This window comes from Hymenobacter defluvii, assembly GCF_017589435.1.
Taxonomy (GTDB): domain Bacteria; phylum Bacteroidota; class Bacteroidia; order Cytophagales; family Hymenobacteraceae; genus Hymenobacter; species Hymenobacter profundi.
The window spans coordinates 57,672-114,267 of the sequence record NZ_JAGETX010000011.1 but is presented as its reverse complement, the minus strand read 5'-3'; the positions used below and the strand labels follow the sequence as shown (position 1 = coordinate 114,267).

General features: G+C 57.3%; 53 protein-coding genes, 2 tRNA genes and 1 pseudogene (1 of these 56 running past the window's edge). 27 read left to right on the top strand and 29 right to left on the bottom strand.

Annotated elements, in window-relative coordinates; all coding sequences use genetic code 11:
- Positions 1-19: 19 nt before the first annotated feature.
- The 13 genes from J4D97_RS17170 to J4D97_RS17110 all read left to right on the top strand — a co-directional run bounded on the left by J4D97_RS17170 (position 20) and on the right by J4D97_RS17110 (position 13,903).
- Entirely contained in the window at positions 20-565 is a 546-nt protein-coding gene (locus J4D97_RS17170; protein ID WP_208308646.1) for a hypothetical protein, read from the top strand.
- Positions 566-643: 78 nt separating this feature from the next.
- Positions 644-1,132, top strand: coding sequence for a (R)-mandelonitrile lyase (locus tag J4D97_RS17165; protein WP_208308645.1), 489 nt, complete (start codon positions 644-646; stop codon positions 1,130-1,132).
- A 229-nt stretch (positions 1,133-1,361) separates the two neighbouring features.
- The gene (locus J4D97_RS17160) at positions 1,362-2,213 is read left to right on the top strand and encodes an aldo/keto reductase (RefSeq protein ID WP_208308644.1); all 852 of its coding nucleotides are present in this window, start codon (positions 1,362-1,364) and stop codon (positions 2,211-2,213) included.
- Positions 2,214-2,357: 144 nt separating this feature from the next.
- Positions 2,358-3,272, top strand: coding sequence for a helix-turn-helix domain-containing protein (locus tag J4D97_RS17155; protein WP_208308643.1), 915 nt, complete (start codon positions 2,358-2,360; stop codon positions 3,270-3,272).
- Between the two features lie 294 nt (positions 3,273-3,566).
- The gene (locus J4D97_RS17150) at positions 3,567-4,199 is read left to right on the top strand and encodes a (2Fe-2S)-binding protein (protein WP_208308642.1); all 633 of its coding nucleotides are present in this window, start codon (positions 3,567-3,569) and stop codon (positions 4,197-4,199) included.
- A 5-nt stretch (positions 4,200-4,204) separates the two neighbouring features.
- Complete coding sequence (locus J4D97_RS17145) at positions 4,205-5,188, top strand: FAD binding domain-containing protein (RefSeq protein ID WP_208308641.1); 984 nt, start codon at positions 4,205-4,207, stop codon at positions 5,186-5,188.
- A gap of 33 nt (positions 5,189-5,221) precedes the next feature.
- Positions 5,222-7,561: a xanthine dehydrogenase family protein molybdopterin-binding subunit gene (locus J4D97_RS17140; RefSeq protein ID WP_208308640.1), complete on the top strand. Its 2,340-nt coding sequence runs from the start codon at positions 5,222-5,224 to the stop codon at positions 7,559-7,561.
- A gap of 4 nt (positions 7,562-7,565) precedes the next feature.
- The gene (locus tag J4D97_RS17135) at positions 7,566-8,324 is read left to right on the top strand and encodes a carboxymuconolactone decarboxylase family protein (RefSeq protein ID WP_208308639.1); all 759 of its coding nucleotides are present in this window, start codon (positions 7,566-7,568) and stop codon (positions 8,322-8,324) included.
- A gap of 82 nt (positions 8,325-8,406) precedes the next feature.
- Positions 8,407-9,630 carry an XdhC family protein gene (locus J4D97_RS17130; RefSeq protein WP_208308638.1) on the top strand — a complete coding sequence of 408 codons (1,224 nt, stop codon included), beginning with the start codon at positions 8,407-8,409 and terminating at the stop codon, positions 9,628-9,630.
- A 92-nt stretch (positions 9,631-9,722) separates the two neighbouring features.
- Entirely contained in the window at positions 9,723-10,703 is a 981-nt protein-coding gene (locus J4D97_RS17125; protein WP_208308637.1) for an aldo/keto reductase, read from the top strand.
- A 169-nt stretch (positions 10,704-10,872) separates the two neighbouring features.
- The gene (locus tag J4D97_RS17120) at positions 10,873-12,270 is read left to right on the top strand and encodes a Na+/H+ antiporter (RefSeq protein ID WP_243900371.1); all 1,398 of its coding nucleotides are present in this window, start codon (positions 10,873-10,875) and stop codon (positions 12,268-12,270) included.
- A 495-nt stretch (positions 12,271-12,765) separates the two neighbouring features.
- Positions 12,766-13,212 (top strand): hypothetical protein, encoded by a 447-nt coding sequence (locus J4D97_RS17115; RefSeq protein WP_208308636.1) that lies wholly within the window; start codon positions 12,766-12,768, stop codon positions 13,210-13,212.
- On the top strand, positions 13,202-13,903 hold the full coding sequence (locus tag J4D97_RS17110; RefSeq protein ID WP_208308635.1) for a nucleotidyl transferase AbiEii/AbiGii toxin family protein: 702 nt from the start codon (positions 13,202-13,204) through the stop codon (positions 13,901-13,903). The genes J4D97_RS17115 and J4D97_RS17110 overlap by 11 nt, the downstream gene beginning before the upstream one ends.
- 19 nt (positions 13,904-13,922) lie before the next feature.
- Here the strand turns inward: J4D97_RS17110 and J4D97_RS17105 are convergent, their stop codons facing one another.
- From J4D97_RS17105 to J4D97_RS17000, 22 genes are all read right to left on the bottom strand, one after another.
- A complete protein-coding gene (locus J4D97_RS17105) occupies positions 13,923-15,950 on the bottom strand; it encodes a DUF3732 domain-containing protein (RefSeq protein ID WP_208308634.1) in 2,028 nt (675 codons plus the stop codon).
- A 1-nt stretch (position 15,951) separates the two neighbouring features.
- Positions 15,952-16,443, bottom strand: a complete 492-nt coding sequence (locus J4D97_RS17100; RefSeq protein WP_208308633.1) for a three component ABC system middle component — start codon at positions 16,441-16,443, stop codon at positions 15,952-15,954.
- 12 nt (positions 16,444-16,455) lie between these two features.
- Positions 16,456-17,703 (bottom strand): ABC-three component system protein, encoded by a 1,248-nt coding sequence (locus tag J4D97_RS17095; protein WP_208308632.1) that lies wholly within the window; start codon positions 17,701-17,703, stop codon positions 16,456-16,458.
- A gap of 724 nt (positions 17,704-18,427) precedes the next feature.
- A complete protein-coding gene (locus J4D97_RS17090; protein WP_208308631.1) occupies positions 18,428-19,105 on the bottom strand; it encodes a flavodoxin in 678 nt (225 codons plus the stop codon).
- Between the two features lie 124 nt (positions 19,106-19,229).
- Positions 19,230-20,120, bottom strand: a complete 891-nt coding sequence (locus J4D97_RS17085; RefSeq protein ID WP_208308630.1) for an alpha/beta hydrolase — start codon at positions 20,118-20,120, stop codon at positions 19,230-19,232.
- A 158-nt stretch (positions 20,121-20,278) separates the two neighbouring features.
- Positions 20,279-20,716: an NAD(P)H-binding protein gene (locus J4D97_RS17080; protein ID WP_208308629.1), complete on the bottom strand. Its 438-nt coding sequence runs from the start codon at positions 20,714-20,716 to the stop codon at positions 20,279-20,281.
- A gap of 23 nt (positions 20,717-20,739) precedes the next feature.
- A complete protein-coding gene (locus J4D97_RS17075) occupies positions 20,740-20,919 on the bottom strand; it encodes a hypothetical protein (protein WP_208308628.1) in 180 nt (59 codons plus the stop codon).
- Positions 20,920-20,968: 49 nt separating this feature from the next.
- Positions 20,969-21,478 (bottom strand): nuclear transport factor 2 family protein, encoded by a 510-nt coding sequence (locus J4D97_RS17070; protein WP_208308627.1) that lies wholly within the window; start codon positions 21,476-21,478, stop codon positions 20,969-20,971.
- A 237-nt stretch (positions 21,479-21,715) separates the two neighbouring features.
- Positions 21,716-22,387, bottom strand: a complete 672-nt coding sequence (locus J4D97_RS17065) for a hypothetical protein (protein ID WP_208308626.1) — start codon at positions 22,385-22,387, stop codon at positions 21,716-21,718.
- Between the two features lie 50 nt (positions 22,388-22,437).
- A complete protein-coding gene (locus J4D97_RS17060; protein WP_208308625.1) occupies positions 22,438-22,908 on the bottom strand; it encodes a (2Fe-2S)-binding protein in 471 nt (156 codons plus the stop codon).
- A gap of 31 nt (positions 22,909-22,939) precedes the next feature.
- On the bottom strand, positions 22,940-25,129 hold the full coding sequence (locus J4D97_RS17055; protein ID WP_432207217.1) for a molybdopterin cofactor-binding domain-containing protein: 2,190 nt from the start codon (positions 25,127-25,129) through the stop codon (positions 22,940-22,942).
- A gap of 214 nt (positions 25,130-25,343) precedes the next feature.
- Entirely contained in the window at positions 25,344-25,790 is a 447-nt protein-coding gene (locus J4D97_RS17050) for a cupin domain-containing protein (protein ID WP_208308624.1), read from the bottom strand.
- Positions 25,791-25,868: 78 nt separating this feature from the next.
- Positions 25,869-27,464, bottom strand: coding sequence for a carboxylesterase/lipase family protein (locus tag J4D97_RS17045; protein WP_208308623.1), 1,596 nt, complete (start codon positions 27,462-27,464; stop codon positions 25,869-25,871).
- An 81-nt stretch (positions 27,465-27,545) separates the two neighbouring features.
- Complete coding sequence (locus tag J4D97_RS17040; RefSeq protein WP_208308622.1) at positions 27,546-28,718, bottom strand: aldo/keto reductase; 1,173 nt, start codon at positions 28,716-28,718, stop codon at positions 27,546-27,548.
- 997 nt (positions 28,719-29,715) lie between these two features.
- On the bottom strand, positions 29,716-30,699 hold the full coding sequence (locus J4D97_RS17035; protein WP_208308621.1) for a hypothetical protein: 984 nt from the start codon (positions 30,697-30,699) through the stop codon (positions 29,716-29,718).
- Positions 30,700-30,873: 174 nt separating this feature from the next.
- Complete coding sequence (locus tag J4D97_RS17030) at positions 30,874-31,767, bottom strand: TniB family NTP-binding protein (protein WP_208308620.1); 894 nt, start codon at positions 31,765-31,767, stop codon at positions 30,874-30,876.
- A complete protein-coding gene (locus J4D97_RS17025; protein ID WP_208308619.1) occupies positions 31,739-33,679 on the bottom strand; it encodes a Mu transposase C-terminal domain-containing protein in 1,941 nt (646 codons plus the stop codon). The genes J4D97_RS17030 and J4D97_RS17025 overlap by 29 nt, the downstream gene beginning before the upstream one ends.
- 489 nt (positions 33,680-34,168) lie before the next feature.
- A complete protein-coding gene (locus tag J4D97_RS17020) occupies positions 34,169-34,501 on the bottom strand; it encodes a helix-turn-helix domain-containing protein (protein WP_208308618.1) in 333 nt (110 codons plus the stop codon).
- 394 nt (positions 34,502-34,895) lie between these two features.
- A tRNA-Glu gene (locus J4D97_RS17015) sits at positions 34,896-34,968 on the bottom strand.
- A 4-nt stretch (positions 34,969-34,972) separates the two neighbouring features.
- Positions 34,973-35,044: transfer RNA gene (locus J4D97_RS17010), tRNA-Lys, on the bottom strand.
- A complete protein-coding gene (locus tag J4D97_RS17005; protein ID WP_208308617.1) occupies positions 35,040-36,443 on the bottom strand; it encodes a hypothetical protein in 1,404 nt (467 codons plus the stop codon). Before J4D97_RS17005 ends, J4D97_RS17010 begins: the two co-directional genes overlap by 5 nt.
- A gap of 72 nt (positions 36,444-36,515) precedes the next feature.
- Positions 36,516-37,073: a hypothetical protein gene (locus J4D97_RS17000; RefSeq protein WP_208308616.1), complete on the bottom strand. Its 558-nt coding sequence runs from the start codon at positions 37,071-37,073 to the stop codon at positions 36,516-36,518.
- A 294-nt stretch (positions 37,074-37,367) separates the two neighbouring features.
- On the opposite strand from J4D97_RS17000, the gene J4D97_RS16995 reads away from it, so the two are divergent.
- Together J4D97_RS16995 and J4D97_RS16990 are read left to right on the top strand one after the other, a co-directional pair.
- A complete protein-coding gene (locus tag J4D97_RS16995; protein WP_208308615.1) occupies positions 37,368-38,462 on the top strand; it encodes a PDDEXK nuclease domain-containing protein in 1,095 nt (364 codons plus the stop codon).
- A gap of 157 nt (positions 38,463-38,619) precedes the next feature.
- A complete protein-coding gene (locus J4D97_RS16990) occupies positions 38,620-39,342 on the top strand; it encodes a hypothetical protein (RefSeq protein ID WP_208308614.1) in 723 nt (240 codons plus the stop codon).
- Positions 39,343-39,686: 344 nt separating this feature from the next.
- Here J4D97_RS16990 and J4D97_RS16985 read toward each other — a convergent pair whose 3' ends face one another.
- Complete coding sequence (locus J4D97_RS16985; RefSeq protein ID WP_208308613.1) at positions 39,687-40,559, bottom strand: RNA ligase family protein; 873 nt, start codon at positions 40,557-40,559, stop codon at positions 39,687-39,689.
- A 144-nt stretch (positions 40,560-40,703) separates the two neighbouring features.
- Between J4D97_RS16985 and J4D97_RS16980 the strand changes: the two genes are divergently transcribed.
- Positions 40,704-41,192 carry a hypothetical protein gene (locus J4D97_RS16980; protein ID WP_208308612.1) on the top strand — a complete coding sequence of 163 codons (489 nt, stop codon included), beginning with the start codon at positions 40,704-40,706 and terminating at the stop codon, positions 41,190-41,192.
- Positions 41,193-41,494: 302 nt separating this feature from the next.
- Here the strand turns inward: J4D97_RS16980 and J4D97_RS16975 are convergent, their stop codons facing one another.
- Positions 41,495-42,781 carry an erythromycin esterase family protein gene (locus J4D97_RS16975; RefSeq protein WP_208308611.1) on the bottom strand — a complete coding sequence of 429 codons (1,287 nt, stop codon included), beginning with the start codon at positions 42,779-42,781 and terminating at the stop codon, positions 41,495-41,497.
- Positions 42,782-43,234: 453 nt separating this feature from the next.
- Between J4D97_RS16975 and J4D97_RS16970 the strand changes: the two genes are divergently transcribed.
- The 4 genes and pseudogenes from J4D97_RS16970 to J4D97_RS16955 all read left to right on the top strand — a co-directional run bounded on the left by J4D97_RS16970 (position 43,235) and on the right by J4D97_RS16955 (position 46,671).
- Entirely contained in the window at positions 43,235-44,224 is a 990-nt protein-coding gene (locus J4D97_RS16970; protein WP_208308610.1) for an IS110 family transposase, read from the top strand.
- Positions 44,225-44,501: 277 nt separating this feature from the next.
- Positions 44,502-44,594: pseudogene (locus J4D97_RS24025) on the top strand (integrase core domain-containing protein); the annotation flags it as partial.
- 157 nt (positions 44,595-44,751) lie between these two features.
- A complete protein-coding gene (locus tag J4D97_RS16960; RefSeq protein ID WP_347879360.1) occupies positions 44,752-45,696 on the top strand; it encodes an alpha/beta fold hydrolase in 945 nt (314 codons plus the stop codon).
- Between the two features lie 579 nt (positions 45,697-46,275).
- Positions 46,276-46,671 carry a hypothetical protein gene (locus J4D97_RS16955; protein ID WP_208308608.1) on the top strand — a complete coding sequence of 132 codons (396 nt, stop codon included), beginning with the start codon at positions 46,276-46,278 and terminating at the stop codon, positions 46,669-46,671.
- A gap of 33 nt (positions 46,672-46,704) precedes the next feature.
- Here the strand turns inward: J4D97_RS16955 and J4D97_RS16950 are convergent, their stop codons facing one another.
- From J4D97_RS16950 to J4D97_RS16940, 3 genes are all read right to left on the bottom strand, one after another.
- Positions 46,705-47,160, bottom strand: coding sequence for a hypothetical protein (locus J4D97_RS16950; protein WP_208308607.1), 456 nt, complete (start codon positions 47,158-47,160; stop codon positions 46,705-46,707).
- A 1,084-nt stretch (positions 47,161-48,244) separates the two neighbouring features.
- A complete protein-coding gene (locus J4D97_RS16945) occupies positions 48,245-48,499 on the bottom strand; it encodes a hypothetical protein (protein ID WP_208308606.1) in 255 nt (84 codons plus the stop codon).
- 694 nt (positions 48,500-49,193) lie between these two features.
- The gene (locus J4D97_RS16940; protein WP_208308605.1) at positions 49,194-49,769 is read right to left on the bottom strand and encodes a hypothetical protein; all 576 of its coding nucleotides are present in this window, start codon (positions 49,767-49,769) and stop codon (positions 49,194-49,196) included.
- A gap of 275 nt (positions 49,770-50,044) precedes the next feature.
- Between J4D97_RS16940 and J4D97_RS16935 the strand changes: the two genes are divergently transcribed.
- Together J4D97_RS16935 and J4D97_RS16930 are read left to right on the top strand one after the other, a co-directional pair.
- Positions 50,045-50,344 carry a hypothetical protein gene (locus J4D97_RS16935; RefSeq protein WP_208308604.1) on the top strand — a complete coding sequence of 100 codons (300 nt, stop codon included), beginning with the start codon at positions 50,045-50,047 and terminating at the stop codon, positions 50,342-50,344.
- Positions 50,345-50,586: 242 nt separating this feature from the next.
- Positions 50,587-52,152, top strand: coding sequence for a T9SS type A sorting domain-containing protein (locus J4D97_RS16930; RefSeq protein ID WP_208308603.1), 1,566 nt, complete (start codon positions 50,587-50,589; stop codon positions 52,150-52,152).
- 578 nt (positions 52,153-52,730) lie between these two features.
- On the opposite strand, the gene J4D97_RS16925 is transcribed toward J4D97_RS16930, so the two are convergent.
- Positions 52,731-53,102, bottom strand: a complete 372-nt coding sequence (locus J4D97_RS16925; protein ID WP_208308602.1) for a hypothetical protein — start codon at positions 53,100-53,102, stop codon at positions 52,731-52,733.
- A 526-nt stretch (positions 53,103-53,628) separates the two neighbouring features.
- On the bottom strand, positions 53,629-53,847 hold the full coding sequence (locus J4D97_RS16920; protein WP_208308601.1) for a hypothetical protein: 219 nt from the start codon (positions 53,845-53,847) through the stop codon (positions 53,629-53,631).
- A gap of 73 nt (positions 53,848-53,920) precedes the next feature.
- On the opposite strand from J4D97_RS16920, the gene J4D97_RS16915 reads away from it, so the two are divergent.
- The 5 genes from J4D97_RS16915 to J4D97_RS16895 all read left to right on the top strand — a co-directional run.
- Positions 53,921-54,229, top strand: coding sequence for a transposase (locus tag J4D97_RS16915; RefSeq protein WP_208308600.1), 309 nt, complete (start codon positions 53,921-53,923; stop codon positions 54,227-54,229).
- Positions 54,226-54,432 (top strand): hypothetical protein, encoded by a 207-nt coding sequence (locus J4D97_RS16910; protein WP_208308599.1) that lies wholly within the window; start codon positions 54,226-54,228, stop codon positions 54,430-54,432. The genes J4D97_RS16915 and J4D97_RS16910 overlap by 4 nt, the downstream gene beginning before the upstream one ends.
- Positions 54,433-54,486: 54 nt before the next feature.
- On the top strand, positions 54,487-55,146 hold the full coding sequence (locus tag J4D97_RS24020; protein WP_432207216.1) for an integrase core domain-containing protein: 660 nt from the start codon (positions 54,487-54,489) through the stop codon (positions 55,144-55,146).
- A gap of 120 nt (positions 55,147-55,266) precedes the next feature.
- Positions 55,267-55,821, top strand: a complete 555-nt coding sequence (locus J4D97_RS16900) for a DUF6252 family protein (protein ID WP_208308597.1) — start codon at positions 55,267-55,269, stop codon at positions 55,819-55,821.
- Positions 55,822-56,490: 669 nt separating this feature from the next.
- Positions 56,491-56,596, top strand: partial view of a hypothetical protein gene (locus tag J4D97_RS16895; protein WP_208308596.1) — the 5' portion only. It continues 479 nt past the right edge of the window; only the first 106 of its 585 coding nucleotides appear in the window; it begins with the start codon at positions 56,491-56,493; the stop codon falls past the right edge of the window.

The window sequence follows — 56,596 nt, the reverse complement described above, 5'->3', positions numbered from 1 at the left end:
GCTTCCAGTTGGGATGAGTATGAATGGGTTCAAGGCCTACCAGATAGACACGACCTCCGGTCCCGCTCCGGCGTGCCACCGCGGGGACTACTACACACTGTATCTGCTGTCTGACCAACGCCAGCTGCAGGGCACAGGCCAGGAACCGGAACCGGACAGTACCTATTTGCTGCTAGGTGCTCCGTCCGGTGAAGCTTCTTCCGCCTGGCTGCCGGCCCGCCAGACCGGGTATGCCTGCCTGTTTACGGAAGCCTTTGTGCAAGCCAGCTGCCTGGAAGACGGTTGGGAGCCGTGGCAGCTCCTCAACCACCGGAAAAAGCGCGTTTTCTCGCTGCAGGGTCCCCAGGCAGCCTACCTCACCAGCTTGTTTGAAAAGATGCTGGCCGAGCAGCAATCGACCTACCTCTTCAAGCACGAGCTGCTGCGCAGCTACCTGCACCTGCTCCTGCTTGAACTCATGCGCCAGCCTACTCCCAAACGCGTGTTTCGCTTCTATACCCGGCTGCCCGGCCCGGCGGGCGTACTAGTTGCCGGTTGGCTACGCCGCCTCCGCGGCCGCTCGTAGCTACCTGCGACTACCGGACACCCCAGGCGATTTGCCTTCGCTGTATTTTTCTTTCCCCTACTTCCACCCACCAGCCAAATGAATCGAGTCGCTTGCTACCTGGGCGCATTACTTAGTGTGCTGGCCCTGCAAAGCCCGGCGCAATCCGGCAAACCGGCTTCCCCAGCCCATTCGCCAGCGCCCATCTTTACCCAGGGCCAGCGAGCCCCGGCCCAAAATTTCACGGGCACGGTATGGGTTAATTCCTTAGTCAACAGCGACAGCACCTTGCAGTGCGTCGTGGGCAACGTTGTCTTCGAGCCCGGTGCCCGCTCGCACTGGCACCGCCACCCCAGTGGGCAGATTCTACTGGTAACGGATGGAGTAGGCTACTACCAGGAGAAAGGCCAGCCTAAACGACTGCTGCGCAAGGGCGACGTCATCCAGGCCCCGCCCGGCGTAGAGCACTGGCACGGCGCTTCCGCCCAGCAGGCTATGACCCACGTGGCCATCGTGCCCAATACGGAGAAGGGGGGAGCTGTCTGGCTGCAGCCCGTAACCGAGGAGCAGTACCAGCGCCCAAACTAGCGAAAGCAAGCCTTAATCCCCGTAGGCGCGGATGCTTCCGAGTGTCGGGAATTATTTGAATTGTATACTCATTGGTTTGATTCTCTTTTTCTCTTGGGGACTCTGCCGCCGGACCTTTGTAAGGCAAACCCGTACCGGATAAGGCGTCCTTCTTCAGGACGTATCCGCGCCGGCGGGCAGGCCGCCACACGAGCGAACAGCTTACCTATCACCTTTTTTGAGTCATCCTATGCAGACCGTCGAATTAAATAACGGGGTCCAGATGCCCCTGCTGGGCTTCGGAGTGTTTCAGGTCCCCGACCTGGCCGAGTGCGAGCGCAGCGTGCTGGAAGCCATCAAGGCCGGCTACCGCCTGATTGATACGGCGGCTTCGTATATGAACGAAGAAGCTGTGGGCAACGCTATACAAAAAAGCGGGGTGCCGCGCGAGGAACTCTTCATCACTACCAAGCTGTGGGTGCAGGACGCCAGCTACGAAGGAGCCAAGCAGGCGCTTGAAACGTCCCTGCAGAAGCTGCAGCTCGACTACCTGGACCTCTACCTCATTCACCAGCCTTACGGCGACGTGCATGGGGCCTGGCGCGCGATGGAAGAACTCTACCAAGCCGGCCGCATCAAGGCCATCGGCGTAAGCAACTTCCAGCCTGACCGCCTCATCGACCTGATCGTCCAGCACGAGGTGGTACCGGCGGTCAACCAGGTGGAAACCCACCCCTTCCATCAGCAGGTGGAAGAGCACAAGTTTATGGTGGAGAATAACGTGCAGATTGAGGCCTGGGGGCCATTTGCCGAGGGAAAAAATGATCTATTCCACAACGAGCTGCTGCAGGGCATCGGGGACAAGTACCAGAAGTCGGTGGCACAGGTCGTGTTGCGCTGGCTTACCCAGCGCGGCGTAGTGGCTATCCCGAAGTCGGTTAAACCCGAGCGCATGGCCGAAAACTTCAATATTTTCGACTTCGAGCTGAGCCCGGAGGATCTGCAGGCCATTGCCACGCTCGATACCAAGGCCAGCCTCTTCTTTGATCACCGCGACCCGAACATGGTCAAGTGGATCAGCGAGCGAAAAATTCACGAGTAGCCCTCTTCTACATCCCCCCAAGACGTACCCCCTACCGGCTGACGTCATGGGGGGAGGTAGCGCTATGAAGGGAGTGTCATTGACTACCATGGCGTATCTTCCCTACGGCAGCACCCTTTCCACTATCCTACCCGACCAAACGCTATGAACCCAGGAGCCGCCCCCACCACGCAGCCGATTAGCAGCCACGATGAGTTGAACCCTCAGGAGCTCAAGCTCAAGGGGTTCAAGGCCTACGAGGTAGACACGGCCGCCGGCCCGAGTCACGCGTATCGCCGCCGGGACTTTTTCAAGGTAGCCCTGGTGACCAGCCCCTGCACCGTCCACTATGCGGACCGCAGCATTGGCATCAGTGGCCCGAGCCTGATGTTTGCCAATCCCCACATTCCGTATTCGGTCGAGTTGCACGACCCGCGGCTGACGGGCTATTCCTGCCTGTTCACTGAGGCGTTCATGAAGGAAAACGACCGGTCGGAAAGCCTGCAGCAATCTCCCCTGTTCAAGGTGGGGGGCACGCCCATCTTCACCCTGAGCGCCGAGCAGGCGGCCTACGCCAAGGGCATCTTCGAGAAGATTCTTCTCGAGCAGAGCACCGAGTACCTCTACAAGGGGGATTTGATTCGTACCTACCTGCAGCTGCTCATCCACGAGGCCTTGCGCATGCAGCCCTCGGAGAGCTTCGTGCAGCACAAAAATGCCTCCTCTCGCATTACAGCTTTGTTTCTGGAGCTGCTGGAGCGGCTGTTTCCGGTGGAAAGCCCCGATCAGGCCATGCCGCTGAAAACGGCCCAGGACTTCGCCCAGCAACTGGGCGTGCACGTCAACCACCTGAACCGGGCCGTGAAAGAAGTGACTGGCAAGCCCACCACGGCCCACATCGCGGAACGCGTGATCGGCGAGGCCAAGGCCCTGCTGCACCACACCTCGTGGAGCACGGCCGAAATTGCCTACAGCCTGGGCTTTGAGTACCCGACCTACTTTAACAACTTCTTTCGCAAGCACACCGGCACTACGCCCCTGGCCTTTCGACGGGATGCCGAACGGGTGGCAGATGCGTAGCGCGGGTAGCTAGAGTATACAGATCAAACGAATCAGTAAGGGTTTCAAACAATGCAGGGGCGGGCGGCAACTTCGACCCGTCCAGCTGGTATATTCCCTACCGAGCTGCCGACCCCAACGCAGTAGCGCGCATGTTAGGCGCCTATCCAGATAGGGTCTCCGGCTCATGGCTAGCTGTTCCTGCTCTGCCAAGTGAGCCTGCCCTGCCCGCCAGTCGCTGGCCAGCCGCTTTTCACCATGGAAGCAGACGAGCGGCCACGCGGCTGACTTTTCCACTACTAAACCCGTTTTGCCATGGAATCTGACTTGTTTCCACCCGCTGACTCACCGAAACCGGAAGATGGCTCGCGCCGCTCGTTCATGAAGCAGGCAGGCGGCGTACTGGGCTTGGCGCTGGCCCCACCCCTGGTGAGCCAGGCCGAGCGTCTGACTGCGTACTCCAAGGTCCTACAGGGCGCCACCGACATCACCCTGCGCGTGAACGGGCAAGCCCACACGGTGCGCGTAGCGCCCCGCGTGACCCTACTCGACACCTTGCGGGAGCGTCTGGACTTGACCGGTACTAAGAAAGGCTGCGACCACGGCCAATGCGGGGCCTGCACGGTGCACGTCAACGGCCAGCGCACCCTCTCGTGCCTGACGCTGGCGGTGATGGCGCAGGGCAAGGAGATTACCACCATTGAGGGCCTGGCGAAGGGCGACGAGCTGCACCCCATGCAGCAGGCCTTTATCAAGCACGACGGCTTCCAGTGCGGCTACTGCACACCGGGCCAGATCATGTCGGGCGTCGCCTGCGTCCAGGAAGGGCACGCCACCACCGACGCGCAGGCCCGGGAGTGGATGAGCGGCAATCTGTGCCGCTGTGGGGCTTACCCTAATATCCTGGCTGCCGTGCGCGAAGTAGCGGGTCAACCAACTAAAGGCTAAGCACCATGAACGACTTTAGCTACACCCAAGCGGCTACGGCCAAAGAAGCTACCGCGCGGCGGAAGGACACGCCCACGGCGGCCTACATCGCCGGCGGCACCACGCTGCTGGATTTGATGAAGGCCCACTTGGAGGAGCATTCCCAACTGGTGGACATCAACCTGCTGCCCTTTAAAGGCATCGAGCAGACCAAAGACGGCCTGCGCATCGGGCCCCTGGAAACCATGAGCGTCGTGGGCGAGCACCCATTGGTCGTGCAGCAATTTCCGGCCGTGTCACAGTCCCTGCTGCTGGCGGCTTCGCCTCAGCTGCGCAACATGGCCAGTATTGGGGGCAACATCCTGCAGCGCACGCGCTGCGGCTACTTCCGCGACCCGGCCTTTCCCTGCAACAAACGTGTGCCCGGCTCGGGTTGTCCGGCGCAGACCGGCGACAACCATAACCTGGCCATTCTGGGGGTGAGTAACAGTTGCATTGCCAACTCCTACCCCGGTGACTTCTCCGTGGCCCTGGCCGCGTTTGACGCGGTGTTAACCTTGGAGAAGGGCAAGGGCAAGCAGCGCCAGGTGCCGCTGAACGATTTCTACCGGCTGCCTGGAAACACCCCCCACCTCGAGACCGTGCTGGAGCCGGGCGAGTTGATTGTCGCCGTTACGATTCCTTCCGCTGCGCATGCGCAGCGCTCGACTTATCTGAAAGTGCGCGAGCGCAGCAGCTACGCCTATGCGCTGACCTCCACCGCCGTGGGCCTGGACGTGCAGGGCGGCACTATCCGTGCGGCCCGTGTGGCCCTGGGTGGGGTGGGTGCCCAGCCCTGGCGCTCACGGGCGGCAGAAAAAGTGCTAGTAGGTCAGCCGGCGACAGAGGCTACTTTCCGGGCCGCCGCCGCCGCGGCCTTGCAGGGAGCCCAGCCCCGCGAGCACAACCGCTATAAGGTCGAGCTAACGCAAAACACGCTCGTGCGCGCCCTGCAGCAACTCACCGCGTAATCCCATCCTTTCTTTCCTCCTCTGACGCTCCCGATGGATACTGAGCCACACTTCTTCGAAACCAACGCGACGCCGGGCGTCGTGGGACAACCCCTGAGCCGCGTCGACGGCTGGGCGAAAGTGACCGGCCAAGCCAAGTACTCGGCCGAGTACAACTGCCTGCCGGGCCTGGTGCACGCCGTGCTCAAAACCAGTGACGTGGCCAAGGGCCGCGTCACCGGCTTTGATACCAGTTTAGCGCAGAAGCAGCCTGGCGTACTGGCCATCCTCACGCACCAGAACCTGCCTAAGCTGGCCAAGACGCCTAACAATCCCGACGACCGCCGCTCCTTCGCCTCTTCGCCGATGAGTTTTTTTCCAATGGAGTCGGACCAGGTGCATTATGCTGGCCAGCCCGTGGCCATCGTCGTGGCCGATACGCTGGAGCACGCGCAGTATGCCGCCGCCCTGCTGAAGGTCTCCATTGCGCCGGAGGCGCCCATTTCCTCCTACCTGGACCCAAAGGCAGAACTCTACGTGCCGAAGGCTATTCGGGGCTACCAGCCCGGCGTTACGAAGCGCGGCGACGCGCAGGCCGCGTTTGCCAGCGCCCCGGTGCAGCTCACGGCCACCTACGCCCACGCCACGACCCACCACAATCCCATGGAGCCGGGTGCCACCACAGCCCACTGGGAAGCTGCGGACCGCCTCACGGTATACGACACCACCCAGGGCGTGTCGGAAACGCAGAAAACCCTGTCCGCGATGCTAGGCCTCTCCACGGAGCAGGTGCGCGTCGTCAATAAGTTTCTCGGCGGCGGCTTTGGCTGCAAGGCCTGGGTGTGGCCCCACGTGGTGCTGGCCCCGCTGGCGGCCAAGGCCGTGGGCCGGCCCGTGAAGCTGGTGCTCACGCGGCCCCAACAGTACACCGGCATGGGCCTGCGCGAAGAGCAGGAGCAAACCCTACGCGTCGGGGCGACCAAAGAAGGCAAACTGCTGGCCTTGGTGCACGAGAAAAGGTCCACCACATCACCTTGGGAAGACTGGGCCGAAACTAACGGACGCATCATCAATATGCTCTACCAGTGCCCCACCTTCGAGGGAACCTACCGCCTAGGTCGGGCCAACGTGATGACGCCCACCTCTACGCGCGCCCCGGGCGACATGCCGGGCTCGTTTGCCATCGAGTGCGCCATGGACGATCTGGCTTACCAACTCGGCCTGGACCCGATTCAGGTACGCCTGCTCAACTATGCCGAGAAGGACCCGACCAACGGTCATCCCTGGTCCAGCAAGAGCTTGAAAGAATGCTACCAGCGCGGGGCCGAGCTCTTCGGCTGGAGTCAGCGCAACCCCAAGAATGGGCAGACCCGCAACGGCAAGTACCTAGTGGGCTACGGCATGGCCACAGCCAGCTACCCTGTGCACAGCTCTCAAGGCAACGCCCGCGTGCGCCTCTACGCTGACGGAAGGGCAGTAGTCCAGGCGGGTGCGACCGACCTGGGCACGGGCACCTACACCATCATCACACAGGTGGCAGCGGATGCGCTGGGCCTGCCGCCGGAGCGGGTGCGCTTTGAGTTGGGCGACACCGTCTTGCCCTCCACCCAGTGGTCGGGCGGCTCTACGGCGGCCGGGCGGGTGTCCTCTTCGGTGTACTTGGCGGCCCAGGAGGTGTGGCAGAAGCTTCTCAAGGTGGCCGTAATGGATAAGCGCTCGCCCCTGTTCGGCGCCAAGCCTGCCGACGTTGTGGTGCAGCAGGGCCGCCTGCAGCTGAAGGCCGACCCGAGCAAAGGTGAGGCGTTCGGGGAGGTGATGAAGCGCGCCAATATGGGCGACGTGGAAGGCAGCGCCCTGGGTCGTTACGGCGCGGGCTACGAAGCCCCTCAGACTACGGCCAACGCCAACATGAACAAGAAGGAAGAGGCTGTCCCTCACTCCATGCACGCCTTCGGTACGCACTTCTGCGAGGTGCAGGTGGATCCCGACTTAGGCACCGTGCGCGTCACCCGCTGGGTAAGCGTGATGGCGGCCGGTCGCATCCTGAATCCTAAAACCGCCCGCTCCCAGGTGATCGGGGGCAGTATCTTTGGCATCGGCGCGGCCTTGATGGAACAAACCGTACGCGACCCCCACCTGGCCCGCTATACCAACGCCGATTTAGCTAACTACCACATTCCGGTCAACGCTGACATTCCTGAGATGACGGTGGAGTTCGTCGACGAGCACGACCCCTATGTGAACGCCATGGGCGTGAAGGGGATCGGAGAGATTTCTATCGTGGGGGTAACGGCGGCCGTAGCTAACGCCGTGTTCCACGCCACCGGGCGGCGGCTGCGCTCCCTGCCCATGACGCCGGACAAGGTGCTCGACGCCTTGCGCCAGTCCGCTTAACACCATGCTAAAAACTGCTTTGTACTTGGTAGGCCTTACCGGGCTGTTTCTGCTAGTGGGGCATCCCGCACAAGCAGGATGCATCGCTTCGGCTCCCGACGCGCTGACGGTTCGGCAGCAGGCCATCATTACCATCGCTACCCTCACGGCCAAAGGGGATCTGCCCCGGCTGCAGCAAGCGTTAGGAAAGGGGTTGGATGCCGGCCTGACCGTAAACGAGGAAAAGGAAGTGTTGGTGCATTTATACGCTTATTGCGGCTTCCCGCGCAGCCTGAGCGGACTCAACACCTTTATCAACGTACTGGAAGAGCGCAAAGCCCAGGGCATCACCGACGTGTGGGGCAGAGAAGCCTCGCCCATTACCAGCACCGCCCCGAAGTACGAGCGGGGCAAACAGAACCTGGAAACGCTGACCGGCAAACCCGAAACCGGTCCCAAGACGGGGTACGCGGCCTTAAGCCCCGAAATCGAAGTATTCCTCAAGGAGCACTTGTTTGCCGACCTGTTTGAGCGCGACGTGCTCACGTTTACGGAGCGCGAGCTGGTCACCATCGCCGCACTGGTGAGCTTGGGCGGGGTGGAGCCGATGCTCCAGTCGCACCTGGGCATTGGACTGCACCTGGGGCTGACACCCAGCCAACTCCAGCAGCTGCTACAGGTGGCGGAAGCGAGCATTGGCAAAAAAGAAGCCGATGCCTGCCGAACGGTGCTCATGAAGGTGCTGCAGACGAGCAACCAACCCGGCGCACCGAAGCGCAAATAATTCCCACTCCACGTCCTATAAGTCAGGGCCGCAAGCACGCCAGTGTCCTGGGTGCTGGCGTTGCTGTGCCCAACCTTTTGCCATGACCGAACTTCAACGTTTGCTCGCCGCCTACGACGCCTGTCGCGCTGCTGGCCGCGCCTGTGCCTTGGCCACCGTTGTGGAAGTGGAAGGCTCGGCCTACCGCCGGCCCGGGGCCCGCATGCTCGTGACCGACGACGGGCAGCTGACGGGCGCCATCAGTGGCGGCTGCCTGGAAGGCGATGCCCGCCAGCGGGCCCGACAGGTGCTGCAGCGGGGCCAGCCCGCGCTGGTGACGTATGATACCAGCGACGAGGACGACCCGCGCCACGGCCTGGGCCCCGGCTGCCAAGGGGTGGTGCACATCCTACTGGAGCCGCTGGACTTTCAAGATCCTGACAACCCGCTGGAGCTGCTGCGCGGCTTTGCCCGGCACCCCGAGCCGGCCGTACTGGCCACAGTCTTTCGCCGCGCCGCCGGCCAGACCAACGCCGACCCAGGCCACCGCTTGCTTCTGCTGCCCACTGGGCAGGTGCGTGGCTCGGCCCTGGACTACCTGGCCCTCGCGGCCCAGCTGCGCCGGGACGCCGACCAGGCCTTGGCCCAGGATCAATCGTTGATTCGCGAGTACGCCGCCTTGCCCGATGGCCTTATGCGGGTGTTCTTGGAAGTGCTGCGCCCACCGCTGCGCCTGTGCGTATATGGCGCCGGCAACGACGCTCAGCCGTTGGTGCGCCTAGCTGCCTCGCTCGGCTGGCACGTCACGGTAGTGGATGGCCGCCCGCGCCAGGCCGCGCCCGAACGATTTCCCGAGGCCGCTTCGGTGCGCGTGGTGCCGCTGGCAGAAGTGCCCACCCTGCCGCTAAGCGCCGATTATGCCGTACTGCTCACGCATAACTACGTTTATGATTTGGCCGTGCTCCAGCGCCTGCTGGATGCCCCCACCCCCTACATCGGGCTGCTGGGGCCGCGCACTAAGGCAACGCGGCTGCTGGAAGACCTTCGGCAGGTGGTACCCGATGCCGAAGCCCGGCTTCAGGGCCGTTTGCACAGCCCCATTGGCTTGAACCTGGGGGCGGAAACGCCGGAGGAAATTGCCCTCTCGATCACGGCCGAAGTCCAGGCTGCGCGGCAAAGGCGCTTTGGCGGCATGCTGCGCCTGTCTAACGACCCCATTCACGCGCGACTTCCCCAGCTGGACATGCCCACCTCGAAAGCAGAAGCGGCCGATGCCCCCCGGCGCTACCACGCCGTCGTGGTGACGGAGCCTAGCTGTGGGGTCTAACTCCTCCCGTACCTGGCTCCTGGCTATTAAAGCGTGGAATCTGGAATGCGGGTTAACGCAAATTTTTCTTGCCACTTAGTACTTAGCACACGATGGAAAAGCGAAAAATCGGTTCTAGCGGACTGGAAGTATCGGCCCTGGGCCTGGGCTGCATGGGCCTGAGCTTCGGCTTCGGCTCGGTCACGCCAACCGATGAAGCCATTTGCCTGATCCGCACGGCCTTCGAGCGGGGCGTCACCCTCTTCGACACGGCGGAGGCCTACGGCGAGCTCAATGAAACGCTGGTAGGCCAGGCCCTGGCGCCGGTGCGCGACCAGGTGGTCATTGCTACCAAGTTTGGCTTTAAAAATGGGGCTCCCGCCGAAGGCATGGACAGCCGGCCCGAACGCATTCGGGAAGTGCTCGAGCAGTCGCTGCAGCGGATGAAGACGGACTACATTGACCTGTTTTATCAGCACCGCGTGGACCCCAACGTGCCCATCGAGGAAGTAGCAGGTGCCGTGAAAGAGCTGATCGCCGAGGGCAAGGTCAAATACTTCGGCCTCTCGGAAGCAGGCGCGGATACGATCCGCCGGGCCCACGCCGTGCAGCCGGTATCGGCCTTGCAGAGCGAGTACTCCCTGTGGTGGCGCGAGCCCGAGCAAAGCGTACTGCCCACGTTGGAAGAATTGGGTATTGGCTTCATCCCCTTCAGCCCGCTGGGCAAAGGCTTTTTGACGGGCAAAATTGATGAGAACACGGAATTCGATAAGAACGACTTCCGTAACACCGTACCCCGCTTTTCGCCCGAAGCTCGCCAAGCCAATCAGGCTCTGGTGGAACTGCTGGGGGCCATTGCCGCGGACAAACAGGTAACCCCCGCTCAGATTGCGCTGGCCTGGCTGCTGGCTCAAAAGTCCTGGATTGCGCCCATCCCTGGCACGACCAAATTGCACCGGCTCGAAGAAAATCTGGGTACGGCTCAGGTCCAGCTGACGGGCGCGGACTTGGAGCGCATTGAGCAGGCCCTGGCCCAGGTGGAAATCAACGGCGCGCGCTACAACGCAAAATCCCAGCAAGCTATCAACCGCTGATGGGACGCTTGCGCCCCGATAGACTTCTAGCTTTATCAAAGCATCCCGGTTAGCCCAACCAGGCTCCACGTTCGGGAAAGCCCAGAAGCCCAGATGGAGAGGGCCGTCCTGTTCGCGCGTCGAACGGGCCGGCTTTTTCGTGCCTCCGTGGTAGTAAACTCAAGCGCCGATGTCTCATACTCTACCGTTTCTGCTTGCTCTGGTCGTTGTCATCGTACTGCTGGCGCAACGGCTGCGCGTGGCCTACCCCATTGTGCTGGTAGTCGTGGGCCCCCTTATCTCGCTGCTGCCGGGCATACCGCGAGTCTCTATTGAGCCCGAACTGATTTTCCTCGTCATCCTGCCGCCACTGTTCTACGAGGCGGCGTGGGCCATTTCGTGGAAGGAATTCTGGCGCTGGCGGCGCATCATCGGCAGCTTTGCCTTTGTGGTCGTGGCCTTCACGGCGGTGCTGGTGGCGGTGGTTGCGCAGGCCGTTATCCCCGGCTTCTCCCTTGCGCTGGGGTTGCTGCTCGGCGGCATCGTCTCGCCACCCGATGCGGTCAGTGCCGGCGCCATCCTGAAGTTTACCAAGCTGAGCCGGCGGGCCCGGTCCGTGCTAGAAGGCGAGAGCCTGCTCAACGACGCCTCCTCGCTCATCATCCTGCGCTTCGCCACGATTGCTGTGGCCACTGGCAGCTTCGTGTGGTACGAGGCAGCGGGCAGCTTTGTGTGGATGGTCGTGGGTGGGGTAGGTATGGGGCTGGTGGTGGGTTGGCTGTGGATGAAGCTGCATACCTGGCTGCCCACTGATGCCAACGCCGACACGGTGCTGACTCTGGTCGCGCCCTACCTGATGTACTGGGCGGCCGAAGAAGTGCACAGCTCCGGGGTGCTCGCTGTGGTCAGCGGGGGGCTGCTGCTCTCGGCGCGGCGGCACCTGTTTCTGAGCAGCGTCTCCCGCCTGCACGGCGTGAGTGTGTGGGAAAGCTTGGTCTTTCTGCTCAATGGGCTGGTGTTCATGCTGATCGGCCTATACCTGCCCGAAATTACGGCCGGGCTGGCCGAAAACGGCATTAGCCTTGGTCGGGCAATTGGGTACGGCGTGCTTATCACGGTCGTGCTGATGGCTGGACGAATCCTGGCCACCTACGGTGCCGTGGTCACGACCCTAATTGCTCGCAACTTTATCACCGTGGCCGACGCGGGAAGCCCCGGCCTGAAAGGGCCCCTTCTCATCGGCTGGACAGGCATTCGCGGCGTGGTGTCGCTGGCGGCGGCCCTGTCTATTCCCGTGCAGCTGGCTGACGGCTTGGCCTTCCTGCAGCGCTACCTGATTCTGTTTATCACTTTCGTTGTGATCCTGCTCACGCTGCTGGTGCAGGGCCTGAGTCTGCCCTACTTTATCCGCCGGTTCAACCTGCCCGACCCGGATGAAATCCACTCCGAAGAGGAAGTCGAGGCCCACCTCCGCCAGGGCCTGGCGAGCAGGCGCTGGCGGTGCGAAACACCCAGTACGCGGAGGAACTCAACACCAACCCCGCTTTGCAAACGATGGTCCGCCGTTGGTAAGACAGTAAACACCTAAACCAGGGAGAGGAGATGAACGCGGTCAGCAAAGCGGCGTACTAGGCCATTCTAGACCGCCAGCGCGCTTGGCTGCTGGAACTCAACAACCGGGAGCAGCTGCTGGACGAAGACATTGTGCGCCAGCACCAGCGGTATCTGGATTTGGAAGAAGATCGGCTGCAGTACCTGTAACCGTAAGCCGGCTCTGATAACCCGTCTTGCGACTCTATTGCGCAGGGAACGTAAGGTCTAGCAGTAACCCTAACAGCCTATGAGTCTTGTCGGTTGCCGGCGGTGCGCCAGACGGTGCAGTCGGGCTATTCCTTTAGTTGCTCTTTCGGTCAGTGAGTTGATTCACTCACTGTCTTGCACGAAGTCAACCGCAAATTGTATCTTTGAATTCATGAATCATGAATCATGAATTATGGAGAAGCTTAATGCTCTTCGTCCGCAGGATGTCGTATTGATGCTGGCTCTAGCTTCTCGGGGAACTCTTCCTTGGCAGAGTAAGCAAATGGCGCAGGCTTTATTTCTGAGTCCGGCGGAGATTTCCTACGCCCTGCGGCGGTGCCAACACAGCCGGTTGTTAGATGAGGGCCGGCACGTACAGCGACGCTCTCTAGTGGAGTTTCTTGTTCACGGCCTGCCTTATGTATTCCCAGCAAACCCTGGTTTCCAAGCGCGGGGCATTGTCACTGGGCCTAGCGTACCGTTGCTGCAGGAGCAGTTTGGTCAGGGCATCACGTATGTCTGGCCGGCGTCGGAAGGTCACCAATGGGGAGCCGCCATCACACCGTTGTACGCAGGCGTACCAGCCGCCGCGCAAGCAGATGGTGCCCTCCACGAGTTACTGGCGTTAGTGGACACCATCCGTCTGGGTCGGCCGCGTGAAGTTAAATTAGCCGGTGAGTTGCTGAGACAGCGACTGTTGTCCATCTCACAGGTAGCCCATGAATCCTGATCAACACCACAACATCGTCCGTCTGCAAGCGGTAGCCCGGGCCTTGGGCAGGCTGCGTGATCAGGTTGTGTTCGTGGGCGGAGCAACGGTCAACCTGTACGCCGCAGCCCCCCTGGATACTCCCGAACCACGCATTACCCAGGATGTAGACTGTATTGTTGAAGTCACGCCACTGGCTGCCTTCTATCAATTGGAAGAAGAACTGCGTGCCCAAGGATTTACCAACGACACCGCCTCGGGCGTCATCTGCCGCTGGCGCTATGCGCAGCTCGTGGTCGACGTCATGCCGACCGACGGCTCCATTCTGGGGTTCAGCAACCCCTGGTACCCGGAAGGATTCGCCCGGGCCATTTCGTTTGAGCTGCCGGATAACACCACTATCCGCATCCTCGCACCGGAGTACTTCCTGGCCACCAAGCTGGCGGCTATGCGTGACCGAGGCTGGGACGATCTGCGCCTAAGCCAGGACCTGGAAGATGTTGTGCACGTCGTAGACAACCGCCTGCAATTGGAAAGCGAAGTATGGCAGGCCCATGAAGGCGTACGCGGGTATATCCAACAACGGTTAGGTGAACTGCTGGCACGCCTGGATTTACTGGAAGCCCTGGAATGGACGCTGCCTTTTAATTCAGGGTATGAACGCAAGTTTGAAATCGAGCGGCGCTTGCGGCGCATGACCGAAGCTTCTTAGTAGACAACAACTGCCTTCTTTACACTTCTGAATTGTCTACTGCAGGAGGCATTGCCGTTATCCACTCCTGCGGAATCAGGCCTCTACCTCCCACCCAAGGTTGTTCCACCAGTGCCTGCTGGTAGTCAGGAGTATCCAAGTTAGCGTGTTCCGTCACAATGAGCTGCAGGTCAGGACGGAGCTCTTTTACCCGTTTAAACAGATACGCAAACATGCGCTGCACAGCAGCCACATCGCCGCCTGCTACGCTCACGTCTCGTACGGTGCCATCTAACATGGTTTTGTAGGCTTCGAGTGATGGGAAATATACCTGGGAGGGCTGGTCGAGCACGAGCAGGCCTGGTACCGGTTTCTTATTCTTAATAAAGAACCTGTGTAGAGCCACCAGTGTAATTAAGTGGCAGCCTAGCGCGTTCGAACCACCGCCCATATCTTCCATGGTAATACCGCGGCCTTGCGCAGCTACTACCGTCAAGTTGCGGGGATCGAGTCGATGGGGCAAGCCAGCATAGCGCATGTTCAATACCTTGGCCCAAGGCGTCATATAGGCAGACACCAGTGCTAGGCTGGTTTCAATGATTTCCGTGACGTCTTCTGACCCTATTTCAGCTTCTAAAGCCTCGATTATTTTCTTCCCATTTTCGATGCGTTGTTTCAGGTCTGAATTATCATCGACTAGTTGCAACTGCTCAAGATAGCTCTCAATGCGGCCAACGACACGTGAAGCCCTCAACTCCAGGTCGCGTAACGGCCCACCCGCATCTTGCTCCTGTTGCAGCGCTTTTACACGATCTTCGGCCAGTCGGCGTGCCTCACGAAGATCTTCCAATTGGTTATTCAACTGGGTGATGTACTGCTCCAGTTGAGGCCGTTCCCGGCGAACGCCGCCTAGGTTGGCCTGCATCCGAGCCAGCGAAGTAGTAAGGGCGGCCACCGAAGGAGGCGGGGCATCCATTATTTGCGAACAAAGTGGGCACTGTTCCGCGTGAGATGCATCCTTGTCAAACACATGAACGGCTCGCAACCGGTCCGTATGCTGGTCTACTGAGGTGGCAAATCCATCAGCCTGCCGACGGTATTCTTCGGCTTCTTCGATCTCACGTAGCTTGTCACGAAAGTCTCGATTCAACTCGCGCGCCCGCTGCCGTTCTTGCTCCAACGGGCTATTCGTTACCGCAACGTTGATTGTGGTACTGTTTGCTTCCCACGTCAGAAGCCCCCGTAGGGTGGGCAATAGTTCTGCGTCTGGCACCTGTCCAGCTACTAGCCCTACCTGCTGCGCCTGTAGCAGCATGGTACGCATACTCTGGCTCTGTGTGGCCCGCTGAGCCTCGAGCAAACGGTTGCTAGTTTCGAGCTTTTGTAATCCTTTTTTGTAATGGGCAAGTCGCTTTTCCTTCTCCCAACGTTCATCCTGGTCGGCTCCTAAAAAATAATGTAACGAATCACGTAAATGTCGGCCGATCTTCGGGTCACTCTGCCGCCAGAACAGGTGCTCCGGGCTAGAAACCAGGTTTTGATTCTGAAACAGGAAATACTTGGTGTGTTGTAAGGATGCTTGGGCTGGATCTTGGCCAGCTTTTGTTGGGCTCAACGCCTTATTCGGCGCAATGCCTATCAAGTTCGATAGCTCCGAATCAATACCATCATCGTTTGTATTTACCCGCAGATCCCCGAGTTCGGGAAGTTGCAAAAACAAGCCCTTGTCAATGTACCCCTCCTTCTGTGACCTGTTTTGACCTTTAGGAGTGGGCTTGGCAACAAGCACTTGCATCCAGCCTATTTGGAGCAGCACGGCGTACCAAGCAACCACGCCGATGTTTACCCCCTCCGCCTTAAACATTTTGAATGTTGAGCGACCTGTGCAGTAGTCCAGAATATTGATAATGGATGATTTGCCGGTCTCCGACTCGCCCGTTATGATGTTGACTTGCCCGAGCTTAAAGGGCAGGATCCGCTTCTGCCCTTGATAGTTATACAAAATGATGGCCCGCACTTGCATCGTGGTGGGCGGGAGGTAAAAAAAAGGGTAAAACTGATAATCCATACTATTTAATCGTTATGTCCCATGCGGCAATCACGGAAGAAGGGGTGCCCGCGTCGGCAAACCACCGGCCTACAAAAAACGCCTTCTTGAAACAGGCTTCTGCTTCCGAGCCTGGGGGAACATCAAAAGGCTTGAGCTCCTGCAGCCCTGCCACCAAGGTGCCTCGCTCATCTAGCTGGTAAGCGTCGTGCTGCATGCCAAAAATCAGCGCTTCTTTGGTGATCGGCACCATGTTCTGCATGTGGTGAGCAAAGCCAATGCGCACTTCGTGATGCCTTTGTATCCACACATGTAGCTTCGTGGCAATGGTAGCCGGTACTAAATCACGTATGGCTTTGTGCAATACGACTGGCAGCACCACGAATGCCAGCGAAAACTCCATTCCTGTACGAGCCGTTTGGTAGTAGCCATCGATAGCTTGGCGTAGTACCAGCGTACAAAAGGCTGGATTAACTAGATTAGCCTCAATAGGCCGACGGTTCCAAGGGAGCATAGCGATCAAGACCTAACTACCAGCCTCCTGTACTATTTCAGCCATCTTTTCTAAAAACCTAGGATGCCAGTAAATAGGTGGCACTTCCCGGTCAGCAATCATATGGTAGCTACCGCGCGTGATGTAATCGGCAGAAGGTGGCATGGCAGGCCGAATAGGGAAATTGGCCTCTTCAACCCAATCAAGCACCCGGCGGCCAAACCGCAGGCATGCTTCATCATCTTCCAAATAGCGAGCGTATTCTGGTTGGTACGGTAAGCGGTTAACAAACCGCTCCCAACGTTCTTGCAAATCGGCTTCATAGTCTTCCATTTCTCTCCCGACCAGAAGCTTATCGGTTGCCCATTTCGTGCGCTCTTGAAAGGCACGGAAATAGTCCTTTACGGCATAGCGAATACGCTTTGCATCCAGCACTAAGTAATCCAGCTGCCGCACGAAGATTTGCTCTTGTAATGCTTTGTAATGGGCCTCGTCCGGCTCAGTTCGTGCAAAAAAGACAGGTAGTCTATCTTCCCGATACTGCGGAATTATTTCATCAATTTCTGTTTTAAGATCAATCCACTTAATGGGCTTATTGGCACCAGCTGCATTCAGCAGTTGCTCAGCAACAGTGGCATACCACCAGCCGAGCAAATGAGTATATACTTGGTTCAGCCTATCCTTGGGGGCCACAATTCGCAGCTTATTTTTGATAGGTTCCTCCAAATTGTGCATGGTCGGAGCCTCATCAACTATCACAATAGCTTCCACTAACTGCGTTTGCTGGGAAGGCTTAAGAGCACTAAAAACAGTCACCAGTTCTTCCAACTCCGTGGGCTGTGCCTTCTTGCCCTGAGCAAGCGCCGTTTGGGCCTTTACACTTGCTTTCGCCGTTATATCGGCCGCTACTGTTAGTAATTCTTGCAGTGCTTCCTTTGTGTTGCGTTCATCCGCTTTTTCGCGCAGCTTGGATGCAATAGACCCGCTAACAGCTCGCGCTGTCGTAATCAGCGTCAGTTTCGTTTGCAAAGGATTCCAGCGTTTTTGCGCAATTCCCTCGCTCCAAATTCGCAGGCTCTTCCACAAATCCAGGCTGCTATTTGATAACGTTGCCTGTCTCTTTGTGCCTATGTGATGCTTGAGTTGTTGGAGTTCTAAGAATGTTGCTCCATTTAGCTCCACATCATCTAAGCCCTCGATCACAATAGCATTTGCTTCGTCATCGTCGGCCTTCAGCAACGTAAGCAAGGCATATTGTACCTGGTACAGGTAGCCGAGCATTTGTGGCCCAGCTGAATACGGGGAACTCATAGCTGTAAATCGACAGGGTAGGGTGTTGAGAAGCGAAAATTACTTGCCGAGCTTAATGCAAGCTCTGCAAGCTAAAAAGATACGCATCAAATGCAGTGTTCTAATGCAGCCAGACAGTTGCCTGCTCACGCAGAGCAGCTTTTTCCAGAGGCTTGTGAGACTACCTGCTCAGTTTACGAGCCGGATCTGAGCATGGGTGACCGAGTAGGGCTAGTCACACTTCTGAAAGGGATAGCAGAGCAACAGTACCTTGCGCATGACGACAATCACCCGAATTTACTATTAGGCTAACACGCCCGCAACCGCGTGTCAAAGATTCGCAGCTGCCTTCAGTGCAGGCTACTGATGGTTGGTAAATAGAATGCGGTGCGTAAGCGCACGTTAAGGAAAGGGTCTTGTGGCACTGCTCAGGCCTCAACCTTCCGTTGAGGAATATTAGGCGCAGGTGCCAAAGAGTTTGAAATAACCTTTGGCTTGTCACAAACCAGCCCAAGCGGAAGTTGAAATAACCTGCTTATAAGCCCCACCAATTTAACGAGCCTGCTTTCCGACTAACAGTCGGAAAGCAGGCTCGTTAAATTGGTGGGGCTGTTCGATTTGAATTACCACCGCCAGTCCAGCCACTAACAGCATTGTCGTGTGCTAGAGTACGCTGAATTTAATTGTACGTTTTGCTTGCGGTTTCTTCGCCTGTTCATTGTTTACTGAGCAGGTTGATTTTCTGCAACCAAGCCCTTACCTCCTGTTGTACCTGCTTTTCTTTGTTGCCCTCCATCACGAACAGCACGCCGTCCCGTTCGATGCCCCCGCGGGTGGAAAATCCTTCCAGGACGGTGCTGTTGGGAGCCAGCGCCTTGACCATCTGCATGCTGGTGCCCACGCCGTAGCCTGCATTGGTGTTAAACGGCACTAGGGTTTTGCCACGCAGGTCGTATTGCTTCAGAAAGCTTTTCATGGGCGGCGGCAGCTGCATGCCCCAAGTTGGAAAGCCCACGAAGATGACATCGTATTGCGCTATGTTGTGAATCCTGGTGCGCAAGGGCGGCAAAAAGCCGGTTTCGTTTTCCCGGGCCACTTGTTGCACGATGGCTTGGTAGTTTTCAGGGTAGGGCGTTTGCAACTCCAACGCTATCAGGCTCCCCCCTACCTCCTGGTGAATGATGCCGGCCACCGCTTTCGTGTTGTTGGTGCGCGACAAATACACAATCAATACGTTTTTGGAGCTTGCAGTCGGTTTCACGGGGGCTTGGATATCTTCCTTTTTGGCGAAGGAGCACGCGGAAATCAACAGCACGCAGAGCACCAGCCAGCTCGTCAGGGAACGCGAAAGGGACCGTGCGCTTGCCAGTCGACTCTTATCTAGGTTTTTCATGAGAAGATGATGTTGAAGGGGTGTTATACTGCACCCGGGCGGTGAGCATATTGCCTTGCCCTGGGTGTTGGCCGAAAAAGAGAGCCTAACCGCCATGAAAACATGGGGTTTGCTTTTTCGTCAATTAAGACCGGATGTGCTTCTTCCAAAGCGTAATGGCGGCATCCAGCCAGTCCTCGGCATCCGTTCCTTTTCCGGTTCCAAAGCCGTGGCCGGCGGTCTGGTACCGGCGGTATACCACTTCCACGCCCGCCGCTTTTAAACGCTCTACCCTTCTGTCCACCGTGTTCACATTGGCAATGCCATCGTTGGCGGCTACGGTCATAAAGGTGGGAGGAAAGGCAGCAGAAGCACTGGATTGACCAGTGTAGGCGATAACGGCCGTGGCTGGTTTAGGGAGGCTGCCTCCACCGAATGCCTCCACCCCGCTCAGGGCAATGTTGCCGACCATGCGGGCACCGGCCGAGCCACCCCACAGGGAATAATCCCGAGGGCTGACGCCCAGCTGTTCGGCATTGCGGAAGATGTAGGCCAGGGCGGCGGCCAGGTCTTCGGTTGCTTGTTGCTCACTGCCGATGCGGTAGCGGATGACAAAGGCGTTCAGGTGCTGCTGACTGATCTGCTGGGCCAGCGGAAAGCCTTCGTGCAGGGAACCCACGTAGCTAAACCCACCGCCGGGGCACACGACAGCGAAGGGCGCCCCGGGCATGCCTCGGAAGAAGAATAGCCCGGTGTGCTGTTTCGACGTGTCCTGCTGCTGTTGCTGGGCGGAGTAAAACGGATAGAAGATGGCTTTTCCGCGGCTGGCTTCATCCACTAGGTGATTGACCGCTGACAGCACGACCTCCGGCCGCACGTGGCCGTGGTAGGGCATCAGCGTACCCACCTGGCTCAGGGGAGCGGCATAATAGCGTGAATTATCATCCCAAGGCAAGAGCAAGTCACCAAAGCCGGTAAAGGCGGGATGGGTAACTAGATCCCGAATGAGATGCTGCGCCGTCAAATGCGTGGTCATGGCCTTCCTAATCGTGCTGCCGGTTCTCGCGCGTGCTGGCGCAACCCCCTCAGGTTGATTCTGCCTGCAGCAAGTGCCGATAAGCAGAAAGCTGAGGAGCACGACGTGTTTCATTGGGTTGCGGGTATCCACCGGCGACGCACGCAGCAGCGCTTGGGTTAGTAAAAGGACGGTTTGTCCCAATCGGTATTCGGCTCACTTACCCCTAGGCTTTTCTGGACGAAGCGCTCATCCGGTGCCGTGACGATGTCGACGATGAGCTGGGCGACGGCCTGCCTCGTGACTTGGGTCCCCACAAAGGGCTCTCCCCGCTGCGTCAGCAGGTAGGCAGTAGTACCGGCTTGATTGTAGAGCCAGGTCAGGCGCAGGATCGTGTAGTCGAAGGCCTCGTTTTCAAACACGCGGGTAGCTTCCGCTACCTGGCGTATCCGGCTGACTCCCACCATGCGGGCATTCCACTTACCGAAAGCGCCGGGCACCTCGTCGAAAATGCCCAGAATAGAGGTGTCGATAACTCTTGTTACGTCCGCCGCCTGCATGGCCGCGGCAATGCGTTGCTTGGCGGCGGTGTCGCCGGCGGCCGTGATGAACACCACATCGACTCCCTGCAGAGCCGTGGTTAGGGTCTCGACCTCCGGAAGTCGCTGTCTACCAGGCGCACCCGCTGTGCATCCGCCACTTTCAAACGCGAAGTGGCACTCCTAGCGTACAAAATGAGGGTAGCGTCGGTTTGGCGGAGCAGGCTGTCGGTGGCCATGCGGGCGATTTCGCCGGCAGCCCCCAGGATTAGAATGGTCATACCTATCGTACTGGCTGCTGATTAAGGTACCCTGACCGGTCGCAAACGCTTAGCGTTGCGGCGGAGACGCACTTGCGGGCGCATTCAGCTTGACGGGCCGGGCCAAGTGGGAGAAAGTGAGCGAGCCCAACTTCCATTTGCCCTCCTCTTTGAGGTATACCTCCGTCACCATGAAGGGATTGATGACCTCCTTGCCGCCGACTACGGCCATCAGATCAATATCATTCAGCAGGATGGCCGTGTTGCCAAACATGTTCACGGAAGCGGCATAGACTTCGGCTTTCTTATACCAAATCATGCCCCCTTTAATGACGCTGAGTTCTTGGTCTTTGCCCCAACTGCCCCCCATGTGCACAAAGACGCAGTTGTCTTTAAAAAGTCCGGTTAAAGCCGCTACATTCTTATCGGCCATCCAGGTCCATTTGGTTTTAGACAGGGCGAGAACTTCCTGCTCCTCCTTGGTAGTGCTGGTGGGGGCGGCGACCGGCAGTTTAGCCTGCGCCTGGGTTAGCTGCAGGCCAGTGCAAAGCAGGGTCAGGGTCAGAAAAAGCGTTTTCATGCGGTTCAGGGTTCGTGCTGGAAGGTAAACTACTGGCCTGTGAGGCAGTGGGGCGGCTTTGTCCTAGGTAGGTAAGACGAGTTCGGCTGCTGCGAATTGGCCTCGTAAAGGTCCGTCGGTTTCAAGGCGCCAGAAAAAGCTAATCAAACGAGTTAATATACTTTTCAAACACTTCCGAGCGAACAAGGCGCCCCTTAGGCCTGCTAACATGCGTTTGGAAGCCAACAGTAGCATTTCTTAAGGAGCTGGCGCAACGGCTCCCTTTTGCAGCCAGGTAGTCCACGCTTTTTTAAACTCGGCATGGCTCATGGGCGGCAGCGTACGCCCTTCCCCGGGATGCCAACCGGCCAGCACCAGCGTATCATCGGCGTGTGCCAGCAACTCTTTCATAGACTTACGGCCATTTTGCCTGGGATCTACCAGTTGTTTGGCCAATTGATTGGGGGTCCGGCCCTGGAAAACCATTTTCATGTTCGCGGGCGGCAGATGCCATTCCGGGTTGCCAGGCGGGGTGTGCCGGCCGGGGGTATTGGTGGCCTGGTGGCAGTTGCCGCATTTCATGGAGTACACGCCTTTGCCATCCACGCCTCGCTGGGGAAGCATGGTATGTAAATGGCTGTCGTCGCCCTGCAACGGGACGTTCCCCGCCGGGTGGCAGTTCAGGCAGCGGGGGCTCATCAGCACTTTATAGACTTTGCCAAAAGCCTGCACTGATTCGGTGCTGTCCTGCGCGGACCTTGCTAGTCCCGCGGCGCTAGCGCGTAATGACGTTCCCCTACCCTCAGCCGTTGCGTTTTCACCGCTGGTGACCGTGGTGAGGGCGGTGGTGATGAAAATAAGGAGCGACAGAGCCGCACCTATTTTTAGAAAGGAAGAGGTACGGGTTTTAGGTTCAGGATGGGACTTCATAGAAGGGAGTCAACACAACGATGTAATAAGGGCGGCCGATTCAGCAGCTTTTAGCCATTGCTGGTTTTGCGCTGCGACTTCGCGGCTAAACGAATGGCCTCCCGGATCCGCAGATAGGTGCCGCAGCGGCAAATGTTGCCGGCCATGGCCGCATCAATATCCGCGTCCGTCGGATTCTTGTTTTCCCGCAGCAGCACCGCAGCGGCCATTATCTGCCCCGACTGGCAGTAGCCACACTGCGCCACATCCAGTTCCAACCACGCTTGTTGCACCGGATGATCCGCCTTTTCCGCCAGCCCTTCAATCGTCACTACTTTTTGCCCGACGGCCCGGCTCACTTTGGTGACGCAGGAACGAACCGCTTCCCCGTTCAGGTGCACCGTGCAGGCCCCGCATTGCGCGACGCCGCAACCGTATTTCGTCCCTATCAGGCCCAGCGTATCCCGCAGCACCCAGAGCAACGGGGTATCGGGGTCTACGTCTACTTGATAGGTTTTTTTGTTGATGGTTAGGTTGAGCATAGCCGGAATAGTAAGAAGAGAAGCCGGAGAATTAAATGGCCGTTGGATTATTCAGCTGAGGACCAAAGGGCTGCTGGTAGAAACGTTTGCCAGCCGCTTTGTACAAGGCATTGGCCACCGCCCCGAAAACCGGCGGGAAAGGTGGCTCGCCCAAGCCGGTCGGGTCGATGCCGTTCTGCACGAAATGAACGTCAATTTTTTTCGGGGCCTCGTGCATGCGGATGAGCCGGTAGTTATAGAAATTGGTTTGTTCAACGGCCCCGTTCTTAAGCGTCAGGCCTCCGTAAAAGGCATTCCCAATCCCGTCGACCACGGCGCCCTGCACCATATTCACCGCCGCATCCGGATTTATCACAATGCCGCAATCAATGGCGCTGAAGACCCTCTCCACATAGGGTTGGCCGTCTCTCATCACCATATCCACGACGTGAGCCGCGTAGGAGTTATGACAGAAGTACGCGGCCACCCCCCGGCTGTATTTCCGGTTTTCTGCCTGGTTCCAGCCTGATTTATCGCGCACCAGCTTCAGTACCTCGGCGTAGCGGTCCGCATCGTACTCATTGTTTTTCCCGACCGGATGTTCTTTGGCCCGTTTCAGAAGCTCCAATCGAAATTCAATCGGGTCCTTGTCCATGGCCTCCGCCAGCTCATCCAAAAAGGATTGCTCGGCCGCCGCATTGAAGTTGGAGCGCGGCGCCCGGAAGGCCCCAATCGTGATATTAGAAGGTATCTGCCACCCTTCGGCCAGATAATTATCGACGGCTCCGGCCGGAAACCGGTTGGCGTGAATCGGGTGCTCGGGGATGCCGCCGCCTTTCACGTGGAAGGCGATCAGATTCTTATTCGCGTCCAGCGCGGCCCGGTAGGTCGCCGTGTACAGCGGGCGATAAATCCCGTAGGTCATATCATCCTCGCGGGTGTAGACCAGCTTGACTGGGGCTTTTACTTTTTTGGATATCAGGGCCGCTTCGGTCAGGTAATGCCCATAAGCCCGGCGCCCGAAGCCCCCACCCATCCGGGTCATCTGAATGTCGATTTTGTCGGCGGGTAGGTTCAAAACCTTGGCCAGCGTGGGCTCCGTCCACCCCGGGGCCTGCAGCGGGCCCACCAATACAGCCTTCTCTGCCGTGACATGGGCGAAGAAATTCATCGGCTCCATACAGTTATGGGCCAGGAAGGGGGCGTTATACGTGCGCTCAATTACCTGGGCGGCATTTTTGAACGCTGTTTCCGGATCACCATCCTTGCGGAGCTGCTGGGCCGGCTTGGCCGTATATTCCCTCATTTTTTGAAGTTGGGTGTCCGTGCTCTCCAGCTCTCCCGGTACGAGGACCTCTCGTTTCTGGCCGCGGCCACCCATGGTGTCGGTGGTATCACCGGCCGGCTCCCACTGCACTTTCAGTTTTTTGCGGGCCTGCATCACCTCCCACGTGGTTTTGCCCACGACCACCAGCAGCTCGTTGAAGGTTCGCGTGTCGAAACCACCCTGCTCAAAGCCCTCCTCGTACAGTTTTTGGCGAAAAACATCGGTGATGCCTGGCATGCGCAAGGCCTCGGCTGCATCGAACGATTTGAGCTTCAGCCCAAAGGCCGGCGGATGCTCCACCATGGCAATCAGCATCCCGGGTTGCTGGTAGTCTAAGCCAAAAAGGGGCTTGCCGGAGACGATTTTCCGGCCTTCCACATTTTTCTTAGACCGGCTGACGACGGTAAAATCCTTAGCCTCTTTGAGCTTCACGCCTTTGGGAACTGACCGGGTAGCGGCCTGGGAGGCAAAGCTGCCGTAGGTTCCGGACTTGCCACTGTTGCCGTGATACAGCATCCCGGCTTTGGTGGTCACTTCCGCCACCGGCACCCCCCAGGCCTGCGCGGCGGCCTCCCGCAGCATCTGGCGCGCCGCGGCCCCCGCTTCGCGCAGCGGTTTCCAGTACATGCGCACGGAATTGCTACCCCCGGTAAACTGGGGACCTAATTTCACGCTGTCATGGGGACCCATTTCCACCACGATTTTCTGCCAGTCTGCGTCCAGCTCTTCGGCAATAATCATGGGCAGCGAGGTCATCACGTTTTGCCCGAATTCCGGATTAGGGTTCAGGATCTTGATGACGTTATCGGGGGTGATTTTTACGTACCCATTGACTTCAACCCATTTTCCACTCGGGGCAGGCTCGTTTTCCTGGTCGGCCGGGGTGAAGGCCGATAACCACGAAAAACTGATCATCAGTCCTCCCCCCGCCAAGGCGGAAGATTTCAGAAATGACCGCCTGGTCATGAATGGTTGTGGAGTTGTCATCACTGAAATTTCTTTAAAGGTTAACTGACTGATAGCCGCCCCGTAGAGGCTGAACGAAAGGAAGGGGCCTGGCATTGCCGGACTTGCTGCCCTAGCCCCACTGCCTAGTCGCCTTCGATTGGACGCCCGCCAGCAAGAAGGTTTATCGACGATACTCCTCTGCCGTTACTCTCTTCAACCAAATAGTTTTCCCTTTGGTAACCGGGGTTGTGGCAACATACGCAAAAGTGCTTTTGGGGGCGGCCCCGTGCCAATGCTCCACGCCGGGCTGGCATTTGATGACCTGTCCTTGCTGCACCGTTTGTTTGGGCTTACCGCGCTCCTGGTAATAGCCCGTTCCTTCCGTAATCAGCAGAATCTGTCCCGCCGGGTGAATGTGCCAGTCCAGTTTGGCCCCGGGGGCAAAGGTGGCCGTCGCAATGCTGTAGGTGAACATGCTATCCGCCTCACTCAGTTCTTTGAGCCACACCGTTCCGGTGTGATTATCCGTGGTGGCGATTTCTCCTTTTGGAAAAATGGACGCTTTTTGCGCGGCGGCCGGCCCGGACAGGACCAGCAAGAACAACCAGATGGCGAGGGCTTGTTTCATCTTTTTAGGGTTCGTTAATCCGCCTAATTGCTAGGCAGCGAGTTATCTAGTTCGCGTAGCGGAATGGCACTACGTGCGTTAGCGAAGGCTTCCGGACGTAACGGCTTTTTCCACGACGTCCAGTCGTGCTTTCTTCGGGTCGGGTTCTCCGACGGCAGCGCCATCGGGGCGAAATTCGAGAAGCGTATTCTGCTTTACGTCATACATGGGCCATTTGGGTAGCCCTTTCCCGTTGGGGTTACCCGTCTTGGCGAAGTTGGCCCAGTAGGTGTTCATGCGCGTCGCCACTTCCTGGTCTTTGGGGACCACGGGGGCGCCGTTCTGGCCCCGGACAGCGCCAAATACATACGGGATTTCGGACCCATGGCCCGCGCCATAGCGCATGTACTGCTGCATGGTGGGCGAGACATAGGAAAATAGGTACACGTACGCAGGCCTGCTCTGGGCGGCAAAGGCCTGGGCAGTGAACCGGGCCGGCTCGGCCCACACCTTGTCCGTGTTGACCAGGGTGAGCATCTGGGCAAACTCGGTCTTGCCCTCCGGATCATAGACCTTGGCCGCGGCCTCCTGCTGGCTACCAAACAAGGAGAGCAGCTGCTCCTTGGAGGTGGCATTGACAAAGCCGGCGGGCACCTCCGCGCTGTTGGAGCCGATAATGATCGGCACCGGCGGCACGCGGCCGGCCTTATAGGCGCTCTCGGCCGTTTCCACGACGAGCTTGCCATCGAGAATCGGCCCAGAATAGGTGGGTGGCCCACCCGGCCCAGCCGCTTCCTGGCCCTCATCCACAATTTCGGCCGCACTCAGCGCGCGCAGCTTGGCCAGCGCCGCGGCATCGGTTCCTTCGATCTTATACCGCTTGGCGAAGTTTACGCCGATGGCTTCCGCCGATACAGGATAGTGCACATTGGCGTTTTCCTGGTTGAGGGGGCGCCCGGTGAGCACCCCATCCCGGCCGCCCCCAGACTCAATAATAGCTTTGTGGAATAGCCCTTTGGACGCGGGGATCGTCAGCAGGGACTGCACGGACACCCCGCCCGCGGACTCGCCAAAAATGGTCACGTTGCCGGGGTCGCCCCCAAACGCCGCAATGTTCTTCTGAATCCACTGCAGGGCGGCTATCTGGTCCATGTAGGCATAATTGCCTTTGGGTTCATTTGGCATTTCCTTGCTCAGGGCAGGAAACGCGAAGAAGCCGAGCCGCCCCAACCGGTAGTTCAGGGATACCAGCAGCACGCCCCGCCGGGTGAACGAGGCGCCCGTAAACTCCGGGCCGCCCCCGCTGCCGAACACAAAGCCGCCGCCGTGAATCCACACCATCACGGGCAGCTTGGATTGCTTCGTGGCGGAAGCCGGCGCCCACACGTTGAGAAACAGACAATCTTCCGAAGACGTCTTTGACAGGCCCGAGCCGCGCGGCCACCCCGCCTGCGGCGCATCCGCCCCATACTGGGTAGCCTCGCGCACGCCCTGCCACGCGGGGAACGGTTGGGGAGGACGCCACCGGTTGGCGCCGATTGGGGCCGCCGCGTAGGGGATACCCTTAAAGCTGACCACGTCCCCTTCGATGACCCCGTGCAGGGCGCCGGCGGCCGTGCGAACCGTGGGCTGAGGCTGCTGCGCCTGCAGGGTGTGGCTCATCAGCAAGACAAACCCCAGAATCAAAGTTCTCATGGTGGGCTTTTTAAGTGGTAACGTGGTTACTTCTATGGTGCTCTGCCGTAACGCCCTAGTGCGGGCGCCTTTCGGGTGGAATCAGTTTTGCGCTTTGGGCGCAGCTTCCACCCCGGAAAATTGGAGTACCATCTGCGGCAGACGCTCGCCTTTCACGTGAATGGTGGCGAGTTCCGTGTTGAATTGCTGCCATTCCTCTGCCGTCAACCGGATGGCATCCGCGCCGTTGTTCTCCAGCATGTGGGCCATCTGCGTAGTGCCCGGGATGGGCACGATAAGGGGCTTTTGGGCCAGTAGCCAGGCCAGCGAGAATTGGCCGGGAGTGGCCTTTTTGCGGGTGCCCCATTTTTTCAACAGCTCCACCAGGGCTAAGTTGCCGGGCAGGTTTTCGGGCGAAAACCGCGACTCCCCCCCGCGAATGTCGCCGGGGGCAAACCGGGTGCCCGCGTCAATGGCCCCGTTGAGAAAGCCAATGCCTAGGGGGCTCCAGGCCACAAAGCCAATGCCCAATTCCTGGCACAGGGGCAGCACCTGCGCCTCCGGCCCGCGCCACAGCAGAGAGTACTCGTTCTGAATGGCCGTCACGGGATGCACCGCGTGCGCGCGCCGCACGGTTTGTAGGCCGGGCTCCGACAGGCCGTAATGCAGCACTTTACCCTGTTTGATGAGGTCTTGCATCGTGCCAGCCACGTCTTCGATGGGCACCGCTGGGTCCACGCGGTGTTGGTAGAGCAAGTCGATGCGGTCCGTGCGCAGGCGCTTGAGCATGTTATCGACCACGACTTTGATGAGGTCGGGCCGGCTGTTGAGGCCCGGCAACCGCTGACCGGTCTGTTGGTCGATATTCCAGCCGAACTTGGTCTCAATGACAATCTTGTTGCGGAAGGGAGCCACAGCCTCCCCGAGGATGCGCTCCACCTCCCACGGTCCATACGCCTCGGCGGCATCAAATAAAGTGACGCCGTGGTCGTAGGCACTGCGGATAATGTTGTGCATTTCGGCCCGAGAAGGAATCTCCGTAGTATACTTGCGGCTCATGTTCTGCACCCCTAAGCCGACACTAGAAACCTCCAGCGTGCCGAGTTTACGCCGACCGTGCACGTTGCTTTTGGTGGCAGCAGGGGCAGTCGTTGCGGCCGAAATGGCCGCTGTCCCCATGGCGGGCAAGAGGACGCCGCCGGCCAAGAGCAAACCGGTTTTCAGCAGGTCGCGGCGGGTAAGGCCGGAAGTCAGGTGTTCGTTGGGTGCGTCCATACTTCTTGCGTAAGGGTAGCCGAGGCAGCCGCAGGTGTACGCAAGAGGGTAGCGAGATCCGCAGCAGTTAAGTACCAACACAAAGGTCCGGCATGGCAGTAGCGCAAGAAAATGAGATTCAAACCAATCAGTATACAAATCAAATAGTTGCCGGGACTCAGGTCGTAGTGCCTCCCCGGCAGTGATGCTTGCCTAACTCTTTCGCGCTGATCTAACAAAGCTGGGCAGAACAAAGGCAGTGGCTGGAAATGCAAAAGCATCGGCTCTCCTACTGCTACACCTTGATAGGTGTCCGCTCAGGTGACCGTGCCTTTTTCTACCTGCTGATTTACTGGCTCTCGCCAGTCAGCTTGGCCTACCTTTGCTGTAACACATTTTCGCTGCTGATACACAAACTATACCCGTCGGCCTCTTCGCCCTAGTGCCTAGTATGACCGAAAAACGGGCAATAAGAGGATACGTCTACTGGTTGTCTTTGACTAATATTTATTGACAATCCCTTGATATCAAAGGCATCCATCCCTTCTAAGGATTTCGGGGCTCATTTCTTATGAAGCGGTTACTCACTCTGTAGTACACGTCAGAGAAGGCAATAAGCCAGCAGGAAAAGCCGGCTCGTGCCCCTGGCTGACTTCATAGGCTTGTATGGCCTCCCGTAGCTCTACCAAGCGTGACAAGTGCCTCTGTTGGCTTTCTTTTGCTAGCTTTTTGAATTCGCGGATGGCCATTTGGAAGGCTTGCTCGGATGTAAAGACCATGTACGAAGAGGAAAGGATATTATATCATCCCTAGAGGGTGTCTAAGATTATCTTACGGATAAGTAGGATGCAGGCAGCCGTAATGCCTATCCCATCTACGGAAGAAACTACATCATTGTATCGCGGTGCCGCTCAGCTTCCCTGTAATTAGCGTAGTGCCATTAGTGGAGGAAGGCAGGTAAGGGCTACGGTTTGTTAGCGTGAAGACATTGGGGAGGTGTTATGGGTGCCAGCACAAGCTAGCCTTGTCCTAAGATAATATCCTCAGCAAGTGGATAGGTAGCCCTTTCTAAGAGCATTGCGCAGTACACTGTCAATTCGGGGCTGGTGGCTAATTCCGGTGCAAAACGAGGGTCGGGCTGGCGTGACTCGAACACGTATATCTGGGTCATAATATCCAGCAGCACAAACAGCCGGATGCAATTGGCCTGAGTGGCAAACTCTACATCACTGAGTAAGTGGGCAGCTTGGTGACGGTTAAAGTGTCCGTGTCCTGTTCCGGTCTGAGAAGGGCGGAATAGGTGGCGGTTCAAGATAACGTGCGCTGCGTCAGAGTGTAGTTTGTGAAATTGCGCGTTGTGCGGCCGAGGCTGCCGCAGGTGCCCTTGCCGGAAGAACTTGCGCAAATCGTCAAACTCCGGCTTGTCTGGCCCCCCCGCGTACCCTAGCCAGCGGAGCATGACCCCCTCGACAATGGGGGCCAGCGTCAAAAAGCAACTGATAAAATTGTTTCGAAAATACGACAGCGTAGCGGCGTCCAGCAGCTTCGTAAACGGCTGAAACGGTAGCAACTTGGAATACCGACCGTGTTTTTGCACCGCCCGCATTTTTGGTGACATAATGTACGTGCCAATGTAAGCCACAATGACCGGCTCGGATGCTGGTAACTCCCTGAGTAACTTTTCAATGTATTTGATGTCACGTAGGGTAGATGTTTCCGGAATTTGTAAGGCAAGCTGCGTTAGTTGCTCGTTCACGGCAATGATGCGCTTCAGTTCCTCCTCGGAAGTCGTCGCTGCGTACGGCATCCTGGTATATCGGTCACGCTCCTTGGCCGCTGCCGCCAGCGCCTTGCTATACATCACTGAGCAGACCCGCCCCCAAGCTGATACGTTTTCCGGTTTGTCGAGGCCGACGATAGCTCTGGCTGTTACCAGGGTAGCACCGCCTTCCAGGAGCGCTTCAACTTGGGTCGCTACTTCAGCTGTTTTCACTTTTGCCATCCCGTAAAGTTCGGAAGCAAAGCTTATCAAGATGACATATACGCTTTTAAGCTCAAACTTTTATCAAGCTCGCAGGTGCGACCAGCCAAACACCACACTTCGGCTTTTCGCTTATTTTAGGTGCCGTTCCGGTTCACGGCCCTATTAATTAAATAGCACCGTCGAAACCGCTCGTTATCTTACATCCGCCGACAGCCAGCCAGCTGTCGGCGAAGGTTCTAAATGAGTGATTTGCTGCAGGGTGATACGCTCCTGATGGTGCACGATAGCATGCACGGCCAGACGTTTGAGCAGTGCTACTAAGCTGCCGATGGTCCCTTCACTTAAGGCCAGTAGTTTACTGGCTATTGGTAGCTCGGAAAGGTGCGACGGAAACTGCAACGGCAACAAGGTTTCTAAGCTGTCCAGCAGGCGCAGATATTCCTCATTCATGGTCCAACGGGGCAATTCAATTCGTTCAAATCGACTATTGAGTTGCTCATCCTGCAAAATGACATTATGGGCACTCTGGATACCGGCGAAAACGAGCGGCAGGCACAAGGTATTGGCCAGCAGCTTGAGCACGTTGAGCACTTCCCGTTGCTTCGTGTAGGTTCCAGCCAGCACATGTTGAATTTCATCTACAATGAGAAGCCGCACGCCCAAATCTTGGAGTAAGCTGCAGATCATTTGCGGGCGTACTCGGGTACGCGTACCCAGTGTGATTGGGACCTGCAGTTCGTCTAGGATGCTTTCGTAGAACCGCTGCTCATCCGGAACAGCCGGTGCCTGCACATAGAGCACAGGCCACGTTTCCACGCCTTTTGTCTTCTGCCCAGCTTGGGTTATGCTCGGTTGACGGGTTTGTCGGTAATACTGCAACAAGCGGGTTTTTCCGTTACCTGTCGTACCCACGAGGAGCAAATTAGGCATACGTCCAATCCCTGGATGGGCTTGCAGGAACGCGAGAAATTGCAACACGTGGTGGGCCTGCGTATAGGGTACCCATTTATCTAGTAAGATAGCGCGAATGCGGTCCGCATCCGGTTTTTCCAGCCATTTAGCTGTTAAGTAAGTGAGATGCTCCATCGTCAAGATCTGGGAAGGGATGCTTCACGCGAACGCGTGGGGAGCACGACTCGGTTACGGCTGCCAACGGCTGCGCCCCTACTGGTTGCTCACTTGGCGTTGGCTTTGTATGCTCGATTAAAGACGGATGCTGTATCATCGCTTCTTGGCGAAGTCGCCGATGGCTGCGGGAAGTAGGGGTGCGGGAACGCTGTCCCCGGGCTGCCACTTGTTGCTGGACTAGTTGTTCTTGCTGTTGCAACTCCTGCATAGCGGCGAACACTTGATTTTCTTGGACACGGACGGAGGGAGACTGCTGTAATCGAAGCCGACGCAGGGCTTCCCGTTTGGTGTGGACTGAGAAGGGACCCTGGCGCAGATCTGCCAGCGGGATAGGATGGTACTCCCGGGTAACCGGATCTAAAAAATAGACGCGGCTTAGGTCTCGCGGATCCGTACGAAAGATATATTTAGGCCGTCTCGTTGATCGACCCGCTTCAGCCGAACTGGTGATGTAAGACCGGAGCACATGGTCAAAGTAGTGTAAGTGGTCGATTACGACGCCGTAGCGCTGAATGGTACGTTCCACAAACGGTAAAAAATCTAGCTGTACCTGCCGTTCATTCATCGGCCGAGCGGGCACGCCGTGCCCACCCGGAGCTAGTATCCCTTGTTCGTAACAGTACACGGGACTCGTCCCCAACGTGGCATGCTTCTTCCGATGATACACGCCGATAAGATAGGTTGTTAGCCATTTCTCAAAGGCGGGCAGGGTAAAGATGGCATGGGCTTGCGGCCGGTACGTGCGTCGTTCCTTACGGGCGGAGAAGTAGGCTCCAGGGATGTGGCGTATGCGATACTTAAGCGTACGAATCAACCGTTCCACATGCCCACCATATTGCGGTTGACCAGGTGGGCGATACTGTAGCTGAATAGCATACTGTTCACAGGCCCGCAGCAGCATCGTCCCGTGAAACTCTTTTGCATTATCTAAATGTAAGGATTTCATTACACCCCAGCACGGCCACTCCCCCTCGATGTTACGTTGTGCTAGCCACGTTTCTTTCGGCAAGATAGCGTGTGCTAAGCAGAGTCCGGTTCCGCTGGCCCCAGGTAATTCCAAAGACAAGTAAAAGCCAATCACCATGCGGGAATATATGTCTAGCGCTACCGTCAGCCAGGGCCGCCCCACGGGTTGATGCGTTTGTTCGTCCAATAGCACAATATTGAGCAGCGTATGATCAATTTCTACCACCTCCAATGGGTTAGTTGGCTGCAGGGTACTAGTGCGTAACGGTTGACACTGCTCCCGCGCTGCCTGCGCCCCTAGTCGCCGCCGAATACGCTCCTCTTGCGGAAACTGGGCGATGCGTCGACGTAACGTGTTCAAGGCAGGAGGGGGCAGTTGTTGTTGGTTGCAGGTGAGGCACAACGTGTCGTAGATGTGCTTGGCACAGGGTTGTTGCAACGAGAAATACTGTCGAACGGCTGCTTGCACCACGTGTTCCCGCTGCGAGGGTAACCGAGAGCGTTGCTTTCCTCCCGCTGGCTTGTGCTTGAGTAAACCCGTTAGGCCGGCCCGCTGGTAGGCTTGCAACCAGCGGCGTAGCGTGGCTTCGCTGATCTGGTGCTGGGTGAGCGTGGCAGCCAGAACGGTGGCTGGTATGCGCTTCTGCAAGAGTGGTTGAATGATCGCGTACCGAGCGAGCGCTATGCGTTGTGCTTCTACGGGCGCAAATTGGTACGTGTCGTGCTCTGGAGGCGTTGGTTCCTGAGAGGGCAGTGGTTGTAAGTGCTGTGGGGCGACGATGATCGCGTGACCGGCTACAGTTTCCACAACGATATGCGTCAGGTCCTGTATGTGCCGCACAATGACGGGCTGCCCCTGATGAGCGCAACGAACTCCAGCGGTTAGCACAAAGCGGTCTTCCATCTTGAGTAACGTGTAGACGCATTCAAAGATGGATAGAAGATAGAGATTAATTAATTTAAAGTCAATAAAATAGCTTCTATACTAGCAGGGAAATACACGCATCGACTTTGGGTATATTGTTCGTTACACTCATCCTCTTTGAGCATTATAGTCATCGTCTTTGAGTAGAATCAGCCTAGATTTGATTCTATTTCGGTCATCCTCTTTGGAATTTTACACTTTATCGGAACCTATCGCTCCTTCAGGATACCCGCTGGTGTAACGCAGGCAGCCTGCGAACGGGTCAGCACCCTGCTAGCTGTTTGACTAGATTCATCTGGGTGGCTCAATGCCCCCCCAACGTCCGCTGACTAACTGAGCTTACCCGGTCCCAGCGCGGCGGCGCTACTATCCCGGTACGGGCCAACCCGGGTGAGACGTTGCCGGGGAACGTAGCGAGAAATTATAGATGGGGTGCCAAGCCCCGGCGAGTGGCTCCTGCGCAAGCCGCTACTCAGGTGCGGCGGCCAGGGAGGAACCCGGGAGTGGTCCTGGCTGGAAGGTTGCGCGGTGATACCGGCGGGGATAAGCATCGAGCGCCGAGCACCGGAAACCCCAGTCTTTTTCGTTGAGGCGCACGCCCTGGATGCGACCTCCGCGACGGGCGCGCCGCAGAGCATCGGTGCTCAGCCCGATGTACTCGGCAGCCTGGGCAGTGGTCAGCACCGGGTCGGGCTTTTCCGGGGTTGGATGCAGGAGCTGGTGCACTTGGTGGGTCAGTTCGGTGACGGTAGCGCACAGGGCGCTCCATTCGGCTTCGGAGATGAGCAGGACGGTTTGCATGGAGTGAATAGAAGGAGGAAAGACGATATACTGGTAACGGCCGCGGCCCCAAAGAGGCTACATACCGCGCGCCCGGTATAAGAACTGGACGGGTAGCAACCACGCTGGCCCTACCTGCGCAGGAAGCACGTGACCGGGAACATTGTGGGGCGGGCTAACAGCCCGTTAGGTACGGCTCACTCATTGGGCCACTAACGCGTCTTCGTACGCCTATGCCTTCGGGAGCGTGCACGCCCTGACTTTCTCGGTGGATGGCAGGACAACGGGACAGGCGGTGCCGCTGACTTTTATTGACTCGGTATATAGCCAAGTAAGGCGACAGCGGACGCTGGTGGTGGCGTAAACCCCAGTAGTTGTCTTACAACGATCGGCAACTACTTGCCGTTTGGGTCTGCTCTGGTAGCAGGGCTCGAACCTGCGGCCACCCGGTCCGAGAGCCGGACGCTCTTCCACTGCGCTATACCAGAGTTGCGATGAGGGCAGGGCTCGAACCTGCGGCCAACCGGGTAAGAGCCGGACGTTCTGCCACTGAACTACCTCATCCTGGTGGCGTATTCCGTTCGTTCTGCTCGGGGCGGAGGGGCCGCGCCGCCTTGCCCGAGAAATAGCGGTGCCGCTTTAAGATAGCAGCAAGATACGGATTAGCAATGCGCACGCCGTGCACTAGTTCCGGGGTCGGTCGAAACTTTACTACACCGTGCGGCCGGGGAGCGAGCCAACCGGACTTTTCCGGGTCGAGGCCCGCTTGCTGACACGCGGCGGCCACTTGTGCGCGGGTGCAGGTAGCGGTGCCGGCAAACACCTCCCACGGCAGGGGCAACGCGGCCCAGACCTGCGTGTTGGGGTCCAGCCCCTGGCCGGCGCTGCGGTGCCAGGCGGCCACATCGGCGGCCATCAGGCGCAGCGCCTTGCCAAAGCACAACTCCTCGAGCACGAACTCCATGCCGAGGGCGTAAAGCAGGTTAATCCAGTTGTCGCGGGCCTTGTTCCACGCACCTGCGGCGGCATTCCAGGTAGAGGAGTCGTCGCCCCGCTTCACTATCATGGTCTGCCGGGCAAAGGTGTTGCGGGCCCAGACGTCCCGTAAATACGTAGCGGCCTCCTGCAGGAAGGTGGTCCAACGGCCGAGTAGCTGGCCTTGCTGCTCACCAGCGAGCTGGGCCAACACGTGGGGAGCGGGGTACACGTGGGCCATAGCCCACCAGTTGGCCGTGGGGCTGGCGGGCTGCGCGGCCGCGCCCAACCAGCATGCCACGGTGGAAGGGGCAGCGCCCGCACAACGCTGAAATAGCATGTCGGCCACGTCGTCGTAGGGCCGCTGCTGCCCGTCGAGGGTAAATTCGCTGCGCAAGTTGCAGCGGGCTGTGTAATAGGCGATGAAGGCAGCGCTATCCAGGTCGCGGGCAAAGACCTCATAGGGCAGGTCGTGGATCAACCCGTGCTTGGCTACTTGTTCCAGCTCCAGCTTGCGCCACTCTTGCAGCAGGCGCTGCAGCTTCTGCTCCAGGTGGCGTACCGAGCGAAAGAGCTTGTTGTAGCGCCGTTTGGAAAGGTCCAGGCCGGCCGCCGTGCGGGCGGCCTGGTCGAGGCGGTCGGTGCGGTAGTTGTTTGCCTGGTACTGCTTACCGATGAGCGGGTTGATCTGGTGCAGGAAGGCGGCTACCTCGTCGGCCGAATCATAGCGCTGGGTAGGAGGAAACGGCACGCCAAACAAAACGGCCGACTGCTGCACTTGCTGCGTGGCCCCGACGGGTGTGCGGAAGGTGTCGAGCAGGGATGTATACTGCCAGACGCCTTGCCGGACGGAATGACTGGCTGCCCGGCGCAACGTGGCCAGCTGCGTCGGCGTCAGGCGGTCCTGCAGCAACGGTAGTAACAGGTCGGCAATGTCTTCGGGACGCCGCCGTTGCTGCAGGGTTTCGTAAAGGGGCCGTAAATTCATGAAGCGACCAGAAGCGAAGGGTAGAGAAGAGCGTAGGCAACACTTATATTCGTTGGCTTTTCGGGCGGCAGCTTAGCCATAGACAAAGTACACGGTAGTACTGCCGTGTTCCTGCGCGTGCGTCAGGAAGCGTCGAAAATTGCGCAGGTCCTGGCCAAAGTTGTTACGGATATACCCGTCGCCTGGATTCTGGGTGAAATCAGCGAAATAGCTTTTATTACGAAGCGTATCATAGCCATGATCATTCAGGCGGCTTGGTAGATCCTCCAGTTGGGGAAGCTTCGTGAGCAACTGGTCAATGAGGGCGGTTACTGCTTCCAGGTTGCCATCGAGTTGCGCTTTGTCGGCTTCAGCTCGTTGCAGAATTTTTTTCCGTTCCTTATCATCCTCGGCATACTCCAACTCGCCTCGCAAGAAATTATCGTCAGGGTAGTTCTCCATGTCGTACAAGGGAGTAATGTCCACACCCGTTAATCGACCAATTTGCTCGAGTTCAGGTTCGCCCTCCACCACAGCGCGGCGGCTCATCAGGTTGCAAAAGGTTCGGCTTAGGCTGCGCTGATAAAAATCCAGTTCGTCTGAGTTTAATTCTTCTTGATTGTTGGCTTGCAGGTGAATATCAAGGCCCATGGAATGACAAGGAAATACGTTGAAAGGATACGGCGGAGTAGCGACAAAGCAATTAAGTAAAGGCAAAGGAGCAAAGAAGAAGTTGGATGTAGAAACTTGTACAACTTGCTTTATGCCGTAAGCCCGCGGTAGCCTACTCTATGGTTCACCTACCCTCGCCTGGTACTGGGTTGTGGGGTAGTAGTATCGACCAAGCGACTCCTGGTTAGCAAAACTAGCTCTAGATGCGGGGCCAGCCTCTTCCGTGTCGGATACGTTGCGCAGAACCGCGGCGGGCCGCGTATCTTGGACGCCATGGCAGAAGCAACGTTTTCCGGACTGACTGGGCGCATCACGCACCTGCACGAGCAAACGCAGCGAGCAGCGGCGCGGCAGATCAACTATTGGCTGACGGTGCGCAACTGGCTCATCGGCTACTACATTGCTGAATATGAGCAGCACGGCGAGGACCGGGCCACCTACGGCGCCCGGCTGATGCCGGAACTGGCGCAGCAAGTGAAGCAGGTACGGGGATTGTCGACGCAGCAACTGTACCGGTGCGTCGACTTTTATCGAACCTACCCGACAATTCTCTCAACAGCGTCGAGAGAATTGTCGGGGTTGAATTTGCCTGCGCTACCAGCCTTCTCCCCGGCTGAGGCGCCCCTACCCGGCGTGGCACCGGAGCTGCTGCTGCGTCGGCTGAGCTTTTCGCACTTCCTGGAGTTGCTGCCGCTGACGGACCCGCTGCAGCGGGCGTTCTACGAGGTGCAGGCGGTGAAGAACAGCTGGTCGGTGCGGGAGTTGAAGCGGGCCGTGGGCACCATGCTCTACGAGCGCACGGGGCTGTCGACGGACAAGGCCACGGTGCTGGCAGGCCACGCCGGCGCGCAGCCACTACAGGTGGCCGACGTGGTGAAGAACCCTTACGTGCTGGAGTTCCTGGGGCTGGAAGAGCGGGCCAGCTACAGCGAACAAGATCTGGAAACGGCCATCATCGAGCACCTGCAGACCTTTCTGGTGGAGCTGGGGCGGGGCTTCTGCTTCGAGGCTCGGCAGAAGCGCATCACCTTCGACAACGAGCACTATTTTATTGACTTGGTGTTCTACCACCGCATCCTGAAATGTCACGTGCTGGTCGACCTGAAGATCGGGGCCTTCAGCCACGCCGACGCCGGGCAGATGAACGTGTACCTGAACTACTACCGCGAAAATGAAATGACGGAGGGCGACAACCCGCCGGTGGGCCTGATTCTGTGCGCGCAGAAGAACGATACGCTGGTGCGCTACGCTACCACGGGATTGTCGGAGCAACTGTTCGTACGTAAATACCGGGTGAATTTGCCCTCGGAAGCGGAGCTGCAACAGCTGGTGCGGGAGGAGCAGGCGCGTCTAGGGAAGGACGTATAACTGTCGGCTACTCTATTTCTTGTCTGTTAATTCCAGCTACTCTACCATGCGTCTGTTCGCCGCGCTGCTCGTCTTACTAGTCGTATGTGCGCTTGTCTTTCGGCTAGTGTCGATTGGTTCGAAAGCAATGCCGAAGCCTTCTCCTGCTAGCGTTCCTATGCCCGTAACCGATGGTGCCCGGTGCGAGGTATACCAGTTTGCGGGGACTGACAGCGCGGCGCGGGAGCTGGTGCTCGTGCGCACACTCAGCCCCAGCGGGCAGGTGCTTCAGGAACGCGCCACCAACTACCAGGAAACGTGTGGGGATAATTGCGTGGACGGAACGACACGCTACCAGTACCAGGATACGATGCTTGTGGCACGTGTCTTTACTTATACTACCTATAAAAAAGGAGACCAAGCTAAGACCCTGTACTACCACGACCAGCAGAGGCGTTTGGTGCGGCAGGAGCATTTTACCTATGAGCGACGCTTGCGGCAAGACGTAGCCAAAGGCATCGGCGGCCGCGACGGATGCATTGTAGGAGAGGCGGACTATGAGCAACACCGCACCTGGGAAAAAACCAGCAGCATTCAGTACGCTTACGACGCGAAGGAACGACGAGTGAGCTACGACGCACCCGCGCTACATTTCTCCCGTCAGAACCGGTACACCTGGGCCTATGACAGCCTGGACCGGGTACAGACTTATTATTCCTACGACGGGCAGCGGCTGATTTGGGTAGAGCGCTACACGTATTCTCCGGCCGGTTACCGCTTCACCCGCACCTGGTACAATGCCGACGGTACTCCCGCGCACATAACGCCACAGCAGCAAGAATACGGGGCACCCTATACCTTCACTCGCTACCAGAGCCGCAACGGCCAAGTCGAGCGGTAGGAAACTGTCACGGCCCACGGCGACGTACTAAATCGGCGGCGCTCATACTACAACCACGAAAAGCAGCTGGTCAAGACCGTGTGTGAGAATGGGAAAGGAGAGCCACAGCTGACGCATGTGTACGTGTACCAGTAGAAGCGGCATACTGTTGCCTTTTCATGCAACGCTTCTACCCAATTGCTGAGCAACACCTAATACCTCACTTCTACTTCGGTGGCCGTGTACATCAACTCGGGGGAGGTAGTATGAATAGTAAAAATCAGTCGACAAACATCGCCCCGCTACTTCTCTCAGCAGTGCTGAGAGAAGTAGCGGGGCGTCTATTTATAATAAGGTCAGGCTTACTACTTGCCGCGCTGGTTGAGGGTACGCTCGTAGTCTTCGAAGCGGACTTTGACGATGGCCGAGCGGTCGGCAGTGCGTAGGATGGCGCCTTCGGCGCGGCCGGGTGTGGCCTGACCTGATAGGGCGGCTTGAGTGTGGGGAATGTGTTGGCGCAGCCACTCCAGCACCTGCTCGTGGGTGGCTTCAGCAGTGAAGGCGGGCAGCTGGGGCACGGCGGGCAGGCCTACCTGGGCCAGGTACGCGGTCAGGGCAGTTTCGGAGAGGAAGGGCTGGCCGTAGCGCAAGCCGGTGGGGGTTTCCGTTTCGCGCCACGTGGACAGGTCGCGGATGTCGGCCTGCAGCTGGGTAGCCAGCGCGTCGGCATCAGAAAACGCTACCACGTCGAACACGCGGAAGCCGACCTGCGTGGGCGGGCCGTAGTATTTGGAGCTGCCCGTGACCTTGCCGCCGTAGAACTCACCGAATAGCACAGTAAGCGGTGCGGGCTGGCCGGCGGCGGTTTGATACACCAGGCTAGGCAGGTGGCCCTGCTCGTCGGCGAATTGGGGAAATACCAGGCGGCGCAGGCCGTCGACAATGCCCACGGCGGGGTCAAAGAGTAGGTCGCCGCTGACGGTGAGCAGGTTCTCGCGGGAGCCGACCACGTAGGAGCCGTCGGCAAATACTAACAGGCGGGCATTGGTACCGTCGATTTTCTCGGTGGCCGTCAGGGTCTGGGTGAATAGGCCGGGCGTGGTGAAGTCGGTGGTGAGGCGGCCCCGCTCGCCGAGGGCGTGCAGCGTGAGGATGGACGGGTACTTGGTGAGCGTGTTGAGTTGGGACAGGGAGCGGGTGGCCGTGGCGCGGGCTTGGCTGTTGAATAGGATAGACATACAATAGAAGTAGGCAGAGCGGTAAAGCTAAGGAAAAGTTGCCCTGGTGGACCGGTTGCTCCTATGTCTGTCCTCCCGCGATAGGAGGGTAATTTTATCTGGCGGTACACTGGGGCTGACGATACGGCCCATCTTTGTTTTTCCATGACTATTTCAACACGCTGGCAGGTACTGGCTATGGCGTTCTTAACGGCCTGTACGGAGCAGAATCGGTTAGTGGCCACGCCCGAAAAGTGCATCCGGATCGACAACCTACACCTCACGCGCGAAACGCGGGCCGTGGTCCATGCCACGCTCATCCTCAAGGTCGATACCCGCCGCCGGACGTATGAGCCACGCGACTTTTGTGTTTTTCAAGAGCTTACCTCCAACGGTCGGTACGCCCTGTTAACGATTTTCGACGAAGTCAGTAATCACACGAGTCCGACGTGGATGCTTCTTAGCCAGAAGGGGATTATTGATACGCAGCTATCCAGCTACCAGATGGCTGGGGATTCGCTCCGCTCCGTTGATAAGATGGTGATTAGCCTTACCCGGTTACCTGGCCTGGACGCAGCCTCCCGTCAAGAACTCCTGCAGCTAATGCAGCATGATGCCCGCAACTACCGCCAACGGGCTACGGACGGCCACTGATAAGGCGTGAAGTACAGTTCAGCCAGACGGTCGCGGCTGTTGCAGAACTCAGCCTGGTACTGCTCAGGAGGCCGGTGTGGGTCACATCGAGCCAAGAGGCCCACTAGTTGCCCGTACGTAGCCGAGGCTTATCATGGCTGCTAGGCTGATGAGCGAGTTCTGCAACAGCCACGGTCAATTCACTGAACTGTATACTCTATGGCGGACCAGAAAATTATAACGTTTGTCGCGTCCCCTTTACTAAACGTTATACGCCAGCTTATACGTTGTAAAAGGCAGATTGTGGGCTGTAGAATAATGGGTTACCGGGCTGGATTCACCGCCTGATAGGGCTGTGAAGCGGACGTCTCGTGGAGATAAAACAGCGCATCGAACGCTTTGGATAGGGGCGGGAAAGCCATAAATTGATTTTCCGCAACGCCGGGCGAGTCATTACCGCCAATAAACCGAAACTTCCGGCTCTTGGTCAGCCACTTGCCGGCAGCCGTCCTACGGCTTAGGTTGAGAAAGTAGTCGGGTGGGGTCGCTTGGTCGAGTCCCCATTCAAAGGAGTCGGCGGGGGGGGGCGTTAGCACGAGGGTACGAAAAGATCCGTCGGCTTTGGTGACGCTGGCCGTGCCGTGACCCGTGGTAAAGCCCACGGCCACGTAGGCCGGTCCCAACTGCTTAACCAAGTACTGCCCCATCAAGGGGTAGCTCTTATCGCGCTGGATATGGGCATTGTGCGCCCACACCACAACTTTGGCCGCGGGCTCCTGTCGCAGCAGCCAAGCGACATTCGTAGCCATCGCTTGGTCGCGCATGGTAATGCCATTCGCCGCTTGGAGCAGCCCAGCTAGTTGGTGCAGCGCCTGCCCATGCTGCTGCATCGCCGCCGGCGCTGCCACGGTTTGCAGGTGCTGCACCAGCTCGTCGGAAAGGCGCACGATGCGCTGCTTGGTGTCGGCGGAAGCCTGTTGGATGACAGCATAATAAGCGCGCAACTCCCGTACGCGCCGCCCCAACACGGTATCGGCCCGCTGGGTAGCGAAGTGCTCTAGGCGAAGCAGATTGGCCCTGGGATCTTGCATATCAATGCCCACGTAGCGGATTTTAGCCGTGTGCTGCTGGTTGTAGGCCCGCATCCACTCCACCATATCCCAAAATTCGGTGGTGTTCAACACGTCAGAGCCGATCGCTTTGCGCACCGTGAGCGCGTCGCCAGCTCCCGTCTGAATGTACTCGTTCAGGATTTCGGCCCACCCGTAATCGACTTCGACGGCTAAGGTGGTAAACCCTTGCTGCGTCACCAAGTACTCCAATAGCCGGTGCTTGAGCTGGAATACCTCATGTGTGCCGTGCGTGCTTTCGCCCAGGCCTACTACCCGCGCCGACGCCACGATGGGGGCTAACGGGGCCAGGTCGGCAACCCCGCTGCCGGGCAGCACGGCCGTCAGCGGGGTAAGCTGCTGGTTGAGGCGGGCAATATCGACCGGTGTTTGGGCACGGAGCTGACTGAAAGTCAGCAGCAAAAACGTGATGATCCAGTTTCGGTTGGGACGGTAGGTTGGGGTAGCGGGGCGGCTATTGAAGATAAGGCTTTTGCTCATAGGGTGACGAGGAATAGGTAACTAGTTTACTTAATAGGTATGGGCTGGTAGCTGATAGATGCGGCGTAGACCACAGGCGTTGTCTGGCGAGGGAAGAAAAGATGATCTACCGGCTGTCAATAGGAGGTTATTTGCTGCCGATTCATGGGTTAAGTAATATAAGTTGCCACCTCCTTGTCTACGTCGAAAACCGTCACTTTTCCAATGCGGTACTTATAACTAAAAGTTATCCTATGTTCGCCTACTCGCCGTAAAGACGGCTAATGAAAAGGAAAAGGGAGGAATAAGATTCCTACGTTATGGGGCGTTCGAGCTCGTTTTACATGACAATCCCCTCCCTTTTCTGGGGCTACTTTGGACAGTTCCGTGAGGCCGAGGAGCCTGTATTAGGATAGCAAAAGATTCCCTGGAAATCCTTTTTATCTATTCTGTTTCACTTTAACCCCGCCCACTATGGACACTTTACCGTCTTTCCCTGTTGTCGGCATTGATGTGAGCAAAGCCACGCTCGCCGTCTGCTACCAAGTGGCTGCTCAAGTCAAACACTTGGAGGTGAGCAATAGCAAAACGGGCTTTCAGCAGTTGGTGAAGACTTGTGGCGCCCACTGCCGGTTTATCATGGAAGCCACGGGTACCTACAACCTGGCCGTCGCGTACTACCTGCACGAGCAGGGTGGGCAAGTGGCCGTACTGAACCCCTTGGTCATCAGACGCTTTATCCAGATGCATTTGAGCAAAGGCAAGAGCGATCGGAAGGATGCCCAGTGGCTGCTGCGCTATGGTCAGCAGCAAGTGGTGAAAGTATGGCACCCAGAGGAGGCCGCCTTGGTGGAGTGTCGACAACTCGAACAAGTTAACGAGCAACTACTCAAGCAGAAAACCATGGTCTGCAATGCCCTCGAAGCCTTGCAGCAGCAACCTATTGTCAGCAAGCTGGCGGCAAAGCTGCTGCAGCAGACCTTGAAAGCGCTGACCCAGCAGGTGGAAACAGTCGAAGCGAAACTGCTGGCCCTTTTACACCTGCGTTTTGCTACTGAAATGAAGTTGCTCTGCTCGATCCCGGGCATTGGGCCGAAGACGGCCGGTATGCTGCTGCTATTTGCCGGCGGCTTCGCCCATCTCGACAACTACCGTCAACTCATCGCTATGGCTGGCTTATCGCCGCGTGAGCATAGCTCCGGCACTAGTATTCGAGGTAAGGTGCGCATCACCAAGATGGGTGGAGGCTTGATCCGCGGCAAGCTGTTTATGTGCAGCTTCGCGGCCAAGAAAACCAACGTCGCGTGCCAGGCACTATTTGACCGCTTGGTGGCCAAGGGTAAGAACAAAAAGCTAGCCCTGATTGCTGTGTGTAACAAATTGCTCAAACAAGCCTTTGCCATCGTCAAATCGGGCGTACCCTACCAAGCCGATTTTACTTCGAAACTTGCGCTTAATCCTTGACTTTTAACACAGTTCATGTAGCTTATATCTGCCTTCTTGGAAAAATGAAGGTTTTGGGATACCTACCCAGCTGGTTGGTTATGTGGTACTTTGGCGGGGGACTAGGCTCCGGTTTAGGAGTTTACGAAACTCATCTACTTGGCGCGTTTCATAAACTTTGAATCATGGACAGGTTTCTTAAACTCGCGCTGCCCCATTGGAGCTAACTGGCCACCAGGTGCCGAGCTGATTTCTACCGTTCAGAGAAAGGAGGGTACTCGAACTACGCGAGTGGCCCGTTTTCGCTGACCTGGCCGACGCCCAAGCCAGTGTCGCCGAGTATTTTGACTACTATAATCACGACCGGCTACACTCCAGCATTGGGTATTAGAAGCCGTATCGCATTCACCAACAACTTCTTCCAACTGCTACCCTAAACTGTCCAGCCTATTCGGACCACCTCATTATTTCTTTTTGGTGGAGCCTTGGACAGCCGATTCGGTGGGCCGGCTGTTACAGGAGAGCACTTGCTTCTTTACACCTTTCTAATGCGTTGCTCTATGGACCTGCACTTCGTTCGCCGCGGCACCGGCCGTCCCCTGTTACTGGTTCACGGCATCGGCGGCAGCTGGCGGTCCTGGAACACGATTATCGACGGCCTGGCCGCCGAGCGGGACGTCATTGCCGTCGATTTGCCCGGCCACGGCGAAACGCCCCAGCTGGCCGGCTTGAACTCCATCGGCACATTTGCCGATGCCCTCACGGCCTTTCTTACGCAACATGACCTGCTCGGCATTGATGCCGTGGGCAGTTCGATGGGCGCGCGGCTGGTGCTGGAACTGGCGCGGCGCGGCGGGGTGCTCGGCGCGGTGGTGTCACTGGACCCGGGCGGGTTCTGGCAGGGCTGGCAGATTCCGGTCTTCTACCATTCGGTGGCTGTGTCGGTGAAGCTGGTGAAGGCCCTGCAGCCGGTGATGCCCGCCCTGGCCGGCTCGGCGGTGGGGCGCACGGTGCTGCTGCCACAGTTTTCGGCCCGGCCCTGGGCCGTGGATTCGCAGCTGGCCCGCGACGAGATGTACTCTTTCGCCCACTCGCCCGCCTTCGACGAGTTGCTCGACCAGTTGGCGCACGGCCAGGTGCAGCGGCCCGCGCCTGAGGGCAGCATCCCTGGGCCGCTGGTCATCGGCTGGGGCCGGCAGGACCGGGTATGCCTGCCGAGCCAGTCGAAGCTGGCGCTGGCGAAGTTCCCCGATGCGCGCCTGTACTGGTTTGAGCACTGCGGCCACTTTCCGCAGTGGGACCAGCCCGCCGAGGCTACGCGGCTGATTCTGGCCGTCACCAGCCGGCAGCCTTTCACCGATGAATCAATTGCTCGGGCGAAACCAGAGGAGGCAGCCCCGGCGTTGCCCAAAGCCGCCGTCGTGGGGGCCGCGCTGGCGCTGCTGGCCGGCGGCAGCTGGCTGCTCGCATCGCGGCAGAAAAGGGGGCGGTAGCACGACGAGGAACCGGCGCAGGCCCTTCGGCTACCCTCACATTTACGCATGAAGTGCCTTGCGGGGGGAACGGCCCGGTATGCCGAATGGTGCGGAGCTGGAATACTGGAGAGCTCCAGGAGCTATGGTTGACTACTGAATCCGGCGTCCGCATTCGGTCACGGGGGCCAAAGGAAGCCGAACGTAACCCGTCTACCCTGCACCCACCCACCAAGAAACCCGACGTGCTGGTATTACTGGCAAGCAGGCACTCTACTACGCCTGCAAATGGCTTTCAGACAACCACTATAGTTCAGCCAAACGGTGATTTGAGTAAACTGAAGGCCTCATAACATTTAGTAAAGGGACATCGGCAAACGTTATAATCTTTTGGTCCGCTATAGAGAATACAGTTCAACGAAACCACCGTGGCTGTTGCAGAAGCCCACTGCTATCTTTCCTCGCTGCCTTAATCAGTCAGTTGGCATCGAAGAAGCGTCCTCTAACCGTCTTTCCGCTGGCATAGGTATCTACTTCTGCCCAAGCGCGCTCAGTGCGGGTAGTTCTGCAACAGCCACCACCGTTTGCGTAAACTTGGGCATGCATACGCCACAGTACACCATGGTCCTGACCGACATCCGCTGGATGGCCTCCCCAGCGGCGCTCCAGCTGGCGCGGTTCGCGGGCACCCCCGCCTTGCCCGCGGATGAACTGGCCCTGGATTGGAACAATGCCTGGCGCTTGGCCGAGGGCTTGTGCGAACAGCAAGAAATCACCGCCCCGGTTTACGCCGCCATGACCGGCGTCAATGACGCGTTGGGAAGCATTCCACCCACATCGACTTTGTGGTCCGACGAAGCTGTAGCCCACGACCCGCGCTGGGAACGGTTCCGCGTGGCCGCCCGGGCCATTCTGGTGCTTCTGGGGGAGCCCTACCAAGACCCCAACATCGACGAAGCGCAAGAGGGCGGGTTTCACAGTGCCGTTGTGTTTTAATCCTCGTTTAGCTTCGGACCCTTTCACTGAACGCTATTGAATCGTTTTTACGCCCCTTAGGGAGCTACATAAACACTCGATGAAGGACTCGTCCACGCTGTAGACAATCACATATGAGGAATCAAAAATCTCTATTACGTAGTCGCACGCTGCATACAGCGCTGTTTTCTGGTCAAAATCAATACGGGTAAGAGGCACGTGGCTAAAGTCTCGGCTGCCCAGCAGCACCATGTTCACGAGTTGGGCCGGGGCATCGGCCAATTGCTGCATTTGTTCCCGCGTAATGGGCCGCCCGCCTGGGGTATCATTGACCGCATTTTCATACGCTTCGCACGACAGTCCCTCCATCGTCCATTCTTCGGCCGACCACGCTTCTAGAACCCATAACCGCCATTGTATGTCGGCCGGGGCATGTAGGCACGGCAGCACATCGTTCAACGTCACGTCAAGAAACTTCTCGTCGGCTCCGTGAATTTCAATACCTGCCATGCGGAAAAGGGATTCTTTGTTTGAACGGGCAAAAATTACGCTCGTTTCGGTGAACTGCTCGATATCGGGTGAGAACGGATAACTGCCGAGCTAGTCAAGTTTAAGAAACACGTCTGCGATCTGACGTTTACGAAATGGCCTGAAAGGACGAGTTTCATAAACGCTCAAATACAAGCATCGGTCCTGCCAAAGTACTAAGTCGAGCGCAGTAGTCGGTAAGGTCGAGACTCGTACTTATTCCAAGAGTGAAGATATAACTCACGTGGCTGTTGCAAAACTCTTCGCGGGACATCTGCTGAGTCGCCTCAGTGCCTGATTAGATCTGAATAGGCTGGAAAGTATTCTCTTTAGCAGCGGCCGCAGGGGCGCATTACCTGATTTCAGCCTACCACCAGACTCTTGCAACAGCCACCAACATGACGTTAAGCAACTTTTCCGAGACGAATCAAAGAAACCAGACTACTCCTCTACTCTTTAAAATTCTATTTTAGGGCTGCTATAATCACTATTATGCGAAAGGCTTAATGAATCCACTACGATTTCTAGCGACCTATCAAATGGCAATGGCTGTTACGGCCTTTCTACTCGTGTTATACACTTATTGCAGTAGTGCCAGTCAACCTTTCCTCCAACCAATCCTTTACATTCCCTTTCTATTCTTCTTTTTTAGCTTCTTCATAGGGTATCAACTGTTTCACCAGCCGAACCTACCGTTCATTGCCTTATGCATTGTCTGTCAAGGGATACAGATAACTACTTGGCATTTTAGTGACTATTATTTCAAGCTACGAGCTGGACTAGGTCTGGAACTCTCTTTTGTTGGCAGCACCATCCATTTCGAGGGAGCACTGCCAGATACTCACTTCTTGCTTACGAATGCCCCTGATCATGTGGAAGGACCACTTCAACTGAATATAATTTCACTTAGTATCGTCGTGTTTCTCGTAGTACACGTTTTTAGACGAGCAGAATTGCTTACCTCCGAGAAGTAAATGGAATGTTCAGTAGAGCAGTCCACAATAGGAATTGATAAGCCAAGGGTTATCGGGCCCTATACCAGCGGATGCTCGGGCGAACTCTTCCTTTAGTTTTTCTTTTTCGAGGGGATATCCTGGGCGCGCATGATGATACCGTCAACGGGGCGTCCAGAGCGACGAAAGGCCGTGGTGTCTAGTTGCACAGCCGACGCTGTGCGCGGTGGTGCGGCGGCCCGTTTGGGGTGAGGGACTCCTTTCCCCGGGCGGGCGTTCGGGGCAGGCGTGGGCGTTGTTTGGGCGGCAGCAGGACCGGAGAGGGCTACTAGCGTCATACCCAGCAGGAAAAGGGGGTTGAATTTCATAATCAGGGGAAAGGTAAGAAGGTGAAGATACTGATTATGAGCTGTATTGACGTTCATGCAACCGGTGATGTAAAGTAAGACGAAAGTCCTTTTAAGATTATAGCAGAAGAGACTATCTTGTCTGGATGCGTAATTTGTTTCATCGTGCAAATATTTCATTGTGATTAAAACACGAATTGCTGTTGCTGACCTCCAGGTGACGCACCTGCTCGCCCACTTGGTAGCAGACGGCCAAGGAGGCTTTGCTTACATCAATACCGACAACAGACAGGGGCAGCGGGGAAAGCATAACGAGTGGCGTTAGCGTGAATAAGAAAGCAGAAAAAGGAAATCCAGGGAATCTTTATCTACCCTAACACAGGCTCCTCGGCCTCACGGAACTGTCCAAAGTGGCCCTGGAAAAGGGAGGGGATTGTCATGTAAAACGAGCTCGAACGCCCTATAATGTGTGAATCTTACTCCCCCCTTTTTCCTTCTCAGTAGCCATCTTTACGGCGAGTAGGCGAACATAGGAGGAACTGCAGCAGAGCGTGCCTATAGCGGCGAGCAGTACGGTCTTATGCATAAAAGGATGGAGCAAATGAGTAGGAGGAGTCATGGCGCCGGCGGGTAGCCGGGAAAAAGACCAAGGCCCGCCGTCGGACCTGCTGTAGGGAGGGGCAGGCGTCGTAGAAGCCGCCTGACTCGTAGAAGCCTACTCGCGCAGGCGCACATCGAAGCGGCCTTTGGTAATCTGCACGGTCCGCGTACCCCCGTCTTCCAAGGGGGTGAACTCAAACGTGCCGGAGGCAATATGCTTCACTAGGTCCAAGCGCGTGAGTGTCACTGTGCCGGTTGCCGTCGGGCCGGTGTAGTACCGTACGGCCGGAGCAGGCTCCAAGCGATAGTAGCTGCCATAGGCAGAGCGGCCTTCTCCTAAGTTGATGTGGGGTTCCTGATTCAGCGGATAGGTACCCGGGCCCAGCACCCCGCGCAGCGTAATGGAAAGACCCGACGGCGTGTCTAGACTCTTATCACTGAAACTCAGGCCTAAGATAGGCCCCTTCGTGGTTTGTGCCCAATAGCCATTCACCGGGTTGTTGCCTGGATTCAACGTACTAGGCTTGGGCAGCCACGCTTCGCCATCGACGAGAAAGCCGGCGGTATTTTTGCCTTTTTGGGTGGCGGCGGGTAGGCGATCCACGGGTTCTTTCTCGCAACTCAGCAGGGCCAGGGATAGGGCGAGTGATAACAGACAAACGGGACGCGGGAACCGAGACGAGTAGGACATGGCTAAAGCTAGCGAACGCGTGCGCCATTGCCTTCCCAAAAGAACCCCACAGTAGACTCTTGACAGCCCCGCAACGAGCGCGCAACTTTCTGTCATGCAACAGCTTACACGATCGAAAGTAGACTTCTAGCGCTTGCCTTGCTGCAAGAGGCCGAACTAGTAGGCACGCAGTACCTACCGATCCCCTTGGCCAGCATGCCCCTCCCCCACTGGCACCGTTCCAGTACAACGGCCTATCTTGGCTCTCGGTCTGTTGTACTGCTTCCTCTCGGCCTATGGCTACGCTGAAATCACTGGCCTGGAAGGGCCTGTACCTGAATCTGGCACTGAACCTGTTCGGCCTGCTTGCCATTGTCGTGTGCAATGTAGGGCACGTGTACTGTTTCGCGCTTGTCTATTACCTCTCCGGCGCGCTGTTCCTGGGGCCACCCTTGCTGCTACTGACGATTGAGGGGGCGCCAGCGGGCACCTTTCGCCGGCCCCGGCTGCCGCAGGCCCATCGCTATCGCACCTTGTTCTGGCTGAATCAGGGAATTGTGGCCCTGATCTTTCTCCCCACATTCCTGCTAGCCTGAAGCAGCGTAAACCCGGTACAAAGCGAATGCGTGCAAAGCGCGGGTGACGAACTACACCGGGAATACAGTGAAGGGACTATCCTGAGATTTTATCGTGCCTCTTTTTCCTGAGAAAAGTTGCGTAACGTACGGTAAACTGCCGCTGCTATAAGACAGACTATATACAATGGATGCAGGGCAGTATATGGAGCGACTGATTATACGAGCAGCGTGTACCTACTGAGTTAGCCGTAAATTACCGTATGAAAAGCATTCGATACGCGTATTACTGGATGCTGCTTCTCAGTTGGCTGGGCTGCCACCCGGTCCGGGCGCAGCATGAGGCGGACACCTGGTATTTTGGTGAGCGGGCAGGCTTCAGCTTCCGCAGCGGCCCACCGCACGTGTTGCTCAATAGCCAGATGGACGCGTACGAAGCCACCACCGTCCTTTCCCACCCCGCTACCGGACGACTACAGCTCTACTCCAACGGGGCTCAGGTATGGGACCGCACCCACCAAGTGATGCCCAACGGCAGCAACCTGTGGGGTACCTCCACGCTCTATGGTACGGAACGGGTTGCCTCCCTCGCTACCCAGGGCGCGCTATTGGTGCCCGTGCCTGGCGATACGGCCGCGTACTATCTATTTACGCTACAAGCAGGTGCTAAAGTCATTGATCTACCCGTGCCGGCGGCCACGCGCGCCGGTTCGCTGGCCTATTCTTTCGTCGACATGCGGCTGCACAACGGGCTCGGAGACGTCGTGTCAACCATTAAAAACCGCTTGCTGGATATGGGCCTCACCGAAAAGCTCACGGCCGTGCGGCACGCCAACGGCCGTGACTACTGGCTGATCAGCCACGAGTGGCTCAGCAATGCGTTCAAGGTGTACCCGATTACAGCCAGTGGTGTTGGGCCGCCCGCCCGCTACGCCCTAGGGCCGCTGCAACCTACTGACACCACTAGCTCTGGCTATTATGATCAGCTAACGGGTACGTTGAAAGCGTCGCCGGACGGCCGTAAAATCGTATTTGACACCCCGGCTACCGCCGCGCCGTTTGGGCTCTACGATTTCGACGCCGCAACGGGAGCCGTTTCCAACTACGTGAATCTGGGCGTGTTATTGGATGCATACGGCGCTTGTTTCTCCCCCGATAACACCAAGTTGTACGTGCCCAACTTCAGCCGCACGCCCACGGGTCGCCATGTCAATCGTATCAGCCAGTACGATTTGCAAGCAGGAGACGCAGCGGCGATTGCGGCTTCCGGCCAGAGTATTCTTGTGGATAACCCGACCACGAATATTGGTCCAGGCTATGGCTCCACGCCGTACAGCCTGCAAATCGGGCCGGATGGGCGCATCTATGGTGCCAGTGGCTATCAAAGCCAGGGGCCGGAGGAGCAGCCTGACGATTACAAAAATGTGTTTTTTGTCATCCACCAGCCCAACGCCCGGGGCTTCGCCTGCGACGTGCAGTACCAGCGGTTCAACTTCGCCGGACGCAACGGTGCCTGGGGCCTGCCCAACTTCATGCAGCATTACTTCAACGGCTTGGAACCGACCCTGCTGCTCCCCACTTCGCCGTGCGACCTGACGCAGGCCACCCTCTACCCCAACCCGGTGCCCGATGCGTTTCGGGTGCAACTGCCCGATGGGTGCGCGTCCTCATTCCAGGTGGTCGTCTATGACGCGGTGGGTCGCCGGGTACACGCACAAGCCGGCACGACGGAAGCGCCCATCCACGTGGCGGGGCTGGCCAGCGGCTGGTACCTGGTCGAGTTACGCTCAGCGCAGCAGCGCGTGATTCGGCAGATGATCAAGCGGTAAAGTGCCGCTCGCTTATGCCAAACGATGGTGCTAGAGCCCCAGAACGCCAACTTGAAAACACGACCGGATCAAGCGAGGGCGGTCCCGTGTGCCGGTAGCGATCTGGCGTGGCTTGGTAGCGGGAATCTACAGCCAGCAACTCCTCGAGCCGACGGTAGAGCGTATGCGCCAGCACGCACTCCGAGAGGTGGAAGTAGGTGACCACCTGATTCGTAAACTGCTTCTTGCCTTGCATAAGGTCTGTACGCACACCTGCTTACCACGGCCACGGTGTTGCCTGCTGCAACAGCTATCTATCTGAGGTAATCTAGTGCAGCCGGACAGCGTTGGAGGCGGTGTGCCGTTGCCTGTCGCAATGGCTGGGGGCCAGCTAGCCTAGCGAAGAAGAAGGCCTCTTGGGGTTGCCGTGAGCGAGAGGGAGGTGGCTTTCGAGCTAAACGCCAATCAGTCCAGGGAGCGACCACCATCGCGCTGTTCGGCGTTGAGGCGATTAGAAGAACGATACGTACCGCTTCTGTTCAGCTGAATTTGACCACCTCAGACTACTTCCAGCTGGCTGTTGTGGCATACCAGAGGAGCTACTCACTGCCAGGCTTTATACGGGCGCTGATTACGGTAAATGCGGCGTATCCTGGGCCTAATGCCTTGCACATGACAACTTCATTTGGCTGCGGCTTGCGAATGCGTACGTACAGCACCCGGTTTCGACGCACCCACAGGGCCGTATCGAGCCGATAGGCTAAATAAGTAGGCTCATAGGCCGTTGGTCCAATCACGCGCTGCACCTGGGCCAAGTCGCTAGCCACCACCTGTGCTACCCCGCAATCAGAGTTACGGCCTTGCGTAGTAATTTCCACCTCATCAGCGGCTGGCTCCGTGTCGGGGGGCAGATCAGCATCCTTTTGGCAGCCAGTTATCACTATGGCTATTAGAAGTAAAGGCTTGTTCATGGTTTGAAAGGGTTGTTTAATCCAACGAGCGTCCCTGGCCGGCAATCGTTGCATCAGTGCCTGAACCGCATATGCCGTGCCGGTGATAGTACGCCATGGTCCTAAAAGATGGGTAGCCTTAGCTAAGCACGTATTCTGAGACACCCTGCCCCCACAAAATTCCTTCGCGTTGTTTTCCGTTTCGACTCGGTTCATAAGAATGGAATAGGCTGTTTTATAGTACACCATGAGGATGTGGTAGCCCAGGCTATGAGGCATTTGCCTGGTCTAAGGTTGCATTTCCACAAAGTAAGCCGCTCATTCAAAATCAATAGGATCTGTATTGTTCGAATCACATCCCAACTCTATCCGGCTGAACTAGACCACCTCATTTGGCGTGACAACCATTCCCTTGGGCCAGTGATCCTAGCTGGCACTCGGGTATGCCGCCCTATTCGACGACGTACGCCACTTACCCCGCCATCCCCCTTTTGAGCTGCGAGGGTGGTACGCCACCCGCTATGTAACCCTGTTCGTAAGGCAATCGCTATTCGTTGTAGTGCAGGTCAAACCGCCCGTCAGTGACGTAATAGAATTGCCCGGTTTCCTGGTTTCGGAGCGGAAAAGAGAACGTGCCCGCGGCGATGTGGGCCACGGTATCAAAGCGAGTGAGCGTGAGCGTCCCCGTTTTTACTGGATCAGTAGACGCCGCGATAAAGAAGGTTTTATCATCATAGCGCTTCATGGTGGCGAACCCCTGTGTCATCACGTGTTGCCCCACGGACGTATGAGGTGGTCGGGTAAATGTGGACAGAATAGGGTCTTATCTTTTGAACGTCATGAGAGACAGCCCTCAACTCGTTAAACGCCGTCGCTACGATGCGGCCTTCCGCGCCGAGGCCCTGCGCCTGGCTGATGAAAGCCGCTCGACCCAGGCCGCCGCTCGCGCCCTCAACAGCAGTCCCAAGTTGCTCTATAAGTGGCAAAAAGAAGCGCTCACGCCCATCGCAGCAGCCCGCGGGGCGGAGTTGGACCCGGACACGGCAGCTGAATTGCGTCAGCTGCGGGCCTTGGCTCGGCGGCAGGCGCAGGAGCTGGACATTTTAAAAAAGGCCATTGCCATTTTTTCACAGACCGAGAACCCATGAGCCGCTATCGCTTCATTGCGGCGCACCGGGACCAGTACCCCGTGCGGCTGCTCTGTCAGTTGGTGCAGGTGCCGGCCAGTGGCTACTACGCGTGGCAACAGGCGCAACAGCAGACCGTAACTAAGCCGGAGCCGGCGTGGGAAACGGCACTCGTTAAGGTCTTCGGGGTGCATAAGCGCTGTTATGGCACGCGCTGCCTCTAGGTCGCGCTGCGCCACAACGGGCACCGGGTGGGGCGGCAGCACCTGCGGGCGGTCATGTGCCGCCGGGGCCTGCACGCGCTCCAGCCGAAGGCGTTTACGCCGCGCACCACCGATTCGACGCACTGGTTGCGCTGTGCGCCGAACCAGCTACTGGACCAGCCCAAGCCCGCCCAGGCCAACCGGGTGTGGGTCAGTTGGGGCATCACCTACCTGCCCTTAGCCAACGGCGAGTGGGCCTATCTGTGCGCTTTTCAGGACATGACCAGCAAGCAGGTGGTGGGCTGGCAAGTCGGGGCGACGATACCCGAAGCGTTGGTGACCAGGGCTTTACAGCGCGCGTTTTGGTCCCAGCCCCCACATCCGGTCTGCTCGTGCACTCCGACCGGGGTGGGCAGTATTGCGGCAATGTCTATCGGCAATTGCTGCGCGACCACCAGGACCTGCGCTCGCAGAGCCGACGTGGCGACTCCTACGACAATGCCCAGGCTGAAAACCGGCTCAAGGTTTTGGTGTCTATGGTCGCGCCTCAAAACGGAGGTCTTGGAAGTGTGTGAGCGGCCCGTTTTTGCGGACCTAGCCGATGCGCAACGCAGCGTGGCCGAGTATTTTGACTACTATAATCACGAGCGACTGCATTCCAGTATCAACTACCAAACACCCTATCACTCTAACCAACAGCTTCTTCACCCTAATATCCTAAACTGTCCAACGTAATCGGACCACCTCATTAAAAATAGGGTTCGACACCAAAAGTAAAGCATAGGATATTGTATATGTTATTGAAACACATACATTAGTCGCATACTAGTCATCACTTTATAAAATTAGCATCGTATGTATAAACATTCCATTTTTATATTAGGAATAGTTAGTTTGATAGGATGTCAAAAAGAAGAGCAAGACCGCTTGCCTGATATTACCAGTACTGGTGCAAACACAGCTGGAGCAAATATCAACGGAAAAGTTTTAGTTGCATCTAACATCTATGCCGGCAGCTCCGTGTTGCCTGCTGTGTATGGAGGCTATGCATATGATCAACAAATTCATGTTACTCTTTTCGGTCGGTTAAGCGAGCAGGTTGTACATATTGATTTATTTGTTACTCAAGCAACGCAGCCCGGTACGTATTTTTTTGATCAGCCTACTCCTCGTATGCCCGAAGCATTACCTGATCAGGTTCAAAACAATTATGCTACGTTCATTTATAATAAATCAGGTAGAACGTACGCTACCGATGCTACGCATACAGGTCAAGTCGTTATTACGCACGGAGAAAGAGGAGCTAAAAATGGTATTGCTGGAACCTTCTCATTCACAGCAGCAAACGTAGATGATCCAGCAGATGTCTTACGAATTGAACAGGGGCGCTTTGATATAGCCGCACAATAATATATTCTAATTTATTTTCGTGGTTCTTCTAGGGAGTGTGGACAGTTAGACAAGTAACACGAAGTGCTGCTTCGCGACCGTCAGCACGAAGCGTACAAGGCGATTTAGCCAATGCAGTGACCTCCTCCCACAAAACGGCTTAGCCTCTGTTTACTACTGGCTTACCGAACGGGGAAGCGTACAGAATCTTTATTAGCGGCTTCTTCTTGTTTCTGCGGCTCGGCAAGGCCGCGCTCGCCAAAGGAGTGTTCAGCCAACACGTAACCTACTGGGACCTCTTTCTTCTTCTCTTCTTCTTATGCTATCTAGGCTACTGGCTTCACTTCCACTTCAGTGATGCCGCGCCCCACTATATAGGGCGTTTAGATTGTCAGCGGGACTACCGGTTACCCGCCGGCTGATGGGCCATAACACCAGCGTGTCTTACCGCGCAGGAAGGGGTGCCGAGGATCTTTTATCCCAGGATTGAAAAGTAGGACTACTATGATTCTACCAATAATGGGCAATCCTAACTAAGGCCTTTACTTCCTAGGAAAAGTTGATTAACATAAGGTTTAGTTATAAGTACACTCTTAGAATAAGTGAATTTTCGGGCTTATTTAATCGCTAGACTCAATTTGGCACTTTTTCGAGGAAGAAGCGTGAGAAGGGTTATTATCTTGCGGCCAAATGAAAATAAGAAACCGGGTAATAGCTAGCCAGCCAAAGGAGAAAGAGGTAGTTATTCAAGCTATGTATCCTCTTTCTGCCTCGGCTCTAGCAGTCAAGTGGGCTG

What these genes read in the sequence shown, in the direction of transcription:
- J4D97_RS17125 (WP_208308637.1), top strand. Translation starts at nt 9,723, where the DNA reads ATGGAAAAGCGAAAAATCGGTTCTAGCGGACTGGAAGTATCGGCCCTG.
- J4D97_RS17170 (WP_208308646.1), top strand. Translation starts at nt 20, where the DNA reads ATGAATGGGTTCAAGGCCTACCAGATAGACACGACCTCCGGTCCCGCT.
- J4D97_RS17140 (WP_208308640.1), top strand. Translation starts at nt 5,222, where the DNA reads ATGGATACTGAGCCACACTTCTTCGAAACCAACGCGACGCCGGGCGTC.
- J4D97_RS16935 (WP_208308604.1), top strand. Translation starts at nt 50,045, where the DNA reads ATGGCTACGCTGAAATCACTGGCCTGGAAGGGCCTGTACCTGAATCTG.
- J4D97_RS17030 (WP_208308620.1), bottom strand. Translation starts at nt 31,767, where the DNA reads ATGGAGCATCTCACTTACTTAACAGCTAAATGGCTGGAAAAACCGGAT.
- J4D97_RS17160 (WP_208308644.1), top strand. Translation starts at nt 1,362, where the DNA reads ATGCAGACCGTCGAATTAAATAACGGGGTCCAGATGCCCCTGCTGGGC.
- J4D97_RS16970 (WP_208308610.1), top strand. Translation starts at nt 43,235, where the DNA reads ATGGACACTTTACCGTCTTTCCCTGTTGTCGGCATTGATGTGAGCAAA.
- J4D97_RS17145 (WP_208308641.1), top strand. Translation starts at nt 4,205, where the DNA reads ATGAACGACTTTAGCTACACCCAAGCGGCTACGGCCAAAGAAGCTACC.
- J4D97_RS24020 (WP_432207216.1), top strand. Translation starts at nt 54,487, where the DNA reads ATGTGCCGCCGGGGCCTGCACGCGCTCCAGCCGAAGGCGTTTACGCCG.
- J4D97_RS17045 (WP_208308623.1), bottom strand. Translation starts at nt 27,464, where the DNA reads ATGAGAACTTTGATTCTGGGGTTTGTCTTGCTGATGAGCCACACCCTG.
- J4D97_RS16980 (WP_208308612.1), top strand. Translation starts at nt 40,704, where the DNA reads ATGACTATTTCAACACGCTGGCAGGTACTGGCTATGGCGTTCTTAACG.
- J4D97_RS16985 (WP_208308613.1), bottom strand. Translation starts at nt 40,559, where the DNA reads ATGTCTATCCTATTCAACAGCCAAGCCCGCGCCACGGCCACCCGCTCC.
- J4D97_RS16960 (WP_347879360.1), top strand. Translation starts at nt 44,752, where the DNA reads ATGCGTTGCTCTATGGACCTGCACTTCGTTCGCCGCGGCACCGGCCGT.
- J4D97_RS17100 (WP_208308633.1), bottom strand. Translation starts at nt 16,443, where the DNA reads ATGCTCCCTTGGAACCGTCGGCCTATTGAGGCTAATCTAGTTAATCCA.
- J4D97_RS16990 (WP_208308614.1), top strand. Translation starts at nt 38,620, where the DNA reads ATGCCCGTAACCGATGGTGCCCGGTGCGAGGTATACCAGTTTGCGGGG.
- J4D97_RS17120 (WP_243900371.1), top strand. Translation starts at nt 10,873, where the DNA reads ATGTCTCATACTCTACCGTTTCTGCTTGCTCTGGTCGTTGTCATCGTA.
- J4D97_RS17085 (WP_208308630.1), bottom strand. Translation starts at nt 20,120, where the DNA reads ATGACCACGCATTTGACGGCGCAGCATCTCATTCGGGATCTAGTTACC.
- J4D97_RS16950 (WP_208308607.1), bottom strand. Translation starts at nt 47,160, where the DNA reads ATGGCAGGTATTGAAATTCACGGAGCCGACGAGAAGTTTCTTGACGTG.
- J4D97_RS17000 (WP_208308616.1), bottom strand. Translation starts at nt 37,073, where the DNA reads ATGGGCCTTGATATTCACCTGCAAGCCAACAATCAAGAAGAATTAAAC.
- J4D97_RS17020 (WP_208308618.1), bottom strand. Translation starts at nt 34,501, where the DNA reads ATGCAAACCGTCCTGCTCATCTCCGAAGCCGAATGGAGCGCCCTGTGC.
- J4D97_RS16930 (WP_208308603.1), top strand. Translation starts at nt 50,587, where the DNA reads ATGAAAAGCATTCGATACGCGTATTACTGGATGCTGCTTCTCAGTTGG.
- J4D97_RS16900 (WP_208308597.1), top strand. Translation starts at nt 55,267, where the DNA reads ATGTATAAACATTCCATTTTTATATTAGGAATAGTTAGTTTGATAGGA.
- J4D97_RS17165 (WP_208308645.1), top strand. Translation starts at nt 644, where the DNA reads ATGAATCGAGTCGCTTGCTACCTGGGCGCATTACTTAGTGTGCTGGCC.
- J4D97_RS17005 (WP_208308617.1), bottom strand. Translation starts at nt 36,443, where the DNA reads ATGAATTTACGGCCCCTTTACGAAACCCTGCAGCAACGGCGGCGTCCC.
- J4D97_RS17060 (WP_208308625.1), bottom strand. Translation starts at nt 22,908, where the DNA reads ATGCTCAACCTAACCATCAACAAAAAAACCTATCAAGTAGACGTAGAC.
- J4D97_RS16920 (WP_208308601.1), bottom strand. Translation starts at nt 53,847, where the DNA reads ATGACACAGGGGTTCGCCACCATGAAGCGCTATGATGATAAAACCTTC.
- J4D97_RS16955 (WP_208308608.1), top strand. Translation starts at nt 46,276, where the DNA reads ATGCATACGCCACAGTACACCATGGTCCTGACCGACATCCGCTGGATG.
- J4D97_RS17035 (WP_208308621.1), bottom strand. Translation starts at nt 30,699, where the DNA reads ATGGCAAAAGTGAAAACAGCTGAAGTAGCGACCCAAGTTGAAGCGCTC.
- J4D97_RS17115 (WP_208308636.1), top strand. Translation starts at nt 12,766, where the DNA reads ATGGCGCAGGCTTTATTTCTGAGTCCGGCGGAGATTTCCTACGCCCTG.
- J4D97_RS17050 (WP_208308624.1), bottom strand. Translation starts at nt 25,790, where the DNA reads ATGAAACAAGCCCTCGCCATCTGGTTGTTCTTGCTGGTCCTGTCCGGG.
- J4D97_RS17155 (WP_208308643.1), top strand. Translation starts at nt 2,358, where the DNA reads ATGAACCCAGGAGCCGCCCCCACCACGCAGCCGATTAGCAGCCACGAT.
- J4D97_RS17075 (WP_208308628.1), bottom strand. Translation starts at nt 20,919, where the DNA reads ATGACCATTCTAATCCTGGGGGCTGCCGGCGAAATCGCCCGCATGGCC.
- J4D97_RS17065 (WP_208308626.1), bottom strand. Translation starts at nt 22,387, where the DNA reads ATGAAGTCCCATCCTGAACCTAAAACCCGTACCTCTTCCTTTCTAAAA.
- J4D97_RS17150 (WP_208308642.1), top strand. Translation starts at nt 3,567, where the DNA reads ATGGAATCTGACTTGTTTCCACCCGCTGACTCACCGAAACCGGAAGAT.
- J4D97_RS17095 (WP_208308632.1), bottom strand. Translation starts at nt 17,703, where the DNA reads ATGCTCGGCTACCTGTACCAGGTACAATATGCCTTGCTTACGTTGCTG.
- J4D97_RS16975 (WP_208308611.1), bottom strand. Translation starts at nt 42,781, where the DNA reads ATGAGCAAAAGCCTTATCTTCAATAGCCGCCCCGCTACCCCAACCTAC.
- J4D97_RS17105 (WP_208308634.1), bottom strand. Translation starts at nt 15,950, where the DNA reads ATGGATTATCAGTTTTACCCTTTTTTTTACCTCCCGCCCACCACGATG.
- J4D97_RS16910 (WP_208308599.1), top strand. Translation starts at nt 54,226, where the DNA reads ATGAGCCGCTATCGCTTCATTGCGGCGCACCGGGACCAGTACCCCGTG.
- J4D97_RS16940 (WP_208308605.1), bottom strand. Translation starts at nt 49,769, where the DNA reads ATGTCCTACTCGTCTCGGTTCCCGCGTCCCGTTTGTCTGTTATCACTC.
- J4D97_RS17135 (WP_208308639.1), top strand. Translation starts at nt 7,566, where the DNA reads ATGCTAAAAACTGCTTTGTACTTGGTAGGCCTTACCGGGCTGTTTCTG.
- J4D97_RS17070 (WP_208308627.1), bottom strand. Translation starts at nt 21,478, where the DNA reads ATGAAAACGCTTTTTCTGACCCTGACCCTGCTTTGCACTGGCCTGCAG.
- J4D97_RS17040 (WP_208308622.1), bottom strand. Translation starts at nt 28,718, where the DNA reads ATGGACGCACCCAACGAACACCTGACTTCCGGCCTTACCCGCCGCGAC.
- J4D97_RS17025 (WP_208308619.1), bottom strand. Translation starts at nt 33,679, where the DNA reads ATGGAAGACCGCTTTGTGCTAACCGCTGGAGTTCGTTGCGCTCATCAG.
- J4D97_RS17110 (WP_208308635.1), top strand. Translation starts at nt 13,202, where the DNA reads ATGAATCCTGATCAACACCACAACATCGTCCGTCTGCAAGCGGTAGCC.
- J4D97_RS17055 (WP_432207217.1), bottom strand. Translation starts at nt 25,129, where the DNA reads ATGATCAGTTTTTCGTGGTTATCGGCCTTCACCCCGGCCGACCAGGAA.
- J4D97_RS17090 (WP_208308631.1), bottom strand. Translation starts at nt 19,105, where the DNA reads ATGAAAAACCTAGATAAGAGTCGACTGGCAAGCGCACGGTCCCTTTCG.
- J4D97_RS16915 (WP_208308600.1), top strand. Translation starts at nt 53,921, where the DNA reads ATGAGAGACAGCCCTCAACTCGTTAAACGCCGTCGCTACGATGCGGCC.
- J4D97_RS16945 (WP_208308606.1), bottom strand. Translation starts at nt 48,499, where the DNA reads ATGAAATTCAACCCCCTTTTCCTGCTGGGTATGACGCTAGTAGCCCTC.
- J4D97_RS17130 (WP_208308638.1), top strand. Translation starts at nt 8,407, where the DNA reads ATGACCGAACTTCAACGTTTGCTCGCCGCCTACGACGCCTGTCGCGCT.
- J4D97_RS16995 (WP_208308615.1), top strand. Translation starts at nt 37,368, where the DNA reads ATGGCAGAAGCAACGTTTTCCGGACTGACTGGGCGCATCACGCACCTG.
- J4D97_RS16925 (WP_208308602.1), bottom strand. Translation starts at nt 53,102, where the DNA reads ATGAACAAGCCTTTACTTCTAATAGCCATAGTGATAACTGGCTGCCAA.